The organism is Microbispora sp. NPDC046933 (genome assembly GCF_040644635.1).
Classification (GTDB): Bacteria; Actinomycetota; Actinomycetes; order Streptosporangiales; family Streptosporangiaceae; genus Microbispora.
Map to the genome: position 1 here is coordinate 56,817 of NZ_JBEYWW010000031.1, position 55,786 is coordinate 112,602.

At 70.0% G+C, this 55,786-nt stretch carries 56 protein-coding genes and 1 tRNA gene (2 of these 57 only partly in view); 39 read left to right on the forward strand and 18 right to left on the reverse strand.

Features of this window, described 5'->3' with window-relative positions:
* The 3 genes in view from ABZ857_RS33145 to ABZ857_RS33155 are tightly spaced (at most 13 nt apart) and all read left to right on the forward strand, a layout consistent with a single transcriptional unit that may run on beyond the window.
* Positions 1 to 926, forward strand: the 3' portion of a protein-coding gene (locus tag ABZ857_RS33145; RefSeq protein WP_357051174.1) for an alanine racemase. It extends 271 nt beyond the left edge of the window; the window shows 926 of its 1,197 coding nt (coding positions 272–1,197); its start codon lies beyond the left edge, outside the window; it ends in the stop codon at positions 924 to 926.
* 13 nt (positions 927 to 939) lie between these two features.
* On the forward strand, positions 940 to 1,326 hold the full coding sequence (locus tag ABZ857_RS33150; protein ID WP_079314482.1) for a Rid family detoxifying hydrolase: 387 nt from the start codon (positions 940 to 942) through the stop codon (positions 1,324 to 1,326).
* A gap of 2 nt (positions 1,327 to 1,328) precedes the next feature.
* A complete protein-coding gene (locus ABZ857_RS33155; protein ID WP_357051009.1) occupies positions 1,329 to 2,525 on the forward strand; it encodes a hypothetical protein in 1,197 nt (398 codons plus the stop codon).
* 252 nt (positions 2,526 to 2,777) lie between these two features.
* Here the strand turns inward: ABZ857_RS33155 and ABZ857_RS33160 are convergent, their stop codons facing one another.
* Entirely contained in the window at positions 2,778 to 3,416 is a 639-nt protein-coding gene (locus ABZ857_RS33160) for a helix-turn-helix domain-containing protein (RefSeq protein WP_357051012.1), read from the reverse strand.
* A gap of 36 nt (positions 3,417 to 3,452) precedes the next feature.
* Between ABZ857_RS33160 and ABZ857_RS33165 the strand changes: the two genes are divergently transcribed.
* The gene (locus ABZ857_RS33165; protein ID WP_357051015.1) at positions 3,453 to 3,791 is read left to right on the forward strand and encodes a rhodanese-like domain-containing protein; all 339 of its coding nucleotides are present in this window, start codon (positions 3,453 to 3,455) and stop codon (positions 3,789 to 3,791) included.
* Positions 3,792 to 3,816: 25 nt separating this feature from the next.
* Here ABZ857_RS33165 and ABZ857_RS33170 read toward each other — a convergent pair whose 3' ends face one another.
* The 5 genes from ABZ857_RS33170 to ABZ857_RS33190 form a co-directional block, all read right to left on the reverse strand.
* Positions 3,817 to 4,812 (reverse strand): LacI family DNA-binding transcriptional regulator, encoded by a 996-nt coding sequence (locus ABZ857_RS33170; RefSeq protein WP_357051018.1) that lies wholly within the window; start codon positions 4,810 to 4,812, stop codon positions 3,817 to 3,819.
* Complete coding sequence (locus ABZ857_RS33175; RefSeq protein ID WP_357051021.1) at positions 4,813 to 6,189, reverse strand: GH1 family beta-glucosidase; 1,377 nt, start codon at positions 6,187 to 6,189, stop codon at positions 4,813 to 4,815. It abuts the gene before it with no gap.
* Positions 6,190 to 6,200: 11 nt separating this feature from the next.
* Entirely contained in the window at positions 6,201 to 7,022 is an 822-nt protein-coding gene (locus tag ABZ857_RS33180; RefSeq protein WP_357051022.1) for a carbohydrate ABC transporter permease, read from the reverse strand.
* A complete protein-coding gene (locus tag ABZ857_RS33185) occupies positions 7,015 to 8,037 on the reverse strand; it encodes a sugar ABC transporter permease (protein WP_357051025.1) in 1,023 nt (340 codons plus the stop codon). The genes ABZ857_RS33180 and ABZ857_RS33185 overlap by 8 nt, the downstream gene beginning before the upstream one ends.
* Positions 8,038 to 8,120: 83 nt before the next feature.
* Entirely contained in the window at positions 8,121 to 9,425 is a 1,305-nt protein-coding gene (locus ABZ857_RS33190; protein ID WP_357051028.1) for an extracellular solute-binding protein, read from the reverse strand.
* Between the two features lie 409 nt (positions 9,426 to 9,834).
* On the opposite strand from ABZ857_RS33190, the gene ABZ857_RS33195 reads away from it, so the two are divergent.
* On the forward strand, positions 9,835 to 12,579 hold the full coding sequence (locus ABZ857_RS33195) for a glycosyl hydrolase (RefSeq protein WP_357051031.1): 2,745 nt from the start codon (positions 9,835 to 9,837) through the stop codon (positions 12,577 to 12,579).
* 110 nt (positions 12,580 to 12,689) lie between these two features.
* Here ABZ857_RS33195 and ABZ857_RS33200 read toward each other — a convergent pair whose 3' ends face one another.
* Entirely contained in the window at positions 12,690 to 13,637 is a 948-nt protein-coding gene (locus tag ABZ857_RS33200) for an AraC family transcriptional regulator (protein WP_357051034.1), read from the reverse strand.
* A gap of 82 nt (positions 13,638 to 13,719) precedes the next feature.
* Here ABZ857_RS33200 and ABZ857_RS33205 point away from each other — a divergent pair, with 82 nt between their 5' ends.
* From ABZ857_RS33205 to ABZ857_RS33225, 5 genes are all read left to right on the forward strand, one after another.
* The gene (locus tag ABZ857_RS33205) at positions 13,720 to 13,866 is read left to right on the forward strand and encodes a hypothetical protein (RefSeq protein WP_357051037.1); all 147 of its coding nucleotides are present in this window, start codon (positions 13,720 to 13,722) and stop codon (positions 13,864 to 13,866) included.
* Positions 13,863 to 14,369, forward strand: a complete 507-nt coding sequence (locus ABZ857_RS33210) for an anthrone oxygenase family protein (protein ID WP_357051040.1) — start codon at positions 13,863 to 13,865, stop codon at positions 14,367 to 14,369. Before ABZ857_RS33205 ends, ABZ857_RS33210 begins: the two co-directional genes overlap by 4 nt.
* A gap of 41 nt (positions 14,370 to 14,410) precedes the next feature.
* Entirely contained in the window at positions 14,411 to 14,941 is a 531-nt protein-coding gene (locus ABZ857_RS33215) for a PadR family transcriptional regulator (RefSeq protein WP_357051043.1), read from the forward strand.
* Positions 14,938 to 16,341, forward strand: coding sequence for a DHA2 family efflux MFS transporter permease subunit (locus tag ABZ857_RS33220; RefSeq protein ID WP_357051046.1), 1,404 nt, complete (start codon positions 14,938 to 14,940; stop codon positions 16,339 to 16,341). Before ABZ857_RS33215 ends, ABZ857_RS33220 begins: the two co-directional genes overlap by 4 nt.
* 316 nt (positions 16,342 to 16,657) lie before the next feature.
* Positions 16,658 to 18,046: a glycoside hydrolase family 16 protein gene (locus tag ABZ857_RS33225; RefSeq protein ID WP_357051049.1), complete on the forward strand. Its 1,389-nt coding sequence runs from the start codon at positions 16,658 to 16,660 to the stop codon at positions 18,044 to 18,046.
* Positions 18,047 to 18,101: 55 nt separating this feature from the next.
* On the opposite strand, the gene ABZ857_RS33230 is transcribed toward ABZ857_RS33225, so the two are convergent.
* Positions 18,102 to 18,689, reverse strand: coding sequence for a DUF5666 domain-containing protein (locus tag ABZ857_RS33230; RefSeq protein WP_357051052.1), 588 nt, complete (start codon positions 18,687 to 18,689; stop codon positions 18,102 to 18,104).
* A 272-nt stretch (positions 18,690 to 18,961) separates the two neighbouring features.
* Positions 18,962 to 19,555 (reverse strand): TetR/AcrR family transcriptional regulator, encoded by a 594-nt coding sequence (locus tag ABZ857_RS33235; RefSeq protein WP_357051055.1) that lies wholly within the window; start codon positions 19,553 to 19,555, stop codon positions 18,962 to 18,964.
* Positions 19,556 to 19,636: 81 nt separating this feature from the next.
* Here ABZ857_RS33235 and ABZ857_RS33240 point away from each other — a divergent pair, with 81 nt between their 5' ends.
* Positions 19,637 to 20,344, forward strand: a complete 708-nt coding sequence (locus tag ABZ857_RS33240; protein ID WP_357051058.1) for an alpha/beta hydrolase — start codon at positions 19,637 to 19,639, stop codon at positions 20,342 to 20,344.
* Here the strand turns inward: ABZ857_RS33240 and ABZ857_RS33245 are convergent, their stop codons facing one another.
* Both ABZ857_RS33245 and ABZ857_RS33250 read right to left on the reverse strand, forming a co-directional pair.
* Complete coding sequence (locus ABZ857_RS33245) at positions 20,345 to 20,965, reverse strand: LysE family translocator (protein ID WP_357051061.1); 621 nt, start codon at positions 20,963 to 20,965, stop codon at positions 20,345 to 20,347.
* Positions 20,966 to 21,039: 74 nt separating this feature from the next.
* Complete coding sequence (locus tag ABZ857_RS33250; RefSeq protein WP_357051064.1) at positions 21,040 to 21,429, reverse strand: response regulator; 390 nt, start codon at positions 21,427 to 21,429, stop codon at positions 21,040 to 21,042.
* Between the two features lie 129 nt (positions 21,430 to 21,558).
* Between ABZ857_RS33250 and ABZ857_RS33255 the strand changes: the two genes are divergently transcribed.
* The 24 genes from ABZ857_RS33255 to ABZ857_RS33370 all read left to right on the forward strand — a co-directional run bounded on the left by ABZ857_RS33255 (position 21,559) and on the right by ABZ857_RS33370 (position 45,557).
* Positions 21,559 to 21,633, forward strand: a tRNA-Arg gene (locus ABZ857_RS33255).
* A gap of 989 nt (positions 21,634 to 22,622) precedes the next feature.
* A complete protein-coding gene (locus tag ABZ857_RS33260; protein ID WP_357051067.1) occupies positions 22,623 to 23,534 on the forward strand; it encodes a ribokinase in 912 nt (303 codons plus the stop codon).
* 14 nt (positions 23,535 to 23,548) lie between these two features.
* Positions 23,549 to 24,571: an ABC transporter permease gene (locus ABZ857_RS33265; protein ID WP_357051070.1), complete on the forward strand. Its 1,023-nt coding sequence runs from the start codon at positions 23,549 to 23,551 to the stop codon at positions 24,569 to 24,571.
* 59 nt (positions 24,572 to 24,630) lie between these two features.
* Entirely contained in the window at positions 24,631 to 25,650 is a 1,020-nt protein-coding gene (locus tag ABZ857_RS33270) for a substrate-binding domain-containing protein (RefSeq protein ID WP_357051073.1), read from the forward strand.
* Between the two features lie 4 nt (positions 25,651 to 25,654).
* Positions 25,655 to 27,199 carry a sugar ABC transporter ATP-binding protein gene (locus ABZ857_RS33275; RefSeq protein ID WP_357051076.1) on the forward strand — a complete coding sequence of 515 codons (1,545 nt, stop codon included), beginning with the start codon at positions 25,655 to 25,657 and terminating at the stop codon, positions 27,197 to 27,199.
* Entirely contained in the window at positions 27,196 to 27,651 is a 456-nt protein-coding gene (gene rbsD, locus ABZ857_RS33280; protein WP_357051079.1) for a D-ribose pyranase, read from the forward strand. Before ABZ857_RS33275 ends, rbsD begins: the two co-directional genes overlap by 4 nt.
* Before the next feature lie 42 nt (positions 27,652 to 27,693).
* Positions 27,694 to 28,401: a deoxyribose-phosphate aldolase gene (gene deoC, locus ABZ857_RS33285; RefSeq protein WP_357051082.1), complete on the forward strand. Its 708-nt coding sequence runs from the start codon at positions 27,694 to 27,696 to the stop codon at positions 28,399 to 28,401.
* A 92-nt stretch (positions 28,402 to 28,493) separates the two neighbouring features.
* Entirely contained in the window at positions 28,494 to 29,261 is a 768-nt protein-coding gene (locus tag ABZ857_RS33290) for a GntR family transcriptional regulator (RefSeq protein ID WP_357051085.1), read from the forward strand.
* A gap of 75 nt (positions 29,262 to 29,336) precedes the next feature.
* Positions 29,337 to 30,011: a hypothetical protein gene (locus ABZ857_RS33295; protein ID WP_357051088.1), complete on the forward strand. Its 675-nt coding sequence runs from the start codon at positions 29,337 to 29,339 to the stop codon at positions 30,009 to 30,011.
* Positions 30,012 to 30,140: 129 nt separating this feature from the next.
* Positions 30,141 to 31,058, forward strand: coding sequence for an ISAs1 family transposase (locus tag ABZ857_RS33300; protein WP_357051091.1), 918 nt, complete (start codon positions 30,141 to 30,143; stop codon positions 31,056 to 31,058).
* Positions 31,059 to 31,515: 457 nt separating this feature from the next.
* Positions 31,516 to 31,683, forward strand: a complete 168-nt coding sequence (locus ABZ857_RS33305) for a hypothetical protein (protein ID WP_357051093.1) — start codon at positions 31,516 to 31,518, stop codon at positions 31,681 to 31,683.
* 2 nt (positions 31,684 to 31,685) lie between these two features.
* Positions 31,686 to 32,387: a VOC family protein gene (locus ABZ857_RS33310; protein ID WP_357051096.1), complete on the forward strand. Its 702-nt coding sequence runs from the start codon at positions 31,686 to 31,688 to the stop codon at positions 32,385 to 32,387.
* Positions 32,388 to 32,799: 412 nt separating this feature from the next.
* The gene (locus ABZ857_RS33315; RefSeq protein ID WP_357051099.1) at positions 32,800 to 33,000 is read left to right on the forward strand and encodes a hypothetical protein; all 201 of its coding nucleotides are present in this window, start codon (positions 32,800 to 32,802) and stop codon (positions 32,998 to 33,000) included.
* A 238-nt stretch (positions 33,001 to 33,238) separates the two neighbouring features.
* Complete coding sequence (locus ABZ857_RS33320) at positions 33,239 to 34,321, forward strand: Gfo/Idh/MocA family oxidoreductase (RefSeq protein ID WP_357051102.1); 1,083 nt, start codon at positions 33,239 to 33,241, stop codon at positions 34,319 to 34,321.
* The gene (locus ABZ857_RS33325; RefSeq protein WP_357051104.1) at positions 34,315 to 35,202 is read left to right on the forward strand and encodes a thioredoxin family protein; all 888 of its coding nucleotides are present in this window, start codon (positions 34,315 to 34,317) and stop codon (positions 35,200 to 35,202) included. The genes ABZ857_RS33320 and ABZ857_RS33325 overlap by 7 nt, the downstream gene beginning before the upstream one ends.
* An 82-nt stretch (positions 35,203 to 35,284) precedes the next feature.
* The gene (locus ABZ857_RS33330) at positions 35,285 to 36,868 is read left to right on the forward strand and encodes a GMC oxidoreductase (RefSeq protein WP_357051107.1); all 1,584 of its coding nucleotides are present in this window, start codon (positions 35,285 to 35,287) and stop codon (positions 36,866 to 36,868) included.
* A 146-nt stretch (positions 36,869 to 37,014) separates the two neighbouring features.
* Positions 37,015 to 38,556 (forward strand): MFS transporter, encoded by a 1,542-nt coding sequence (locus ABZ857_RS33335; protein ID WP_357051110.1) that lies wholly within the window; start codon positions 37,015 to 37,017, stop codon positions 38,554 to 38,556.
* Between the two features lie 154 nt (positions 38,557 to 38,710).
* Positions 38,711 to 40,288: a GMC oxidoreductase gene (locus ABZ857_RS33340; protein ID WP_357051113.1), complete on the forward strand. Its 1,578-nt coding sequence runs from the start codon at positions 38,711 to 38,713 to the stop codon at positions 40,286 to 40,288.
* Positions 40,289 to 40,290: 2 nt separating this feature from the next.
* Positions 40,291 to 40,683: a DUF6379 domain-containing protein gene (locus tag ABZ857_RS33345; RefSeq protein ID WP_357051116.1), complete on the forward strand. Its 393-nt coding sequence runs from the start codon at positions 40,291 to 40,293 to the stop codon at positions 40,681 to 40,683.
* Positions 40,680 to 41,570 carry a TIM barrel protein gene (locus tag ABZ857_RS33350; RefSeq protein ID WP_357051119.1) on the forward strand — a complete coding sequence of 297 codons (891 nt, stop codon included), beginning with the start codon at positions 40,680 to 40,682 and terminating at the stop codon, positions 41,568 to 41,570. Before ABZ857_RS33345 ends, ABZ857_RS33350 begins: the two co-directional genes overlap by 4 nt.
* A gap of 97 nt (positions 41,571 to 41,667) precedes the next feature.
* Entirely contained in the window at positions 41,668 to 42,630 is a 963-nt protein-coding gene (locus ABZ857_RS33355; protein ID WP_357051122.1) for a sugar phosphate isomerase/epimerase, read from the forward strand.
* Entirely contained in the window at positions 42,627 to 43,598 is a 972-nt protein-coding gene (locus tag ABZ857_RS33360) for a sugar phosphate isomerase/epimerase (RefSeq protein ID WP_357051125.1), read from the forward strand. Before ABZ857_RS33355 ends, ABZ857_RS33360 begins: the two co-directional genes overlap by 4 nt.
* The gene (locus ABZ857_RS33365) at positions 43,595 to 44,572 is read left to right on the forward strand and encodes a TIM barrel protein (protein WP_357051128.1); all 978 of its coding nucleotides are present in this window, start codon (positions 43,595 to 43,597) and stop codon (positions 44,570 to 44,572) included. Before ABZ857_RS33360 ends, ABZ857_RS33365 begins: the two co-directional genes overlap by 4 nt.
* Positions 44,573 to 44,582: 10 nt before the next feature.
* The gene (locus tag ABZ857_RS33370; protein WP_357051131.1) at positions 44,583 to 45,557 is read left to right on the forward strand and encodes a sugar phosphate isomerase/epimerase; all 975 of its coding nucleotides are present in this window, start codon (positions 44,583 to 44,585) and stop codon (positions 45,555 to 45,557) included.
* Positions 45,558 to 45,628: 71 nt separating this feature from the next.
* Here the strand turns inward: ABZ857_RS33370 and ABZ857_RS33375 are convergent, their stop codons facing one another.
* Positions 45,629 to 46,915 (reverse strand): extracellular solute-binding protein, encoded by a 1,287-nt coding sequence (locus ABZ857_RS33375; protein WP_357051133.1) that lies wholly within the window; start codon positions 46,913 to 46,915, stop codon positions 45,629 to 45,631.
* Between the two features lie 481 nt (positions 46,916 to 47,396).
* Here ABZ857_RS33375 and ABZ857_RS33380 point away from each other — a divergent pair, with 481 nt between their 5' ends.
* The 4 genes from ABZ857_RS33380 (at position 47,397) to ABZ857_RS33395 (ending at position 50,594) form a co-directional block, all read left to right on the forward strand.
* Complete coding sequence (locus ABZ857_RS33380) at positions 47,397 to 48,311, forward strand: ThuA domain-containing protein (RefSeq protein ID WP_357051136.1); 915 nt, start codon at positions 47,397 to 47,399, stop codon at positions 48,309 to 48,311.
* The gene (locus ABZ857_RS33385; RefSeq protein ID WP_357051139.1) at positions 48,308 to 49,075 is read left to right on the forward strand and encodes a nuclear transport factor 2 family protein; all 768 of its coding nucleotides are present in this window, start codon (positions 48,308 to 48,310) and stop codon (positions 49,073 to 49,075) included. The genes ABZ857_RS33380 and ABZ857_RS33385 overlap by 4 nt, the downstream gene beginning before the upstream one ends.
* Before the next feature lie 84 nt (positions 49,076 to 49,159).
* Positions 49,160 to 49,558, forward strand: coding sequence for a DUF6379 domain-containing protein (locus tag ABZ857_RS33390; RefSeq protein ID WP_357051142.1), 399 nt, complete (start codon positions 49,160 to 49,162; stop codon positions 49,556 to 49,558).
* A gap of 13 nt (positions 49,559 to 49,571) precedes the next feature.
* On the forward strand, positions 49,572 to 50,594 hold the full coding sequence (locus tag ABZ857_RS33395; protein ID WP_357051144.1) for a TIM barrel protein: 1,023 nt from the start codon (positions 49,572 to 49,574) through the stop codon (positions 50,592 to 50,594).
* Between the two features lie 99 nt (positions 50,595 to 50,693).
* On the opposite strand, the gene ABZ857_RS33400 is transcribed toward ABZ857_RS33395, so the two are convergent.
* From ABZ857_RS33400 to ABZ857_RS33425, 6 genes are all read right to left on the reverse strand, one after another.
* A complete protein-coding gene (locus ABZ857_RS33400; protein ID WP_357051147.1) occupies positions 50,694 to 51,965 on the reverse strand; it encodes an ROK family protein in 1,272 nt (423 codons plus the stop codon).
* Positions 51,966 to 52,167: 202 nt separating this feature from the next.
* Positions 52,168 to 53,058, reverse strand: coding sequence for a ThuA domain-containing protein (locus ABZ857_RS33405; protein ID WP_357051150.1), 891 nt, complete (start codon positions 53,056 to 53,058; stop codon positions 52,168 to 52,170).
* A gap of 14 nt (positions 53,059 to 53,072) precedes the next feature.
* Positions 53,073 to 53,849: a TIM barrel protein gene (locus ABZ857_RS33410; protein WP_357051153.1), complete on the reverse strand. Its 777-nt coding sequence runs from the start codon at positions 53,847 to 53,849 to the stop codon at positions 53,073 to 53,075.
* A 2-nt stretch (positions 53,850 to 53,851) separates the two neighbouring features.
* Complete coding sequence (locus ABZ857_RS33415; RefSeq protein ID WP_357051156.1) at positions 53,852 to 54,916, reverse strand: TIM barrel protein; 1,065 nt, start codon at positions 54,914 to 54,916, stop codon at positions 53,852 to 53,854.
* An 11-nt stretch (positions 54,917 to 54,927) separates the two neighbouring features.
* Positions 54,928 to 55,326: a DUF6379 domain-containing protein gene (locus tag ABZ857_RS33420; protein WP_357051159.1), complete on the reverse strand. Its 399-nt coding sequence runs from the start codon at positions 55,324 to 55,326 to the stop codon at positions 54,928 to 54,930.
* Positions 55,326 to 55,786, reverse strand: the 3' end of a protein-coding gene (locus ABZ857_RS33425) for a TIM barrel protein (protein WP_357051162.1). Its footprint extends 634 nt past the window's final position; 461 of the gene's 1,095 nt are visible here — the last part of the coding sequence; its start codon lies off the right edge, out of view — the gene reads right to left on this strand; it ends in the stop codon at positions 55,326 to 55,328. The genes ABZ857_RS33420 and ABZ857_RS33425 overlap by 1 nt, the downstream gene beginning before the upstream one ends.

Genomic DNA, 55,786 nt, shown 5'->3' on the forward strand with positions numbered 1-55,786 from the left:
TCACCGCCGCCACGCCGAGCCAGGTGCTCGTCCACCGCTCCTTCGGCGTCCCCCGGGTGCTGCTGGCCAACGAGATCCTCGACCGGGGCGCGCTGCGCTGGCTGGCCGGAGAGATCGGGCGCTTCGACTTCCTCTGCTACGCCGACTCGGTCGAGGGCGTGCGTGTGCTCGACGAGATGGCGGGCGACGTGCCGTTCCGCGTGCTGGTCGAGCTGGGCCACCCGGGCGGCCGGACCGGCTGCCGCGGCCAGGACGAGCTGCTGGCGGTGGCCCGCGCGGCGCGGGACGCCCGGGGGACCGAGCTGGCCGGGGTCGCCGGATACGAGGGCACCCACCACGAGGCCGCGGAGGTGCGCGGGTTCCTGCGCGACCTGGCACGCGCCGCGCGGACGCTCGCGCCGGAGGTGGCCGGTCCCATGGTGGTCTCCGCCGGTGGCAGCTCGTGGTTCGACCTGGTGGCCGAGGAGCTCGCGCCGCTGGCCGGGGAGCTGGGCGCGACCGTGGTGCTGCGCAGCGGCGCCTACGTCGCCCACGACGACGGCTACTACCGGGAGCACACGCCGTACAACCGGCTGGAGGGCGAGCTGCGCCCGGCGCTGGAGGTCTGGGCCCAGGTGCTGTCCGTGCCGGAGCCCGGCCTCGTGCTGGTCGGCATGGGCAAGCGGGACGTTCCGTACGACATCCACCTGCCGTTCCCCAGGGCCGTGCGGCGCGGCGGCGGGGGACCGGCCGAGCCCCTGACCGGGGTGACGGTCGTCAAGGTGCAGGACCAGCACGCCTATCTCGACGGCGATGCCGGGCTGCGCCCGGGAGACCTGGTGTCGTTCGGGCTGTCCCATCCGTGCACGGCCTTCGACAAGTGGCGCGTCATCCCCGTGGTGGACGACGACGACATCGTGATTGATTTGATCAATACGTGTTTCTGATGGAGCGGTGACTATGGCTGGCAAGCAGGAGATCCGTACGACCGCCGGGGCCGCGCCGATCGGCGCGTACTCGCAGGGGCTCGTGGTGGGCGACTTCCTCTACACCTCCGGCATGGGGCCGCTCGACCCCGAGACCGGCGAGGTCGTGGGCGACGACGTGGCCGCCCAGACGCACCGGACCATGCGCAACCTCGGGGCGGTGCTGGAGGCCCACGGCCTGACGTTCGACGACGTGGTGAAGGCGACGGTCCACCTGCAGAACCTGAAGGAGGACTTCGCCGCGTTCAACGAGGTCTACCAGTCCTACTTCACCCGGCCCTATCCGGTGCGCACCACGGTGGGCTCCGATCTCATGGACATCCTCGTCGAGATCGACTTCGTGGCGTACGCGGGCCGCTGACGATGGACAGCGCCCTGTACGTCTTCGTCGAGGACCTGCGCGCCGAGGGCGTGCGGGGGCTGCTCGACCGGGCCTCGGCGTACGGCGTGCGAGGCGTCGCGGTGGCCGCGGCCTACCACCAGGCCAGGGACGTGACCCCGCACGGCGCGTCGCGGCTGACGCTGCGCCGCGACGGCGTGCACTTCCCCCCGCCGGACGACCTGTTCGGCGGGCTTCGGCTCACCCCGCCGGTGCAGCCCGGGGCGGAGGACCGGCCGCTCGACGAGCTCCGCCGGGCCTGCGCGGAACGGGGGATGCGGCTGCATGGCTGGACGGTGTTCCTGCACAACGCGACCCTCGGCCTGGCCTGCCCCGACGTGACGGTGGAGAACTGCTTCGGCGACCACGGCTCCCCGGCCGACCTGTGCCCCGCGCATCCCGACGTGCGCGCGTACGCGGTGGCGCTGGCCCGGGCCGTCGCCCGGCAGGGGGTGGACACGGTCATCGCCGAATCGCTGCACTTCGGGGCCTTCGCGTACGAGCGGTGCCAGGTGGCGCTCGGCCCGATGGACGCGTTCCTGTTCGGCCTGTGCTTCTGCGCCCACTGCATGCGCCGGGCCGCCGACCTCGGGGTGAACGCCGAGGTGGCCAGGCAGGAGTGCGCCAGGATCGTCGGGGGCGTGCTCGACGGTGATCCCCCCGCGGAGGGCGAGGTCACACGGGCGGCGCTGACGGCCTACGCCGGCCCGGAGGCGGTGGCGTACGCGCGGGCCCGCTCCGAGAGCGTCACGTCGCTGGTGGGCGAGGTCGCGGCGGCGGTGACGGCCGAGGGCGCGCGGCTGACGTTCATGGACGCGACGGGCGCGGCCAAGGGCTACGTCCACGGGCTGCCCTCGGCCGGTCTGGCCGCGCACGACTCCTGGCAGCTCGGGATCGACCTGGTGGCGCTCGGCGACCTGGTCCCGTCGTTCGCGGTCCTCGGGTATGCCAGGGACCCCGCCCGGGTGGCCGACGACGTGGCGGCCTACCGGCGCTCGGTGGGCAAGAACCCGGAGCTGAGGGTCGTGCTGCGCCCGGGCGTCCCGGACACCGACTCCGCCGACCGGCTGGCCGCCAAGGTCCGCGCGGCCCGTACGGCGGGGGCCGGGGCCGCCGACTTCCACGCGTACGGCCTGACGCCCTTCGAGGCGCTCGGCCGTATCACCGAGGCGCTCGCCTGATCGCGCTCGCCTGACCGCGGGCGCGCGACCGCGCTCGCCTGGCCGCGCTGGCCTGACTGCGCTCGCCTGGCCGCGGGCGCGCGACCGCGCTGGCCCGACCGCGCTGGCCCGACCGCGCTGGCCTGATCGCGCTGGCCTGGCCGCGCTGGCCTGAGCAGGGGCGCCTGATCACGGGCGCCTGCTTGCGAACCCGACCACGGGCCGCAGTGCCCGTCCCACACCGATGTCCCACACCGCCATCACGGCCTGTGGTCACGGCCGGTCCGCGACCAGGGCGTCCGCGAGGACGGCCAGACCGGCGGCGACCCGGGCGGCGTCGCACTCGCGCAGCACGGCGGTGACGTGCTCGGCGGCCAGCGGGGCGAGCAGCGCGTGGGCGAGATAGCCGGCGTCCGCGCCGGGGCGCGCCTCGGCCAGCAGGATCGCCAGGTGGTGGTGCCAGAAGCGGTAGGCGCCGATCCGGTACCGGGCTCCGGGGCTCGCGGTCTCGGAGACGCGCAGCAGATCGAGGTGTTCGAAGAGGTAGCCGGCGTAGGCCGCGACGAACGCCCGCACCCGATCGCCCGGTGAGGCGCCGGGCCCCAGCGGTGGCGGCCCGGACAGGATCCGCTCCTGCAGTTCCCGTTCCTTGTCGTCGAGCAGGGCCGCCACGAGGCCCGACTTGTCCCCGAACCGGCGGAACAGCGTGCCCTTGCCCACCCCGGCCTCCGCCGCCACCGCGTCCATCGAAACGGCTTCGACGCCGTGCTCCCGGAACAGCTTGGCCGCCGCCTCCAGCACCCGTCGCCGGTTGCGGGCGGCGTCCGCGCGTTCGCGGGGCGGGTCGGCCAGCAGGGAGGTGAGGTCCCTTGACGAATCGGACTGCGGTCCGGTAATTTCCGAGCTGTTCACACAACCGGACTGTAGTCCAGTTAATTGGAGGACGCAATGACCGCTCTCATCAGCAGGGACGAGCTCAAGGCCGCCATCGAGGCCGGTGCCGTCACCGTCGTCGACGCGCTGGGCGGCGACTACTACGCGCAGCAGCACCTTCCGGGAGCGATCCCGCTCACGGAGGCCGAGGTCGCCGAGCGGGCCGCCGAACTGCTGCCGGACAAGAACGCCTCGATCGTCACCTACTGCTCGAATCCCTCGTGCGGCAACAGCCAGGCCGTGGCCAACCGGCTGACCGCGCTCGGATACACCGACGTGCGCAAGTATCGGGAGGGCATCCAGGACTGGGTCGAGGCCGGCCTGCCGGTCGAGTCGCTGACCGCGGCGTCCTGATCGGCGTCCTGACCGTTCCGATCGCTCAGGCGGAGTCGCGGACGACGAGTTCGGTCGGCAGGATCACCGGGTCGGCCGGGCCGCCCTGGAACATGCCCAGCAGCAGCCGGACCATCGCGGCGGCCTGCTCGATGATCGGGTGCCTGATCGTGGTCAGCGGGGGCTCGGTGTAGCGGGCCGCCTCGATGTCGTCGAACCCGACGACCGCCACGTCGTCCGGCACCCGGCGGCCCGCCTGGCGCAGGGTCTGCAGCGCCCCGATGGCCATGAGGTCGTTGGCGACGAAGACGGCGTCCAGGCCCGGGTCGTCCTGCAGCAGGTGGCGCATGGCGACGGCGCCGGACTCCCGGGTGAAGTCCCCGACGGCGACGATCGACCGCCGGTCGGACTCGCGCAGCGCGTCGCGGTAGCCCTTGAGCCGGTCCTGGCCGCCGATCATGTCCTGCGGCCCGGCGATCGTGGCGATGCGCCGCCGCCCGCTGTCCAGCAGGTGGCGCACCGCCTTCTCCGCGCCGCCCACGTTGTCGTTGTCCACGTACGGCAGGGGCACCGGCACGGCCGGCCTGCCGTACGAGACGACGGGGACGCCCATCCGCGCGATGGCGGAGGGCAGAGGGTCGGCGCCGTGCATCGAGATCAGCATGACCCCGTCGACGTGGCCGCTGGCGATGTAGCGCTCGATCCTCGCGTGGCTCTGGGCCGAGCCGCCGAGCATGAGCACGACCTGCTTGTCGGCGGCCTCGAGTTCCAGACTGGCCGAGCGGATGACCGTGGAGAACATCGGGTCCTCAGAGAAGACCCGGGTCGGCGGCTCCGACACGACCAGCGCGATCGAATCGGTCCGCTGGGTGACGAGGCTGCGCGCCGCCGAGTTGGGGACGTAGCCCAGCTCGTCCACGGCGCGCATCACGGCATCCCTGATCTGCGGTGTCACCGTCATCTGCCCGTTGACGACCCGGGAGACGGTGGCGCGGGACACCCCTGCCCGCGCCGCCACCGCCTCCAGAGTGGGTCGTTTCATTCATTCCCCCATGAGAGCGTTGCGTTTGATGACGTCTCGATACCACAGCGCGCTGTCCTTGGGAACGCGTCGCTGGGTCTCGAAGTCGATGTACACGATGCCGAACCTCTTGTGGTAGCCGTAGGCCCACTCGAAATTGTCCAGGAGCGACCATACGAGATAACCCCTCAGGTCCGCTCCCGCGGCGATCGCGGCGTGCGCCGCCCGCAGGTGGCCGTCGAGGTAGGCGATCCGGTCGTCGTCGTGCACCTCGTGATCAACAAGGTGGTCGTCGAAGGCCGCGCCGTTCTCCGTGACGAGCAGCCCGACCTCGGGGTAGTCGCGCGACAGCCGTACGAGCAGGGCCTCCAGGCCGGACGGCTCGATGGGCCAGTCCATCGCGGTCGTCGGGCCGGTCGGCGGCTCGAACCGGATGTCCTGCGTGCCGGGGAAGGCGGGGTTGGCCGGCTCGCCCGGCGCGGCCGACACGAAGGACGGGTTGTAGTAGTTGATGCCGAGCAGGTCGATCGGCTGGTGGATGACGGCCAGGTCGCCGTCCCTGACGTGGTCCAGGCCGCCGTGGCGGGCGGCGATCTCCAGTACGTCCTCCGGGTAGCGCCCCCGCAGCGCCGGGTCGAGGAACTGCCTGTTCATCAGCCCGTCCACGATCCTCGCCTCGCTCGAACCCCCGTCCGTCTGGATCACGGGCGCGAGGTTGAGGGTGAGCGCGACCTCGGCGGCCCCGGCCGCGCGCAGCGCCTGTGCCGCCAGCCCGTGGCCGAGCAGCAGGTGGTGGGCGGCGCGGAACGCGGCGGCAGGGTCGCGCCTGCCCGGGGCGTGGACGCCGGAGCAGTAGCCGAGGAAGGCGGCCACCCACGGCTCGTTCAGCGTCGTCCAGGTGCGGACGCGGTCGCCGAGCCGCTCGTGCACGACGGCGGCGAAGTCGGCGAAGCGCGCGGCGGTGTCCCGTACGGCCCAGCCGCCGGCGTCCTCCAGCGCCTGCGGCAGGTCCCAGTGGTACAGCGTGGGGTAGGGCGTGATGCCGTGGCCGAGCAGCTCGTCCACCAGGCGGTCGTAGAAGCCGAGGCCCGCGGCGTTGACCTGCCCCGACCCGGTGGGCAGGACGCGCGGCCAGGCCACCGAGAACCGGTAGGCCGCCAGGCCCAGGCCGGCCATGAGCCGCACGTCCTCGGCGTAGCGGTGGTAGTGGTCGCAGGCGACGTCGCCGGTGTGGCCGTCGGCCACGTTGCCCGGGATCTTGGAGAAGGTGTCCCAGATCGAGGGGCCCCTGCCGTCCTCGGCGGCGGCGCCCTCGATCTGATAGGCCGCCGTGGCGGCGCCCCAGACGAAGCCGTCAGGGAAGACCGACTTGGACGATCCGGTCCCCCGAGATGCCATGGTCGTCGCCGTCATCCCTTGACCGCCCCCTGCATGATGCCTCCGATGATCTGTTTGCCGAGCAGGACGAAGATGAGCACCAGCGGCAGGGTCGCCACCGCCGTGCCCGTGAGGCCGAGCGTGAAGTCCCGCACGTAGCCGCTGGCGAGCTGCGACAGCGCGACCTGCACAGTGGGATTGTCCGGGGTGAGGACCACCAATGGCCAGAAGTAGTCGTTCCACGCCGTCATGAACGTGAGCATGCCGAGCACCGCCGCCGCGGGCCGGGCGGCCGGGAGCACGACGTGCCAGAACAGCCGGGCCGTGCTGCAGCCGTCGATCCGCCCCGCCTCCAGCAGCTCGGTCGGCAGCGCGCGGCTCAGGTACTGCGTCATGAAGAACACGCCGAACGCGTTGACCAGCGCCGGGACGATCACGGCGTACATCGTGCCGGTCCACTCCAGCTTGATCATCAGCATGTAGAGCGGGATGATGCCGAGCTGCGTGGGGACCATCATCGTCACGACGGTCATCAGCAGGAGCACGTTGCGGCCCCGGAAGCGCAGCTTGGCGAACGCGAAGCCGGCCAGCGTGGAGAAGAACATCACCGACACGGTGATCGTCCCGGCCACGACGAACGAGTTGAGCAGCGCCAGCGCGAACGGTGCGGTGTCGAAGACCCGCTGCACGTTGGCGAAGAAGTTGCCGCCCGGCAGCAGCGGCGGCGGCACCTCGGCCAGCGCCGCGTTGTCGTGCGAGGCGACGATCACACTCCAGTAGACCGGGAACGCCGAGAAGAACGCCACCGCCACGAGGGTGAGATAGGTGAGCGGGTGCTTACGCACTCTAGACATCGAGGCCTCCCCGCATGCGCCGTACGACGAGGTAGTTGAACGCCACGACCACGACCACGAGCAGGAACATCATCCACGCCGCCGCCGAGGCGTAGCCGAACTCGAAGCTGCGGAAGCCCTTCTCGTACAGGTAGAGGGCCAGGGTCTGGAACTGGCGGTCGGTGCCGCCGGTGGCCGCCGCGCCGTTGCTGACCTGCGCGCCGAACAGCAGCGGCTCGGCGATGATCTGCATCGAGCCGATCGTGGTGACGATGACCGTGAAGATGACGGTCGGCCGGATCATCGGGAGCGTGATGCCCCACAGCTGCTGGAGGCTGGACGCGCCGTCGAGGGTCGCCGCCTCGTAGATCTCCTTCGGCACGGCCTGCATGGCGGCGAGGTAGATGAGCGCGTTGTAGCCGGTCCACCGCCACATGATCATCACGGCGATGGCGACGTGCGAGGTGGCCACGCCCGCCTGCCAGTTGATCCGGCCGAACCCGAGCCATTCGAGCACCATGTTGATCAGCCCGAAGTCGCGCCCGAAGAGCTGGCTGAAGATGACCACCACCGCCACGACGCTGGTCACGTTGGGCAGCAGGAGCGTGATGCGGAACAGCGTCTGCGCGCGCAGCGGCCGGTTCAGCAGGTGCGCCAGCACGAGCGCGAGCAGCAGCTGCGGCACCGCCGACAGGACGCCGATCGACAGCGTGTTGAACGCCGCGTTCCAGAAGTAGCCGTCGGCGAACAGCGCCTTGTAGTTGTCCAGGCCGATGAACGGGTTGTCACTGCTCAGCAGGTTCCAGTCGTGCAGCGACACCCACGCCGTGTAGATGAGCGGGAAGACGCCGAAGGCCGCGAAGAGCAGGAAGAACGGCGCGACGTACACGTACGGCGAGGCCTGCCGGTCCAGCCGGTGCAGGCGGGAGCGCCGGCCCGACCCCGCTCGCGCCTGGCCGGGGGGACGCAAGGCGGCCGGAGGGCCGCCGGGGGAGGGCGCCGCGGTCCTGAGGGACCCGCCCGGGGGTGATGCCATGGGAGATCCTCCTCCGGGCAGGGCCCCCGCTACCGGAGCCGTGCGGATCGCACGGATCGCCCGGGGGCCCTGCCTGCGACGGACTACTTGATGCCTTCCACGTCCTTGAGGACCTGGGTCCACGCCTCGTCGGGCGACTGCTTGCCCTGCTCGACCCGGCCGATGCCGTTGCCGATGGCCGTGCGCACGTCGCCCTCGCGCGGGCCGAGGTGCTGCGGCTTGAGGTTCTTCGCGGCGTCGGAGTAGATCTTGCCGACGGGGGCGCCGTTGAAGAAGTCCTTCGTGAAGTTCTGGATGTCGGGCTGGTCGTACAGCGAGGGGATCGACGGGAAGTTGCCGATCGCCTTGAACACCGCGGCCTGGTTCTGCGCCGAGGTCAGGAAGTCGATCAGCTCGGCGGCCTCCTTGGGGTGCTTGCTCTGCTTCGGCACCGTGAGGTGCGAGCCGCCGGAGTTGCCCGCGCCGCCGGGGACGGTGGCGATGTCCCACTTGCCGGCCGAGTTCTTGGCCTGGTCCTGGATGTAGGCGGTCATCCACGCGGGGCAGATCACGGTCGCGAACGAGCCCTTGGCGAAGCCGGTGTTCCATTCCGGCGTGAACGCGCCGATCTTGGCGGACAGGCCGGCGTCGATCATCTGGACCGACAGGTCCCACGCCTTCTTCACGTCGGGGTTGGTGGCGACGACGATGGTGTCCTGCGCGTCGTACACGCCGACCGGGGCCTGGGCGATGATGGCCCGGAAGATCTCGCCGGGGCTGTCGAAGAACTTGGCGTCCTTGGGCGCCTTGGCGGCGAACTTCTTGCCGGTCTCGATGTACTGCTCCCAGGTCGGCCACAGGGCCGACACCTCGTCGCGCTTGCTCGGCAGGCCGGCCTTCTCGAACAGGTCGGTGCGGTAGCACATCGCCAGGCCGCCGACGTCGGTGCCGAGGCCGATGAGCGCGCCGCTGGGCGCGATGCCCTGCTGCCACTTCCAGTCGAGGTAATCGCCCTGGCGCTTGTCGAGGCCGTACTGCTTGAGGTCGTGGAACTTGTCGGGCTGCGAGGTGAACTGGCTGATGTAGCCGACCTCGATCGCCTCGACGTCCGCGGCGCCCGCCCCGGTGGCGAGGTGCGCGGCGAGGTTGGTGTGGTGGTCGGCGAACGCCGCCTGGCGCTCCTCGATCTCGACGTTCGGGTGCGTCTTCTTGAACTCCTCGTAGAGCGGCTTGAAGCCGAAGTCGCCGAAGAGCCCGACGCTGAGCTTGACCTTCTCCGTGGACTGGCCGCCGCCGGTCTTGGCGTCGGATCCACCCCCGCCGCCGCAGGCGGTGAGAGTGAGCAGGCCGGCGGCGAGCATGGGGGCGACGAACCGGACGACCCGGCGGCCCGCGTGGGGAGTGCCCATGAACCCTCCTTGGGTTCCGCATATGAAATCGATCTTGAAGAGAGCGCTCTCGCACAAGAGTGGGAGCCGGGTGTGAGGCCGTCAAGGGGCGGATCAGTAACGATTCCCGTTATCTCAAAGCGCCGAAACCGCTGGTGAGAGCGCTCCCACAGCTATCGGCGCAGCCAGGGAGGGGTGTCCCGCCCGGTGCCGGAGGGCGGGTGAAAGCACGCCGGGGCGCGCCGGTGCCCGCGCATCCGCGCCAGAGAGCGCTCTCGCACACTTGGTGAAACTCGCTCTGCCCGTTGACACGGGGTTGCATCCCGCTTAGCGTCAGCGGCGCTGAGAGCGCTTCCAGCGTTGCTGCCGGATTACGGACCGGCAGGAGTTCCGCCTTCCGCCGTCGTTGACCCCCCAGCGGAGGTCGCACATGCCACTCCGTCCCGCCACGACCCTCGGCCTCGCGGTCCTGACCGCCCTCACCCTGTCCCTGCCCGCCCTGCCCGCCGGCGCCGCCACGGTCCCCGTCGGGGCGGGCGGCTACACCACCGACCTGCCCGCCGGAGCGAGCGGTCCCGCCAACTCCGACGGCACCCCGGTCACGCCCAAGGTCACCTCGAACGTCACCCGCAAGGTGCCCACCAACGACTGGTGGTCGTCGCTCGCCTTCCAGCGGTACGCCGGGAACCCGTACTCCGAGAACATGTACGGCCACCCGCTGGCCTTCCACGCGGTGGCCGGCGGGCTTGAGGTCAGCTATCCCGGCACCCCGCTGATCAGCTCCGACGGCCGGCAGTACGAGTTCCCGCACGCCCGCGACCTCACGCTGGGCGTGACCGGCCTCAACTCGCCGGACACCAAGGTGGACGACTGGTCCGACTGGACCGTCACGCCGTACTGGTCGGACGGCGCGCGCTCGCTGAAGGCCGTCATCGGGCACGGCCTGCCGTACGTCTACGCGACGCCGAGCGGCGGCGACGCCCGGGTCGCGTTCGTGGCCACACCGGCGGTCTGGGCCGACCGGGGCAACGTCCTCGGCGTCACCGTCAACGGCCACCACTACGGGATCTTCGGGCCGTCCGGCACCGACTGGAACCTCAGCGGCACGGTCGCGACCGACGCGCTCGGCGGGAAGAACTACTTCTCGGTCGCCGTGCTCCCCGACGCCTCCGCCTCGACGCTCGACCTGTTCGCCAAGTACGCCTTCAGCTTCGTCACGGGCACGAGGGTGACCTGGTCGTACGACGAGGCGTCGGCGCGGCTCACCACCACCTACACGGCGACCACCACGGCCAAGGAGGGCACGCAGACCGGCACGCTGCTGGCGCTCTACCGCCACCAGTGGCTGGCCACGAGCAGCCCGCTGACGTCGTACACGTACGTCTCGCCGCGCGGCACGATGAAGCTGCGCGAGGGCACGTCGTTCAGCACCGTCCAGACGTTCCACGGCGTGCTGCCGTCGCTGCCCGACCTCGGCGCGTACGACAGGACGAGGCTCGGGAACTACGTCAGGCAGGAGGCGAACGCCGCCGACCCGTGGAAGGGCGCGACCGACACCTACTGGACCGGCAAGGCGCTCGGCCGCCTGGCCCAGCTCGTGCCGATCGCCGACCAGCTCGGCGACACCGCCTCACGCGACAGGCTGCTCGGCCTGCTGAAGGGCGAGCTGGAGAGCTGGTTCACCGCCGGGGGAGCCGAGCAGTTCCGCTACGACTCCACCTGGGGCGTGCTCACCGGCTATCCCGCCTCGTACGGCAGCGACACCGAGGTCAACGACCACCACTTCCACTACGGCTACTACCTGATGGCCGCCGCGACCGTGGCGAGGTACGACTCGGCCTGGGCGGCGAACTGGGCCCCCATGGCCAAGCTCCTGGCCGCCGACGCGAACAACTGGGACAGGTCGGAGACCCGGTTCCCGTTCCTGCGCAACTTCGACCCGTACGCCGGCAACGGCTGGGCCTCGGGGCACCAGGGGTTCGCCGCGGGCAACAACGAGGAGTCGTCGTCCGAGGCGATGAACTTCGCGACCGGGGCGATACTCCTCGGCGCGGCCACGGGCGACACCGCCCTGCGTGACCTCGGGGTCTACCTCTACACGACCCAGTCGTCGGCCATCGCGCAGTACTGGTTCGACAAGGACGACGCGGTCTTCCCGGCCGGATTCGGGCACGACACGGCCGGCATGATCTGGGGTTCCGGCGCGGCGTACTCCACCTGGTGGACCGCCAACCCCGAGGAGATCCACGGGATCAACGTGCTGCCGGTCACCGGCGGGTCGCTCTACCACGGGCTGTACCAGGCCGACGTGAAGCGGAACCTGTCCGAGATGGAGGCGAACAACGGCGGCCCGGCGGTCGAGTGGAAGGACGTGATCTGGGAGTTCCGGGCGCTCGCCGACCCGGCGGCGGCGAAGAGCGCGTGGGACGCCGGATACACGACGCTGGCGCCGGAATCGGGAGAGTCGCTCGCGCACGTCTACCACTGGATCTACAACCTGGCCCGGATGGGCACGGTCGATCCCGGCGTGACGGCCGACAGCCCGACCGCCGCCGTCTTCGTGAACGGCTCCACCCGGACGTACGTCGCGCACAACTTCGGCTCGTCGGCCAGGGTGGTGACGTTCTCGGACGGCAGGACCCTGACCGTGCCGGCCCGGTCCACGGCGACCAGCGCGGGCGCGTCCCCCTCGCCGTCCCCCTCACCCTCCCCGTCCCCCTCACCCTCGCCGTCCCCCTCACCCTCGCCCTCTCCTGGCGGGGTGGACGCGCGTTCGACCATCCAGGCGGAGGCGTACCAGGCGCAGAGCGGCACGCAGGTCGAGACGACCCAGGACACCGGCGGCGGGCAGAACGTCGCCTACATCTCCAACGGCGACTGGCTGCGGTACGACAACGTCGACTTCGGCTCGACGGCCGCGCGGCAGTTCAGGGCCAGGGTCGCCTCCGGCGCGGCGGGCGGGGTGAGCGGCCTCGTGCAGGTGCGGCTCGACAGCCTCACCGCCGCTCCGATCGGCGACTTCGCCGTCGGCAACACGGGCGGCTGGCAGAGCTGGCAGACGATCCCCGCGAACGTCACGGGCGTCACCGGCAGGCACACCGTCTACATCACCTTCAGCAGCGGCCAGCCGGCCGACTTCGTCAACCTCAACTGGTTCACGTTCGCCACGTCCTGACGAACGGCCGCGGTGGGCGGCGCGCCGTCGACGGCGCGCCGCTCTCTCGGGGGACCACGGCGCGGGGTGGGAGACACGCGCCTGTACCTGAACACCCGTCCGGACGGGCTTCAGCCGGCCGGGGTGCTCAGGCCCTCCCGGTAGCGCTGGGGGCTCACGCCGCGTTCCCGTTTGAAGGCCGTGCTCAGCGCGAACGCGGTGCCGTACCCCACCTGCCGGGCGACCGCCTCCAGCGTCGCGTCGGTCTCCCGCAGCAGGTCGGCCGCCTGCGCCAGCCGCAGCCCGGTCAGGTAGGCCATCGGCGGCTCGCCGACCAGTTTCCCGAACCGCTGTGCCAGCGCGGCGCGGGAGACCCCCGCCCGGCACGCCAGCTCGGCGACCGTCCACGGGTGTGCCGGTTCGGCGTGCAGCATCCGCAGCGCCGGCCCCACCACCGGGTCGCCGTGCGCCCGGTACCAGCCCGGGGCCTGCGCGTCGGGGCGGGAGAACCAGGTCCGCAGCACGGCGATCAGCAGCAGGTCCAGCAGGCGGTCGAGCACCACCTCCTGGCCCGGTTCGTCCTTGACGATCTCCCGGCCGAGCAGCGTGACGAGGGAGCCGTCCCAGGAGTCGCCGTGCAGCACCAGCAGCGTGGGCAGCGCCGCCAGCAGCCGCTGGGTGACCGCGCCGCGCATCTGGTAGGTGCCGATGAGCATCACGGCCGAGCCGTCCGGGTCGTTGCCCCAGTTGCGCGTGCCCAGGTCCATCTCCGCAGACAGGGCGCGGCCGTCCGGCGTGGTGCAGACCTGCCCGGGATGGATCACGACCTGCGGCGCGGTCGCCGGGTCGTCGGCGACCGTGTAGTGGCCGGGCCCCCGCACGACCGCCACGTCCCCGGGCCCCACCCGTACGGCCCGGTCCTCGTCCGGGCTGATCCACGCCTGGTCGCGCACCATCGCGACCAGGCACAGCGGCGCCTCGTCCTGGATCCGCACCGACCAGGGCGGGCTGAGCGTCGCCCGCAGCAGGAAGGCCCCCCGCGCCCTGGGCCCGTCGAGGAGGTCGGCCAGCGCGTCCATGCCCCGAATCGTAGACGCCCGGATATGCGGTCGAGCGTCTCGGCGATGTCGCCCGGAGCCGTCCGCCGGTTGACTGATCGCCATGACGACGACAGCGGAAACTCCGGTGACGGGCACGACCGGAAGGCGGGTCGGGCAGCGGCTGCGAGAGGGCCGCCATGCCCTCCCCGCCCGCGGTCCCCGGGCCCGCGCCACCCTCCCCTGCCGGATCGCGGCGGAGGCGTCGTGACGTACCTTCTGGCCGCTGTCGCGGCGGCCCTGTCCATGCTCATGACCGCCGGGATGGCGGGCACCTTCTTCGGGTTCTCGGTCGGGGTCATGCCGGGCCTGAACGCGGCGTCGGCCTCCTCGGCGGTCGACGCGATGAACGCCGTCAACGTCAAGATCCAGAACCCGGTGTTCCTGGCGGCGTTCGTCCTCGCCCCGGTCGCCGCCGCCGGGGCGGGCGCCCTGCTGCTGGCCACCCCTCACTCCGGCGCGGCCTGGCCGTTCTTCGCGGCGGCCGCGGTGTACGCCGTCGGCGTGATCCTGATCACGGCCGCGGTGAACGTGCCGATGAACGACGCCCTGGCCGCCGCGGCGGCCCACGGCGACCTGGCCGAGGCCGCCGCCCGGATCTGGTCGGACTACTCGGCCCGGTGGACCACCTGGAACACCTGGCGGGCCGTGGCAGGGGGAGTGAGCCTGCTGCTGATGGGCTACGGCGTCTACCGCTGGGGCAGGGGCTCCTGACCCCTCTGTACGGTTAACCTAACCTAGGTTAAATTGGACGGATGTACTCCGACATCGTGATCCTCCGAGGGCTGCTCAACACGCCCAAGCACGGCTACGAGATCAAGAAGTACATCGAGCGCGTCACAGGAGGGCTGCTCAACAACAACACGCTCTATCCCGCCCTGCGGCGCTTCGAGCAGCGCGGCGAGATCGAGAAGGTGGCGGAGGAGGCCGCCCCGGGCCGTCCGCCGAGGACCGTCTACCGGATCACCGACAAGGGTCGTGAGCGGCTGCGGGCGCTGCTGCGCACGGTCGATCCGATGCTCCTCATGAAGGACGAGGAGTTCCAGGTCAGGGTGGGTCTGTTCGATCTGCTGCCCGCGCCCGACCGCCGCAGGATCATCGAGGTGCGGCGGGAGTGCGTGGAGCACTCGCTGGCGGCACAGGAGGAGATGGCCGCGGCCGCGGGACACGAGCCGTGGGGCCTGCGCGTCCTCCGATTCAACATCGAGCGCCACCGGCTGGAACTCGCCTGGCTGGACGAACTGGAGGCGGCGCTTCCGGAACCCGCGTCGCGGGAGTCCTTATGACAGGCGCCGAGGCCGGCAGGCCCACCCGTCTCATGTCCCTCGGGCTCGTCGCGGGCCCGATCCTGTCGATGGTCGACTCGTCGGTGGTCAACCTCGCGGTGCCCGACCTCACACGCGAACTCGACCGGCCCCTGGAGGTCGTGCAGTGGGCCGTGAGCGGCTACCTGCTCGCCCTGGCGGTCGGCCTGGCCCTCACGTCCTTCCTGGCCAGGAGATTCGGGCTGGTTCCGACGTACATCGGCAGCCTGGCCCTGTTCACGCTCGCGTCCGCCGCGTGCGCGCTCAGCCCCGACGCCGGCGCGCTGATCTGCGGCAGAGCCCTGCAGGGCCTGGGCGGCGCGCCGCTCGTCCCGCTGGCGATCGGCCTGCTCATCGGGGAGGGCGGAGCCGCGACGGGCTCGGGTCGCAGGGTGCCGCTCGCCGCGGGTCTCGCGTTCTTCGCGGCGCCCGCGCTCGGCGTCTCCCTGGGCGGCCTGCTGATCGGCGCGTACGGCTGGCGCTCGATCTTCCTGATCAACCTGCCGATCGGGCTGCTCGCCCTGCCCGGCGCGTTCGCGGCGTACCGGGCCGGTCTGGGCGTCCGGGGCGACCGCGCCGTACGCCCGGACCTGCCGGGGCTGATCCTGCTGGCGACCGGGCTCGGGCTGGCGACCTACGGAGTCGAACGGGTGGCGGCCCACGGCTGGGCCACCCCGTCGTGGCCCATCGGCCTGGCGCTCCTGGCCGCCTACGTGCGGTGGGCCCGCCGCCGGCCGCAGGCCGCCCTGGCGCTCGACCTGGTGCGGGACCGGGCGCGGGCGACGACCCTCGCGCTGTGCGCGGTGTCGAGCGTCGTGTTGTTCGCCGTGCTGTTCCTGGCGCCGCTCTATCTCCAGACGATCCAGCACCACTCCAGCCTCGTCACCGGGCTCGCGCTCCTGCCGCAGGGCCTGGCCATGGGGCTGTCCGCCCCGCTGGGGGACAGGGTGGCCGAACGCCGGTCGGTGCGGTTCGCGGTGGTGCTCGGGATGGTGCTCCTGACGGTGATGACCGGCCTGATGGCGCTGTTCACGCCGGACACGCCCGTGTGGCTCACCACGCTCGTGCTGTGCGGACGCGGCCTTGCCATCGGGTTCACGAGCCAGCCGCTGGTGGTCTCGCTGCTGGGCGGCCTGGCGCCGGAACGCGTCCCGGACGCCAACACGCTGTTCAGTGTGGCGCAGCGGCTCGCGGGATCGTTCGGGATCGCGCTGCTCGTCACGTTCCTCACCACCCGCGGCGCGGCGACGGGCTCGCTGCTCACCGGCTTCCGCGAGACCGCCCTGGTCCTGGCCGCGACCGCGCTGCTCGGAACGCTGGGCGCGACCATGCTCCGCCTGGCGGGGACGACGGAACGCCGGGCGCGGCCGGACTCCGCCTGACATCGGCGACGGGGCGCCGAGGCCCCGGCCGGGGCTCCCCTCGGGAAGCAAATTGGAGAGCGCTCTCTCATTGCTATTCCTAGCGGGGTTCATTTACTGAGAACGCTCTCTCGGATTTCACAGACCCTCTTGACGTGAGTGAGATCCAGAGGGGACAGTGGCGCTCAAGCGGTCCGCGGTCGCGGTGCGCGGGCCCTCACGACCCTCTCCGGACGCCGCCGTCCGGCCTTCCAGACGTCCACGTCTCCGCTCCGTGAGGCCGTCCGCACCCCCCAATCCCCCCGCCGTGACGACCGGACCGAGGAGAGAGGTACTCATGCGTGTGCTCCACTCCCCATGGCGGCGCTCCGCGCTGGCGCTGCTCGCCGTGGCCGCCGCGGTCATGGCCCTCGTCGTACGGCCGGCGGAGGCGTCGGTGCCCGCGACGCCGTCCGGCTGGTCGCTCGTCTGGTCGGACGACTTCAACGGCACGGCCGGGTCGCTTCCGTCGTCCACCAACTGGATCATCGACACCGGTCACTCCTACCCCGGAGGCCCGGGCAACTGGGGCACCGGTGAGATCCAGAACTACACGTCCAGCACCTCCAACCTGAGCCTGGACGGCAACGGCAACCTGCGCATCACCCCGATCGGCAGCGGCCAGAACTGGACCTCGGCCCGGATCGAGACCCGCCGCGCCGACTTCAAGCCGGCCGACGGCCGGGTCCTGCGCATCGAGGGCCGCATCCAGATGCCGAACGTCACGGGCGACGCCGCCCTCGGCTACTGGCCGGCCTTCTGGGCGCTCGGCGCGCCCTACCGGGGCAACTACCAGAACTGGCCCTCGATCGGCGAGTTCGACTTCATGGAGAACGTGAACGGGCTCAACACGGTCTGGGCCACCCTGCACTGCGGGGTGAACCCCAACGGGCCGTGCAACGAGACCATCGGCCTGGGCAACAGCCGGGCCTGCCCCGGCTCGACCTGTCAGTCGGCCTTCCACACCTACCGGTTCGAGTGGGACCGCAGCGTCAGCCCCAACCAGCTCCGGTGGTACGTGGACGGCCAGCAGTTCCACAGCATCAGCCAGAGCCAGCTCGACGCCACGACGTGGTCGAACATGACCTCCCACGCCGGATACTTCCTCCTGCTCAACGTCGCCATCGGCGGCGGCTTCCCCAACGGTGTGGCCGGGTTCTCCACGCCCACCTCCGCCACCGTGTCCGGACGGCCGATGGTGGTCGACTACGTGGCCGTCTGGCAGAGCGGCGCGACCGGCAGCCCGCCGCCGAGCTCGCCCCCGCCGGGTGGCGTGGACGCCCGCTCCACCATCCAGGCGGAGAGCTACCAGGCGCAGAGCGGCACCCAGCTGGAGACGACCCAGGACACCGGTGGCGGCCAGAACGTCGGCTACATCTCCAACGGCGACTGGCTGCGCTACGACGGCGTCAACTTCGGCTCGACGGCGGCGCGGCAGTTCAAGGCCAGGGTCGCCTCCGGCGCGGCGGCCGGCGTGAGCGGCCTCGTCCAGGTCAGGCTCGACAGCCCGACGGCGACCCCGATCGGCGACTTCGCCGTCGGCAACACCGGTGGCTGGCAGAGCTGGACGACCGTTCCGGCCAACATCGCGCCGACGACCGGCACCCACACCGTCTACATCACCTTCAGCAGTGGCCAGCCGGCCGACTTCGTCAACCTCAACTGGTTCACGTTCGCGACGTCCTGACCGCCGCGCCGTGGGCGGGGGCCGCTCCGGGTCCCCGCCCACTGCCGGACGTACGTCACCCAGTGGGCGAGACGGTCTCCGGCGACGGCGACTCGCTGGGCGTGACGGACGGGCTGGGTGTGGCCGGTGCGGACGGGGTCTGCGGGGTCTGGGCCGGGGGCGCGCCGCCTCCGCCGTGCCCCTGCAGGGCCGGGCGGCTGGCGTCCGCGACGATGATCGCCCTCGGGCTGCCGCCGGTCGTGCCCACGACCCACACCTGGTCGCCCTGCTGGATCCCCTGCAGGCCCTTGTAGTCCGCGACGATCCTGGTCGACGCGTCGACCGTGTAGGTGCGGCCGTCCACCGTCAGGGCGCCGCTCTTCACCGAGTCCACCGAGCCCGTCTGGCTGGTGAAGGTCTGGTAGTCGCGGGACGTGCGGGGCTGCTGAGGCTGTGCGAGCTGGAGCAGGCCGAGCTCGGTCATGCCGAACCGCTCCGGACCGGGCCGGAGCTGTCCCCCCTGGGCGTACTGCGGCTGGTCGTGGCCCGGCGCGCCCGCCGCGGCGAGGCCGGCGCCGGTGGCGAGGGTGAGCGCCGCAGCGATTCCGAGGAGGAGCCGGGGCCGCTTGCCGTGAGGTTTCGGCGGCTTGCTGGAAATGGTCATCGGTGTGCTCCCTCCACTCGGCGCTGGGGCACGACATGACACGCGGCGAGATGACACGGTGCGGCATGACATGGCCGGCGCCGCTGGGATGTGCGCGAACGACGTGAGCGGACGTGACCGTGGCAGGTCATGGAACGTCCGTGGAAAGGACGCGCCGGGCGTACGCGGCCGCGCATGGAGCGCGCGGCGCCCGCGAACCCGTCGCGGAGGGCCCGCCGGCGGCACTCCTGACCGGTGCGCTAACGGCCGGGCCGTCCGATCGATCCGCCTGGTCAGCCGCCGGCCCGTGCCGGTCGGCCCGCCTGCGGATCCCCTGGCCGCCCTACCCCATCGAGTACGGCGTTCACCGCCCGCTCGGTAAAGCCATCGTCCAGAGGCAGTTGCCGGAATACCACCCGCAGCCAGACCGCGCCGGCGAGCAAATCCGTGATCATCATCGGGTCGGCGGAGTCGTCGATCTCGCCGCGCTCCCGGGCTCGTTCGAAGATCGGCCGCTCCCGGGCCAACCGGTCGGCGAAGAAGCCCCTGGCCGCCTCCGCGAGCTCGGGGCTGTTGGCGGCGGCGCCGAGCGCCGCGACGGCGATGTCCGCCGCCGGGGGAGTGGTGAGCAGCCGGGCCAGGCCGTCCAGCAGCGCGTGCAGGTCGCCCCGCAGGCTCCCGGTGTCGGGCACGTCGAAGTCGAGCGCCCGCGCCTCGACCAGCGCCGTGCCGAGCAGCGCGGCCTTCGACGGCCACCACCGGTAGATCGTCGTCTTGTTGACGCCCGACCGTTCGGCCACGCCCTCGATGGTCAGGCCCTCGTACCCCTTCTCCGCCAGCAGGTCCAGCGCGGCGTTCAGGATGTCGTCCTTCTTGCGTGGGGCCATACGGGGAGCCTACTGCAACGCACCGTTGTGTTTTAATGGCGCCAGCAACGCAACGTTGCGTTGTGATTAAGGAGGTGCGTCATGAGCATGCCGGTGGTCTTCGTCCACGGCACCCGGCTGAGCGGCACGATGTGGTCCCCGGTCCGGGCGCTGCTGCGGGCTCCTTCCGCCGCGCCCGACCTGCCCGGCCACGGCCGCCGCCGGGGCCTGCCGTACGACACGGAGGCGGCCTGCGACGTCGTCGCGGAGGCGATCGCGGACCTGGGCGGACGGGCGCTCGTCGTGGGGTTGTCCCTCGGCGGCTACGTGGGCGTCGCCGCCGCCGCGCGGCACCCCGACCTCGTCGCCGGCCTGGTCGCGATGGGCTGCACGGTGCGGCCGGACCGGCCCAGGGCGCACGCCTACCGGCTCGCCGGACGCCTGGCCGCCCGCAACCCCGGGCTGGCCGACCGGGTGAGCCGCTTCGCGCTGCGCCGGATGCTGCCGGGGGCCGCCGGAGAAGCCATGATCGAGGGCGGGTTGAGCAGCGAGATCGTGGCATCCGTCGTCGCGGCGGTCACGGCGGAGGACCCCCTCGCCTCGCTGGCGGCCTACCCCGGGCGGGTCTGGCTGCTGAACGGCACCCGCGATCCCTTCCGGGCCGACGAGCAGGCGTTCCTGCGGGCCTGCGCCCACGGCAGCCTCACGCACGTGCCGGGCCGGGGCCATCTGACCGTGCTCGCCGATCCCGCCTGGCTGGCCCGCTTCGTCGACGAGGCGGCCGAGGACCTGTCCACCCGCCCGGCCTGATCAGCCCCGCGCCGCACGCCCGGCTCCGCCCAGCGCGGCGACGAGGGCGAGCGCCAGGTAGACCACCCCCGAGGCGTACCTGAGCGTGCTCGCGCGCAGGCGGCGGCCGAGCGACCCGGCGGTGAGCGCGTACACGAGGTCCGAGGCCAGCCCGATCACGGCGAGAACCAGCCCGAGCAGGAGGACCTGCCCCGGCACGTCGCCGAAGGGATCCACGAACTGTGGCAGGAACGCCAGGAAGAACAGCACGGTCTTGGGGTTCAGCACGTTGACCACGACGCCTTCCAGGAAGACCCGGCGCAGCGGCTGGGGCCTCGGCTCGTCGCCGGCCGAGCCTCGGCCGGTCAGGGCGCGGACACCGAGATAGGCAAGGTAGGCGACGCCGGCCCACTTCACCGCCGCGAACAGCCCTGCCGACCGTGCGAGCAGATAGGAGAGGCCGGCCGCCGCCGCGGCGATGTGGAGCAGCGTGCCCGTCTCCACACCGAGGGCCGAGGCGACCCCGGCACGGCGGCCCTGGGCCACACCCCGGGCGGCGATGTAGAGATGGTTGGGGCCGGGCACGGCCACCACGGCCGTCGAGGCGGCCGTGTACACCAGGAACGTCGAGGTGTCGATCACACTTGCCGAGGCTAGAAGCGTGGCGGCCCGCACACCCGGGCCAATCGGTGCCCGTGTCCGTGGACCAATGCGGCTCAGAGCGCCCCGGGACCCTTGGCGAGGTCCCGTACGATCTGGATCAGCTCGGCCGGGTCGAACGGCTTGGTGAGATAGGCGTCGACGCCGATGTCGTACCCCCGCCTGCGGTCGTCCTCCTGGGCCCGGGCGGTGATGAGCATGACCTTGATGTGCCGGGTGCTCGGGTCCTCCCGCAGCCGGGTGGCCGTCTCCCAGCCGTCCAGACGCGGCATCATCACGTCGAGCGTGATCACATCGGGATCCACGTCATGGACGCGGTCCAAGCAGTCCTGCCCGTCGTACGCGGTCTCGACCTCGAACCCCTCCAGGGTCAGGTTGACCGCTATGAGCTGCCGGATGACCTCGTCGTCATCCACGACCAGCACGCGTCCCAGAAGCTCGCCCACGGCGGCAAAGCTAGCCAATGAGACGGGGTGAGCGCGCGGTTTTCGCTGATCCACATGCCCCCACCCTCCGGCGGCCCGTAATGATGTCACGAGCGGCCTTCAAGTGCTGGTAGCCTTATCAGCGGTTGAGCCCCCTTAGCTCAGGGGATAGAGCACCGGCCTCCGGAGCCGGGTGCGCAGGTTCGAATCCTGCAGGGGGCACCAAGCAGCTCTGCGCTACGGGCATCCACCCCATCTCGGGGCGAAGGGTGCCCGTTTTTGCGTCCTATGAGATGGTTTGCCGGGCTGCCATCGGAGGTTGAGGCCATAGGCGGGCAGGCATGCTCGCGATCACCCGAGCTGGTGTCGGATTCGATCATGGATGCTTGAGGCCTGCCTGAGGGTGACGGGTTGCTTACTATCCTCTCGCTCAGGCTGACGATGTCACTGATCGTGTCGCCGTCCAGCGTGACCCTGATCAGGGCGGTGTTCGCGCGGGCGTCGTAGCGGACCTCCAGGTGAAAGACCTCGAACAGCTCGCGCTGGAGTTCCTCAGGAGCTTCGGCGAGGTTGGCGGTCAGGAGGGGGAGCCGGTCGAGTAACTCTTCCGCGTGGTCCTGCCGCGATGGTTGCGCCTCCAGGATGAGCTGCGGTTCGAGACGTTCGCGGAACTCTTGAGCGCATTTAGGGGGCCGCTACATAGAACAAGCGCCCAGCCAGATGGCTTGCACATGCGAGCGGACCAACCGCGGCGATCTGCGCAACGAGAAGCACACTGCCCCGTCGACGTTCGCCGGATCCAGCAGTTGGGCGATATCAGGCATTGTCTTCACCTCTCCGCTGCGACTCGGACGGTACGGACTCGTCGCTTCGGGAGGGGGTGGACCACCTCAATCGTGGACGAGTGCGAATTGCCTGGTTAGAAGGGGTGCCTCTTGTTTCCCTTCTGTTGGGACCCTCGCGGGGGGCACCAGACCTTGACCAGCGGATCAAGCCGCTGACCAGCCCAACAGCACAGGAACGGGCGGGCCTCCAGTCTTACGGAGTCCCGCCCGTTCTCATCAGCGCTCGCTGGTCGTGGGCCAAGGATCGGATCGCCTTCCTGGGCAAGGGGATGTGCCAGGGGAACCCTCCTGACTATTGACACCTACGACACGCCGTCGGTAGCGTCACCGCCAAGTTTGTACATGGTTGTCCATGAACAAGAGGCCAGGATGAAGATTGCAGTGGTCGGCAGCTACGGTGCCGGGCTCACCATGCAGGTGCCCCGGATGCCCGTCGCGGGGGAGACCCTCTTGGGCGGCCAGTTCACCTCTGGGCACGGAGGCAAGGGCTCTAACCAGGCAGTGGCCGCGGCCCGCCTCGGTGCGGAGGTCAGCTTCCTGACCGCGGTCGGGCCGGACCAGTTCGGCGCTGCCGCCCGCCGGCTATGGGCCGAGGAAGGGGTCGACGCGAGTCGGGTCCGCACCGCCGGCGCCGCCACCATGGTCGGCATCATCCTCGTCGACGACGAGGGGGAGAACCGGATCGCGATCGCACCCGGAGCACTGGACGAGCTGACTCTGGCAGACGTCGAAGGGTTCGCCGACCGAATCGCTGCGGCAGACCTCGCCATGGTCAGCCTCGAGATTCCCCTGCCGGTCGCGCTCGCGGCCCTGCGGACCGCGCACGAGCACGGGGTCCGCACGCTGCTCAATCCCGCCCCGGCCGTGGCCCTGCCCGACGAGGCGTGGGCGTGGATCGATGTGCTGACCCCCAATGCCAGCGAAGCTCGGGTGCTCACCGGTCGAGACCCGGACAGCACAGCCAGCGGCGATGAGCTCGTCGACCTGCTCCGGACCCGTTACGCCGGAACAGTCGTGCTCACCCTCGGCGCCCAGGGCGCACTGGTGGACTCAGGTGGGCAGCGCACCCGGGTCGCGCCGGTCACCGTGCCCCGCGTGGTCGACACCACCGGTGCAGGCGACGCCTTCACCGGGGCGCTCGCGGTCGCCCTAGTCCGGGGCGACGACCTCACCGAGGCGGTTCGGTTCGCCGCCGCGGCCGGCGCCCACAGCGTCGGCATCGCCGAGGTCATACCCGCCCTGCCCCGCCTGGACGATGTCGCGACCCTGTTGAAGAGATGAGAGAGATGGCCCAGATGACCACTCAGGCGGCGCCTCCGGTGAAGTCCGGGGTCGCGGCCCCCAGCAACCCCTCGCCCCTCCAGCGGTTCCTGCACGCCCGGGAGTCCAGCACCTTCCTCGCCCTGGTCGTGCTCTTCCTGCTGGGCACTCTGCTCGCTCCGGGCTTCGTAGGGACCAGCAACTTCCTCACCGTCGGCCAGCAGATCGCGCAGATCGGCATCATGGCGATCGGCGTCACCTTCGTCATCATCAACGCTGAGATCGATCTGTCCGTCGGCTCCATTTACGGCCTCGGAGCCGTCGTCTGCGGTCTCCTTATGACTTCGGATGTCGCCTGGCCGCTGGCCGCTCTTGCCGGGATCGCCGCCGGAACGGTCGCAGGCCTGATCAATGGCCTGATGACCGTGGGATTCAGAATCCCGTCCTTCATCGTCACTCTCGGCACGCTGAGTGTCTATCGGGGCGTCACGCTGCTGCTCAGCGGCGGGTCGCCGATCTCCCTGTCCGCCAACGACCCTGACATCGCCGAGTTCAACCTGCTCGGTCAGGGCAAGCTCTTCGGCGTCCTGCCGATGCAGCTCGTCATCTTCGCCGTCGTCGCCGTCCTCGGCACGATCGTCCTCTCAAAGTCCCGCTACGGCTTCAACACCTATGCCGTCGGCGGCAGCGCCGAGGCCGCGCGGCTGTGCGGCATCAACACCGGCCGCGTGAAGGTCACCGCTTTCATGCTCTCCGGCACCCTCGCCGGTCTGGCCGGCGTGCTCGGTCTGTCCTTCCTCTCCTACGTGCAGGGGGTCACCGGTTCCGGCATGGAGCTCACCGCGATCTCCGCAGTGATCATCGGCGGCGCGGCCCTGTTCGGCGGCTCCGGCACCATGCTTGGCACCGTCATCGGCGTCGCGTTCATCGGCGTCCTGCAGAACATCCTCAACCTGCGCGGCATCTCCTCCTTCTGGCAGACGGTGGCTACCGGCACTGTGATCATCCTCGCCGTAGCCGCCGACACCTGGCTTCGCAGACGTTCCGGACGTCGGTGACCTTCACCTGCACGCGCCCCGGACTACCCGTCCCCCCACACCGTAAGGAGCCACCCGAAATGAAGTTCTCCCTCGGGCGTCGGGTCGCGGTCGCCGTGACCCTCAGCCTGGCGCTGCTGGCGAACGCCGCCTGCGGCGCGGTCACCCCGGCCAGCACCGCCTCCGCCGAGAACGGCGGCTTCAAGCTCGCCGACTACATCAAGGAAGACGTCAAGCAGGGCAAGCCACTCAAGATCAAGCTGAGCTACCACGACCCATCGCTGGCCTTCGCCGTCCCGATCCGAGAGGGCATGGAGCGTGGCGCCAAGGAGTTCGGCGTCGACGCGCAGATGATCGGGCCGTCCGGCGGCAACCCCGCCGACCAGGTCGCCGAGCTGCAGACTCTGATCAACCAGAAGCAGATCGATGGCCTGGCCGTCTCCTCGGCCAGCAACGACGCCCTCAAGCCCGTCATCGCCCAGGCGTACGACGCCGGCATCCCGATCATCTCGTTCAACACCAACAACCCCGAGTCCAAGCAGATGGGCTTCGTCGGCCAAGACCTCGTGTCCTCCGGCAAGTCCCTCGCGAAGGAGTTGCTCGGCGTGCTCAAGGGTAAGACCGGCAAGGTCGTCGTGGTCTCCGTCGACTCCGGTGCCGGCTGGTCCAACGACCGCTTTTCTGGCTTCCAGGAAGGGCTGAAGGACTCCGGCCTGCAAGTCGTCGGTCCGATCAACACCGGTAACGAGCCCAGCGCGGCCTACAACACCATCGAGTCCACGATGGCGGCACAGAGCGATGCGATCGCGCTCGTCTCCCTCGACTGCTGCAGCTTCACCGCCGGGGCCAAGTGGCTTCAGCAGTCCGGTAAGGCGGGCAAGATTCACGCCGTCGGTTTTGACGTTCAGCCGCAGACGGTGGAGTACCTCAAGAGCGGCGTGGTCGACCTCACCATCAGCCAGGGCCCGGCCGAGCAGGGCTATCAGGCGGTCAAGCTTCTCGCCGACTTCCTCAAGAACGGCACCGAGATCAAGGACGTGGACACGGGCGCACTTGTGGTCACCCCTGACAACGTGGCCTCCGTGCCAGTGGAGGGCTGAGCCGATGACCAGCCCGGCCACGAATGCCGCCTCGACGGCGGCCGCCGTCGAGGTGACAGGTCTGTCGAAGCACTTCGGAGCCGTCCGCGCGCTGCAGGACGTGAACCTGAGCGTCCCTGCGGGCAGCCTCACCGCCGTGATGGGTGAGAACGGCGCCGGCAAGTCGACACTCATGAAGATCCTGGCCGGGCTGGACACCCCCACTTCCGGCACTGTGCGAGTAAACGGTGAGCCGGTCCGCCGGTACGATCCGGCCACCCTGCTCAGTCGGCATCGGGTCGCCTTGGTGCCCCAGGAGCTGGCTCTCGCCCAGGACCGGACCGTCGCCGAAAACATCATGCTCGGCGTCGAACCGGGATCCCGCCCCTTCCCCGACCGCGGTCGGATGAACGAGCGGGCAGCGGAGTTGCTGGACCGGCTCGGTCTGGGGGTCGACCCCCGACGCAGCATCCGCCACCTGGACGCCGCCTCCCAACAGCTAGTGATCATCGCCCGGTCCCTGGCCCGCGAGGCGCGAGTGGTGATCCTCGACGAGCCGACCTCGATCCTTTCCCCATCGGAGTCGGAGCGACTGTTTGAGGTGATTCGGTCGCTGCAGACCGACGGGGTGACCATGCTCTACGTCTCGCATCGGATGCCCGAGGTGTTCGCCCTCTCCCAGCACGTCCATGTCCTGCGCGACGGTCGGCACGTCGGGCACTGGCCCACTGCGGAAGTCACCCCCGACCAGGTCGTCGCCGCGATGGTGGGCCGGGAACTCGCCGCCGACTTCAGCCGGCATGACACCCCCGCACCCGTCGCCACGGCCGCCCCCCGCCTACGAGTCCGGGGCATCTCCGGCACCGGTTTCACAGATGTCGACCTGGAAGTCGCCCCGGGCGAAGTGGTCGGCCTGGCCGGGCTGCCCGACAGCGGCCGGATCGAGCTGTTGCGCGGCATCTTCGGCGCCGATCCGGTGACCGGCGGTGAGCTCTCACTGGACGGGAAGGCGTTCACCGCGAAGTCACCGCGCGACGCCATCGCCGCCCGGGTGGCATACCTGCCGGGTGAGCGCCGGCAGCAGGGGATCCTGCCGACGATGAGCGTCGCCGACAACGTCAACATCCTGGCCCTGAATCGTCGGCAGCGGTTCGGCCTGCTGCAGCGGCGGGCCCTGCGTCGAGACGCGGACGCCCGGGCTCAGGAACTGCGGGTGAAGACCTCGACGACCGCCCAGGGCATCACGCAGCTCTCCGGCGGCAACCAGCAGAAAGCGCTGCTGGCCCGATGGCTGTCCATCGAGCCCCGGCTGATGCTGCTGGACGAGCCCACCCGGGGCGTCGACGTCGGCGCCAAGGCGGAGATCTACCGACTGTTCCGCAATTTGGCCGACAAGGGCGTAGCGCTCGTCGTCTCTTCGTCGGACCTGCCCGAACTGCTGACCGTCAGCGACCGAATTGCCGTCATGGCCGCCGGCGTCCTGGTCGGCGTCATCCCTGCGGCGGAGGCCACCGAGGAGAGGGTGATGGCCCTGGCCACCGGCGCTCACACTATGAAGGAGAAGGCATGAAACGCAGGGGCGTGCTCAACGCCGAATTGTCCGGGGCGCTGGCCACCCTCGGCCACACCGATCTGCTGCTCGTGGTCGACGCAGGCTTCCCCATCCCGCGCACCGCCCACCGCATCGACCTGGCCATCACCGAGGATCTGCCCAGGCTCACCACCGTGCTGGACCTCGTCGCCGACGAGATCATCGTCGAGGGCCTCGTGGTCGCCGAGGACGTCACCACTCACAACAAGCCCCTCGCGGATTGGCTGGGGCAGCGCTTCCCCGGCGTACCGCTGACCACCCGGCAGCACGCCGAGATGCTCGGCGAGCTGGCCCACCAGGCCAAGGTGATCGTGCGAACCGGGGCGTTCAACCCGTGGGGCAACGTGGGGCTGATCTGCGGCGTGGACGTCCCTCGATGGTTCGACGAGCCCGGCGTCATCGTGCCCGACTACTACCAGGACCGGATGTAGCGGCGTCATCGCCCCCACGACGTACCCAATTGGAGATAGAACGTGAGCACTGCCACTCAGACCGACGCCGCGGCCACTCCTGCGGCGCTGGCCCCCTACATCCAACACACCCTGATTGAGACCGGAGTGACCCGGGACCGGATCGTAGCCCACGCCGAGGAAGCCGTCCGATACGGCTTCAACGCCGCGATGGTGCCGGGCTCCTGGGTCCCAGAAGTCGCCGAGGTACTGCGCGGCACCGGCGTCGAGGTCGCCTCCGCGCTGGATTTCCCCACCGTCGGAGTGACCACCAGTGCTGGCAAGGCCGCCGAAGCTGAGAGCCTGGTCCGGGCCGGTGCCACGCAGATCGACATCGGCGTACAGATCGGCTGGCTCAAGAGCGGCCGATACGACGCGTTCCGCGACGACATCGCCGGGGTGGTCCGGGCGTCCGGCGTGCCGATCAAGGTGATGCTCGAGTTGCCGCTGCTCACCCCAGCCGAGCGGGAGACGGCCGTCGAACTGTCGATCGAGGCCGGTGCGGCGATCCTGAAGAACGCCAGCAGCGGTGCAATCGAGGTGGCGAACCCGGAGAGTATCGCTTATCTGGTGGCCCGGGCACCGGAGGGCGTGAAGGTCAAGGCCTCCGGCTCGATCAAGTCCTTCGATCAGGCCGTGTCCCTGCTGCGGGCCGGGGCGGTGCTGCTTGGCACCAGCGCCGGGGTGGCTATTGTCACGGACACGACAGACGGACAGACTACGAGCTATTGATCATCCGTCCGCCCCTCGACCCGAGCGACAGGCAGCGGCTGTGATCGGCAGCCGTGGGTCGAGGGGCGGCGGAGTCCCCCATGGAAGGTGACATGTCCGACCAGTTGGGCCCGTCCGGTGCGTCCGAGCACCTCGACCGTGACGCGCCGATGCCCCTGCACGCGCAGGTGTCGGAGCAGATCCGGGCGCGGATCCTGTCCGCCGAGTGGCCGCCGCACTATCGGCTACGCAGCGAGCCGGAACTGGCGGCCGAGCTTGGCATCTCCCGGGGTACCCTGCGTCGAGCGCTGTCGACCCTGATCCGGGACGGCCTACTGGTGCAGGTCCGGGGGCGTGGCACCTTCGTCACCTCCACCACCATCGAGCCCTCGATCGCGCAGAAGCTGACCACCCTGTCCGAGGACTTCGCCCGGCAGGGGGTCTCCATGACCACCCAGGTGGTCACCCACGAGATCATGGCCGCACCCTCGCCGGTGGCTGCCCTGCTCGACCTGCGTCCCGGCCAGTCAGTGCTCCGCTTGGAGCGGCTCCGCGCCACCTCCTCCGGCCCGGTGGCCTGGCTGGTCAACTACGTACGTATCGATCTGGCTCCCGGCCTGGACCGGGTCGACCTGGCCGACCGTTCCCTGTTCGGCCTGTTAGAGAACGAGTACGGGCTGAAGATCAGTACTGGGCGACGTACCTTCGGCGCGACTGCCGCCGCTGGACGAATCGCGGCGGCGCTCGAGGTGCCGGAGCAATTCCCGCTGCTGTACCTGGAGCAGATCACCTACCTCGACGACGGTCGGCCGATCGAGTACTCCGACGTGTGGATCCATAGCGAACGAATGCGGGTCACCTCGCTGCTCTCCCGTCGCTGACCTACGTACGGGTCCGCCACATGGGACCGCTGCGGCGGCAGACGCGTGCGGCACCCGCCTGGATGGTTTCGGCTGATGCGCACCGGGGTTTTCGCCCTGGTGTGCGTTGGCCTGTCCCAAGCAGGTCATGATCTGATGGCCCCACGGCTGGTGCCGGCATGGTCGGTCGGCATGGCCCTGGGCCTGGTGACGTTGATCGGCTACCGCCTGGCTGGTCGTGAGTGGTCGGCCCGCTGGCTTCTGGCGGCTGTGGAGACGGTCCAGCTCTACCTGCACGTGTGGTTCACCTGGACGACCCCGGCGGACGGAACATCCAGCGTCGGCGCGCACGCCATGATGCCGGGGCACACGGGCCCGATGGCCGTCGCGCACGGCGCGATCCCCGCACACGACGGGATGTCTGTCCTGGCGATGTTCGCCGCGCACGCGGCGGCGGGCGCGTTGGTCGCCTTCTGGCTGTCGGTGGGCGAACGCGCGCTCTGGCGAGCCCTGCGTTCGCTGGCGTTCGCCGTCTCCTCTCACCTCTGTCGCGTTCTCGCGCTCATCGGGCCCGTGGCGATCCCCGTCCGACCGAACGCGGCGCCAGCGTCCCACGACGAAGGCGATCTTTCGGCCACGACCGCGCTCCGGCACACCGTGGGCGCTCATCCTGCGGTGAGGAGATCGTGGACATGGCCGATCTTCGCCAGGTCTGGGCGCAGATCCCCGACTCTCGTGATCGGCGCGGGCGCCGGCATCCCCTGGTGGTGATGCTGGCGCTGGTCCAGGCGGCGATCGTGTCCGGCGCGGTCTCCTACGCGGGCGATCAGGCACTGGATCGCCCGCGCACCCCAGGAGGTCCTGGCCCACCTCGGGGCCCGCCGGGACCGGCGGACCGGGTTGTTCACAGCCCCGCATCCCGACACCGTGTGCCGCACCATCGCGCAGGTCAACGCCGCCGGCGTGGACGCTGCCTACGCCGCGCACCGGGCCGCTCAACTGCGGGAGCTGTACGACGACCCTGATGAGTTGATCCCGATGACCGTCGACGGCAAGACCCAGCGTGGCACCGCCACCGGCGGCAAGCCCGCCCAGCACCGGCTTGGCGCGCACCTGGCCGACGATGCCCTCATTGTCTCCACCCTCGACGTCGGCACCAAGAGCAACGAGATCACCGCCTTCATCCCGCTACTGGACCAGATCGACTGCCTGAACAACGTCGTGATCAGCGCGGACAGGCTGCACACCCAGCGCGAGCACGCCCGCTACCTGCACCGGCGCGAGGCGTTCTACGTCTTTCCCGTCGGCGGCAACCAGCCGGGCCTGTTCGACCAACTCGATGCCCTGGCCTGGAAGAACGTGCCGATCGACTGGGTCACCTACGACCGCGGTTACGGCCGCACCGAGATCCGTACCATCCAGGTCATGCCCGCCCCGGCCGGAACCCGCTTCCCGCACGTCAAGCAGGTCTTCCTGCTCGAACGCCACGTCTACGACCTGGGCTGGAAGCCGCTGTCGGCGGTCGCGGTGCTGGGCGTCACCAACCTGACCGCGGAACTGACCGGCCCACGACGCCTGGCCGAACTGGTCAGAGGCGAATGGTCGATCGAAAACAGAGATCATTACGTCCGGGACGTGACGCTCGGCGAGGACCGCTGCCGTGTCCGCACCGCCTCAGCCCCGTCCATCCTCGCCGTCATGCGCAGCCACGCGATCGGCGCGTTACGCCTGCTCAACCACACCAACATCGCCGAAGGCACCCGCTGGGCCCGCGACGACTTCCGCAACCCGCTCATCGCCCTCGGTCTCACAATGTGAGAACTCCTTCAGCCCTGCTGCGGACCTGGACAAGCTCCTGCCGCCGGGTCTGGCGCGAAGGATGAACGCGGCGATCTTGGCGGCAGACGCCGGCCACACGGCCTATGTGGATGATCCTCCGGCTACAGCCGCCCCGGTCGGTTGTCATTACGACAGAGGCTTTCGTGTCCGGAGAGGTTGGCTGTGGACGAAAGGCCCTGCCGTCCCAGCGGAGTAGGAACGCCTGGGGGTCGCGGTCGTCGCCGTGTCGCGCACTACGGGTGACGGATGCGGTCAGCTGCGCGTGATCATCGAGATGGCCGCCGGAGGTTACGCTTGGCGCTGTGGCGAAGTTGAGTGCGGCGCAGTTGGACGTGCTGGTCGAGCAGGCCACCGCGGACGCCTATGACGGCGACGAGCGGCTCTCCGGATTCCACGTCATGATCGAGGACAATCTGTCCGGACGACCGTCCTGGGTGTGGAAGTCACCGTCGAGAAGGTCGAGTTGCGCGTGGGGAGGGGCCTCGTTGCGATCTGTGTGCGGGGACGGCACCGGCAGGCGATCGGCCTCCTCGATCTTCCGCTGCCGAATCCGCCGCCCGAGGGCTCCGAGTGGATCGAGGCTTACCGGTACGGGTGTCCCTGACGATGAGTGAGTACCAGTACTACGAGTTCGGCCCAGCCGGGCGGATCAAAGGTCGGGATAGCTCGGCGCTCGGCCGGTTCTGGGCGGAGGCGCTTGGTTGGGGTGTTTTCAGCGCCCCCGTCGCCGTCTGCGTCTGTGTGGTCACCGTCCCGGACCCCGGGACGGTGAAGTACCGCGTGCACCTCGATCTCGCCACCACCTCTGCGGCCCATCAGGCGGAACTGGTCGCGCGTCTGAAGGAGCTCGGTGCGACGCCCGCCGATGTGGGCCAGGGCGACGTCCCGTGGACGGTCCTGGCCGACCCGGAGGGCAACGTGTTCTGCGTGCTGGAGCCTCGGGAGATCTACCGGGACACCGGGCCGATCGCCGCGGTGGTGGTCGACTGCGCCGACCCCCGGGCCATGGCCCGGTTCTGGGGCGAGGCGATCGACTGGACCCTGCACGAGGTGACCGACGATCACGCGCGGCTGCGCTCAGCCAAGGGTGTCGGGCCGTATCTCGAGTTCCTCCGCACGCCCGACGTGACCGTGTGGAACCGCGTCCATCTCGACCTGCTGCCGTACCGCGGTGACGATCAAGCGGCGGAGGTGGCCCGGCTGCGGACCCTCGGCGCGACGCTCGCCGACGTCGGGCAGGGCGACGTCCCGTGGATCGTCCTCGCCGACCCGGAGGGCAACGAGTTCTGCGTCCTCGCTCCCGCCTGACGCGGAGTCCAGGGTCGCCTACTTACCGCGCCTTCGCGCTGCGGCACCAGACTGTGGCCGGAGCGGGAACGGCTGGGGGATCACGGTCGTCGCCGCGGTGTCGCACACGGCGGGTGATGGATTGCGATCAGCCACGGAAACTGACGCGGGCTTCGACGCTCAGCCTTCGTCCGGATACAACCGCTGGTGGAGCCGGTGCAGATCTGGTCGGTGCCACGCAGGGGGCACCAAACAGATCTGCGCTACGGGCATCCACCTCATCTCGGGGCGAAGGGTGCCCGTTTTGCGTCCTAGGGGATCGTTTGCCTGGCTGTCATCGGAGGCCGAGGCCATAGGCGGGCCGGTCTGCTCGCGATCAATCCTGAACGGGCTCCTCGAACGCGAGTCTGCCGCAGCTGAGGCCGATGATGCGGTGGCAGGTGGACGACCCAACGCCGACGCGGTCGCGCAGGCCGGGGTCATCGCCAAGATGAAGTCCTCCAGGGCGAAGTCCGCTCGCAGGCCACCCGCCTCCTTCGCATGCCGGATGAGTTGGAGCAGCAGCCGGATCGTACGGTCGCACAAGCTGAGCGAGAGCCGTCAGGCACGCGGGAAGATCGTGCTGGTGACCTGAATCGCGGCAGCCAGACCTCCCATGGCATGCCACCTTGGATGCTCCGGCTGGCGGAGCGTTGATCTGTAGTCCCGCAGATGGCGGGTGGCCCGGACGGCCCATCCCAAGGGAATCAGTCTCGTCTATGTGTGCCATCAGGGATTGATGACCCCCGTATGCGTTGACTTCCGTCGATTTCATTCATAAATATGTGCAGGCAGTCCCGTGGTCGGGGTCACGGGTACCCTCTGGAGGTCTGGTGGTCAATCGCATGCGTGCCGGCATCGTCGGCGTCGGTTTCATGGGAACAGTGCACGCGCGGGCCATCCGGCGCGCGGGCGGTGTGGTGGTCCGGGCCGTCGGCTCGACCCCTGAGTCTTCCCGGAACGCCGCCGAGCACCTCCGTCCGGAAGTCTCCACGGAAACGGTCGAGGAACTGCTGAGTGCCGACGACATCGACGTCGTGCACATCTGCACACCGAACGCGACCCACGCACGGCTGGCGCGGGCGGCCATCGCCGCCGGCAAGCACGTCGTGTGCGAGAAGCCGCTCGCGGTGAACCCGTACGAGGCTGAGGAACTGGTGCGGCTCGCCGTCGATGCCGGCGTCACGGCCACCGTCCCGTTCGTCTACCGCTTCTACCCGACGGTCCGGGAGGCTCGCGCCCGCGTCGCGAACGGCACTACCGGGCCCGTACGCCTGCTGCACGGCTCGTACCTTCAGGACTGGCTCGCCGAGGACAGCGACGACAACTGGCGGGTGGACTCCGCGGCCGGCGGGCCATCCCGAGCCTTCGCCGACATCGGCGTCCACTGGTGCGACCTGGTGGAGTTCGTCAGCGGGCACCGCATCGTGCGCGTGGCGGCCCAGACGATGATCGCGGTGCCTGCCCGCGGCGGGCGGAGGGTGGAGACCGAGGACGCGGCAGTCGTGCTTTTCGAGACCGACGGGGGAGCGGTAGGCAATGTCACCGTCAGCCAGGTCACCCCGGGCAGGAAGAACCGGCTGTGGTTCTCCGTGGACGGTGCGAAGGAGAGCCTGACTATCGACCAGGAGAATCCCGAGACGCTGTGGATCGGCGGCCGTGAGATCAACCGGCAACTGCTGCGCGGCACCAGCGAGTCCCTGGTGGCCGCGCGGTACACCGCCGTACCCGCCGGACATCCGCAGGGCTACCAGGACTGCTTCGACGCCTTCGTCGCGGATGCCTACGCAGCAGTGGACGGTGTCGAGCCGGATGGCCTACCAACCTTCGCCGACGGATTGCGCGCGGCACGGTTGACCGCCGCGGTCCTGGAGGCCGCGCAGAAGCAGACGTGGGTGGAGGTGGCTCCGTGCTGAGTGGACGATTGACGGTCGGTGACCGGGCGCCGCTGTTCGAGCTGCCCGACACCGGGGGAGCACCTGTGCGCCTCAGCCCGGAACGGTCCGTCGCGACCGTCGTTGTTTTCACCGCCAACGGCTGCCCGTTCGCCCGCGCCTGGCACGACCGAATCCAGCAGGTCGCCCGCGACTACGCGAACCGGGACGTCACGGTGCTGCAGGTGGTGAGCAACGACGAGACCGGCCATCCGGAGGACTCGAGCGCGGCCATGCGTGAGAGGGTCGCCGCCGGCGAGCTCGCCGGCTCCTTCCTGCGAGACTCCGACCAGTGGGTAGCCCAGGCGTATGGCGCGACGGCGACCCCCGAGATCTTCGTGATCGACCGTATGGGCCTCGTCCGCTACCACGGCGCACCTGACGGCGACCACGACGACCCGGCTCAGAACGCCGCGTGGCTGCGTGAGGCGCTCGACGACGTCCTGTCCGGCCGCGAGGTGGCCCGGCCGCTGACCTCTCCGGCGGGCTGTTCCATCAAGTGGCGGGTGGAGCTGCTGTGGTGGGACGGCTGCCCGACGCACGAGCGCGCCGCCGAACTGCTCCGGGGGACGCTCCGCGAACTTGGCCGGGGCGACGTGCACGTCGTCGAGCGGCAGGTGACCTCGCGTGAGGAGGCGGAGCGGCTCGGGTTTCCCGGCTCGCCCACCTTCCAGGTGGGGCGGCGTGACCTCTTTCCCAGCGACGCCCCGCCCGCCCTCACCTGTCGCGTCTACGAGCGGACCGACGGGCGTCCCTCGCCGCTGCCGGATCCCGCCGAGCTGGCCGCACGGCTGCGCGGCGTACTGGCCCGTCCGTGGGACCTCCCGGGCTGGGTCGATCCGCGCAAGCCCTCAGATCAGTAGAAGTTGTCATGGCATGCCGCGCATGTACCGGGAGAGCGGCCACCACCTCTGGATTCAGATCGACCGCCGAGGAGGCGTACGTATGAGCGCTCACCCGACCGTTCTGATCGTCGGCAGCGGCCCGACGGGGGCGACCTACGCGCGGGTGCTGCTGGAGCAGGTCCCGTCGGCGACCGTTCTCATGGTCGAGGCCGGTCCGCTGATCACCTCGCCGCCGGGAATGAACGTGAAGAACATCCCCTCCCCCGAGGAGCAGGCGGCCGCGCGGCTGGCTTCGCAGGGGCGGGCCGGCGAGGCGGGCGTGTCGGGTATCCCGGGTGGTGTCGTCGTGGAGGGGACGATCACCGCGCGGCAGGGCACGCACCTCATCGGCCGTGCGGCCGAGGGCTCGCCCGGAATGCCGGCGGCGGCCGTCGCCACCTGTGTGGGAGGCCAGGGGGCGCATTGGACCTGCGCGACGCCCAGGCCCGCGGGAAGTGAGCGAATCACCTTCGTCGATGAGGCCGAGTGGGACGAGCACGTCGCTACCGCGGAGGGGCTGCTGCACGTCGACAAGGCCGCCTTCGGCGACTCGCCTCAGGCCGCGGCGATCCTCGAGCGTGTCCGCGAGGAGTTCGCACCCGATGGGATCGCGGTCCGCCCGCTGCCGGTGGCGGCGGATCCTCGGCCTGACGGAACCCTGCGGTGGAGCGGCACCGACGTCGTCCTCTGCCCCGTCCTCGACGACCCGCGTTTCACGTTGCGGCCGGAAACCCTGTGCGTACGGCTGGTCCGCGATGGCGACCGTGTCGTCGGCGCCGTTCTCCGGGACCTGAGCAGCGGCGTCGAGGAGGAGGTGCGCGCCGACGCCGTCGTGGTGGCGGCCGACGCGATCCGCACCCCCCAGCTGTTGTGGGCGTCGGGCATCCGGCCGGCGGCCCTGGGGCGCTATCTCACCGAGCATCCTTTGGTCTTCGGCGTGGTGGCGGTCCGAGAAGGACTCCTGCCGTCGCAGCAGGGGGTTGCCACACCGGTGGACCCGATCCGCGCCGTCGTCTCCATCGGCTACGACGAGGAACGGCACCCGTACCACGCACAGCTGATGTATTCGCCCGTCTGTCCGATGCCGTTGCCTGAGGACAGCCCGCATCGTGACAACCCCGCGGGCTACGTGGGCATGGGCTGGGGGGTGCGCAAGTGGCCGCGGCCCGAGGACCGGCTCTTCTTCGACGATGAGCAGCCCGACGAGAACGGACTGCCGAGCATCCGCATCGCCTACGAGCTCACCGAGCGCGAGCACGCGGAGCTCGAGCGGGCCCGCGCCCATCAGGCACGCGCCGCGGCGGCTCTGGGCGAGTTCGTGACGGGGACGCCGGTGCTGATGCCCGCCGGCAGCTCCCTTCATTACATGGGCACCGTGCGCATGGGCCCCGCCGACGACGGCACGTGCGTGTGCGACCCCTGGTCGCGGGTGTGGGGCCTGTCCGGGCTGGTGCTGGCGGGCAACGGCCTCATTCCGACAGCGAACTCCTGCAACCCGACGTTGACCAGTGTCGCCCTGGCTGTCCGCGGCGCCCGGGCGCTCGCGGCCGAGCTGCGGGATGCCCGCGCGTCGGGGCGCGGCCGTGAGCACATCGGAGCACTGACAGGTGCCTGCCGGGCCGAGCGTACGGCAGCTGACGGGTGATTGTGCATGTTTCCCGCTAAACTAGAGCGACGGTCGGGGTCGTCTCATTTGAAGAGCGTGCCCGTCGGCTCGGCGCAGCGCCGCTAGCCGCGCACCCTGCCGCCGTCGGTGACCCCTCCCGTGGGTCGAGAAGGTGACTTCTCCCTGTGAATCCTCATCTCGGGGCGGCGAACGGCCGTCCGGCCCGGCTGCGCCTGCTCTTCGTCGCGCAGATCGTCATCACCCTGCTCACAGCGCTCGACCAGACCATCGTCGCGACCGCGTTGCCCACCATCGTCGCCGACCTGGGCGGAGAACGGCAGACGGCATGGGTCTTCACCGGCTACACGCTCGCGATGACCCTGGCGATGCCCGTCTTCGGACGTCTCGGCGACCTCCGCGGCCGCCGAGCGCTCTATCTCGGCTGCGTCGCCGCTTTCGTGCTCGCCTCCGTTCTGTGCGGCTTCGCGGCCGGCTTCTTCTCTCTGATCGCACTGCGGTTCGCCCAAGGGATCGGCGGGGGCGGAATCCTGGTGCTGGGCCAGGCGGTCGTCGCCGACGCCGTCTCCGCCCGGGATCGGGGCCGGTTCCTCGCGCCGATCGGCGCGGTTTTCGCGGTCGCGAGCGTCGTGGCACCGCTGCTCGGCGGGGCGCTGACCGACACGGTGGGCTGGCGCTGGATCTTCTGGGTCAACGCGCCACTGGGCGGGGTCGCTCTCCTCCTGGCCTTCCGGTCCGTCCCCCGGGTCGTTCCAGGGCGAACGGGGGAAACGTTCGACATCGTCGGAGCGGGCCTGCTGGCCGTCTGGGCCACCGGTGTCGTCCTCGTCGCCGCATGGGGCGGATCCGTCTACCCGTGGTCGTCCCCGGTCATCCTGAGTACGGCCGGTCTCGTGCTTGTGGCCTTCGGGTTGTTCGTCCACCGGTGCCGCCGGCATCCGCACCCGATCATCCCGATCTCGATCTTCCGCAACCGGACCGTCGTGATCAGCGGCGTGCTGGCGTTCGTCGTCGGCGCCGGTGTCTTCGGCCTGGTCGGTTACCTGCCCGGCGTGATGCAGGCGGCGTTCGGCCTGTCCGCCACGCCTGCCGGAACGCTGATACTGCCCCTGGTTCTCGGTCTCATGACGACGAGCCTGCTGGCCGGACACCGGATGGCGCGCACCGGTCGCTACCGCGAGTTTCCGCTGCTCGGCTGTACGATCGCCGCCGCCGGCATGCTGGGTCTGGCCGCCGTCCGGACAAGCACCCCTGTTCTCCTCGTCGCGGTCTGGATCGGGGTGGTCGGCCTCGGCGTCGGCTGCTTCATGCAGATCAGTACCGTGGCGGTGCAGGACGCCGTCCCGGATCGGGTCGTCGGCACCGCGACCTCCACCGTCGCCCTCGTCCGGGAGATCGGGGTGTCCATCGGAGCGGCCGCGCTGGGCGGCCTGCTGAGTGCCCGCCTCCTGAGCGGCCTGGGCGATCGGCAATACCTGGCGGGGCTGTCGCCGGTGCAACTGCGGACACTGTCTCCTGCTCTGAGACATGCCTATGCCGAGACCTACCTGGCGGCCCTCACGCCCCTGCTCCTGGGGCTGGTGCTGCTGTTCGTGGTGGCTCTCGCGGTGTCGCTGTTCCTCCCGGACCGCCGGCTGAGCGGTGGCGCTCGTACGACCGGGCAGGGAAAAGCGGTCGGCCACCAGGTCGCGTCGCACGAGGGCGGGTGACAGGGGTGATGCGATTCCCCTGGCATCGGCACGGTTGATACCCGCTATCAGCAGGTACGTGGCCGCACCGCGTTGACCAGTTATGTTGAAAATCGGCAGAATTGCCACATTCGACGGCGTGCGCTGTGATCCCCCTCTTACCGAACGGAGCGGCATGACCAGGTCCTTTCCCAACGCTGTCGACGTGGCGATCGTCGGCAGTGGGCCCACAGGCGCGGCGTACGCCCGGATCCTGAGCGAGCAGGCTCCCCAAGCCGTCGTCGCCGTTTTCGAGTCAGGGCCGGTGCTCACCGACCCGCCCGGCATGCACGTGAAGAACATCGCCGACCCCGTGGCGAGGGTCGCCGCCCAGCGCAGCTCCGAGGGGTTGCGACCGCACACGCAGAGCCCGGAGGGGCACTACCCGGACCCCGCGCGGCGGGTGGTGCGCCCGGGCACGCACCTGCTGCCTGACGGCTACCGGCAGCCGGGTGAGGACGGCCTGCCTGCGCTGGCGATGTCGACCAACGTCGGAGGCATGGGCGCCCACTGGACCGCCGCGTGCCCGCGCCCCGGAGGCGCGGAGCGCATCGCATTCCTACCGGACCTCGACGAGCTGCTCGACGAGGCCGAGCGGCTCCTCGGCGTCGACCGGCACCCGTTCGACGATGCTCCTTACGCCGATGTGGTGCGGGCGCGGCTGGGAACGGAGTTCGACCCCAGCCGGCCCGAAGAACGGCGCGTGCGGCCGATGCCCCTCGCCGTCGGGCGACGGGCGGACGGGGCCCTTGCCTGGAGCGGCTCCGATGTCGTGTTCGGTGACGCGACAAGGAACAACCCGAACTTCCTGCTGTTCGCCGACGCGCAGGTGTGCCGCGTGCTTGTCGAGGACGGCAGGGCCGTCGGAGTGATCGTCCGGGACCGGATCGGTGGCACCGAGCGAGAGGTGCGTGCGCGGTTCGTCGTCGTCGCGGCCGATGCCCTGCGCACCCCGCAGCTGCTGTACGCCTCGGGGGTGCGCCCTCCGGCGCTGGGCCGGTATCTCAACGACCAGCCACAGATGATCTTCGCCGTACGGCTCCGTGACGTCGGGCGTCAGCCGGAGGCAGGGCGCAGCCGGCGGGGGGACACCGCGATCGCCGAGGAGAGCGGCGTCTCCTGGGTCCCCTACATCGACGAAGAGCCCTTCCACGGCCAGGTCATGCAGCTCGACGCGTCCCCGATCCCGCTGCTGGATGAGGACGAGCCCGCTCCGGGCACGATCGTGGGGCTCGGCTGGTTCTGCGGAAAGGACCTGCAGGAGTCCGATCGCATCGAGTTCGACGACTCCGCGACCGACGACTACGGCATGCCGAAGCCACGGATCCACTACACGCTCACTCCGCGCGACCACGAGACTCTGGGGCGGGCCCGGGCGGCCATCCTGCGAGCCGCACGTGTGTTGGGCGACTTCATCGGTGACGAGCCGATGGTCCTGTCGCCCGGGGCGTCGCTGCACTACCAGGGCACGACCCGGATGGGCCAGGTCGACGACGGCACCTCGGTATGTGCGCCGAACAGCGAGGTGTGGGGTGTGTCCGGCCTCTACGTGGCCGGCAACAACGTCATCCCGACCCCGATCGCCTGCAACCCGACTCTCACATCGGTGGCCCTGGCGGTCGGCGGAGCCCGGGACATCGCGGCACGGCTTGCCGTCGAGACCAAGGACACGAAGGACACGGCCGCGTCGACGGCCACGATCGGAGGGTGGTGACCGTGCTGGAGGTTCCCATGATCCAGACCCGGGGGTTCCGCAACCGGGCGGCCGGAGACGGCTTCGAGGTGCGGCTGCGGCTGCCGTACTACCGGGGCCTGTGGACCAACCTGATAGAGGGCGCGACGATCACCGTTGACGGTGAGCGCTTCGCTCCCGGCGACATCGGCTGGAGCATCGGGGGTGTGCGGTACTCACCGGCCGAGTTGCGCGCCTCCAAGACCGCCCGCTGGCCCGTCGACGTTCCCGCGCTCCTCTCGGTCCCGCGCCCACAGCCGCTGTCGATCGGCTTCCACACCGTGGCCGCTGAACTGCGGCTGCGGATGTCGTACATCCCGGAGGAGCTCCAGCCGACGGTCTGGAGCGAGGAACGCAGGTTGGTGATCACGCGATGACGGAGCCCCGCTTCGAGTACGGCGTCTCGCTCTACAGCTACACGGGCGAGTACGGCGTGACGATGACGCTGGACGACTGTGTCGAGGATGTGGCCGACCTCGGCGCGACCGGTTTGGAGATCCTCGGCGAGGCCCACGTTCAGGACTACCCGAACCCGCCCGCGGCCTGGATCGACGCGTGGTTCGCCCGGCTCGAGCGGTACGGCCTCACGCCGACGTGCTACGGCTCCTGGGTGGACACCCGCCGGTTCGGGGGCCGTCCCATGACCGTGGACGAGGCCGTCTGGCAATTGGAGACCGACATCCGGCTGGCCGCGACGCTCGGCTTCCGCTTCGTACGCCCCAAGCTCGGGGTCGTCACCTCGGACCTGGAACCCGATCCGGTCTGGGAGCCCGCCACCGAGCGGGTGCTCGACCTCGCGGCGGAGAAGGGGATCGTCATCTGCCCGGAAATCCACTGGCCGTCCGTCATCAGGTCGAAGGTGGTCGACGACTACCTCGCCTTCATCGAGCGCACCGGCACCGAGCACTTCGGGCTGCTGATGGACACCGGTGTCTTCCAGACCCGGATGCACCACCGCCGCGGAGGCGTCGCGAGCCGGCTCGGCGAAGGATCGGCGCGGCCGCCGGAGGTGCCGGTCGTTCCCGTGTCCGACCTCGAGGACGTGCTCGACCACGTCGTCCACGTGCAGGCGAAGTTCTACGAGATCGACGACGACCTGCGGGACCACTACATCCCATGGGCGGAATTCCTGGAGATCATCGTGCGCCGCGGCTGGTCGGGCTACCTCTCCAGCGAGTACGAGGGCGACTACGGCGTCGGCCGCGCGGCCGATCAGCTCCGGCGCCAGCACGCCCTCATCCGGCGTCTGGTCACCTCGGCCTGACCGGCCGCATCGCGACACGCTGGACCCCGCTCACCTGAGCGGACCCGCCAACAGCCCGACCGCGCCGTGTGACGACGACAGAGAAAGAGCAACCATCATGGCCTGGACGAAGTGGTCCTACATGGATCACTGGGTGACGGAGACGCCGCAGGGGCCGCAGCCCCCGTCGTTCAACCGCGCCTACATGGACCGCTACATCAAGCAACTGTCGGCCCTCGGCTTCAAGGGCTTCGACACCTTCTTCTTCTACCTGCCCATGCTCGAGGGCATGTACGGCTCGGTGAAGGCCTTCGAGCACTTCCTGCAGGACAACGGCTTCGAGAAGATCACCGGGATCTTCTCCGCCTATCCGTACGCGACGAAGTACACCGCGCCGCACGTCCCGGAGACCCACGACCGGATCGTCGCCGACTGCATGGCGACGGTGCGGGCCGTCGAAGGGTTGTCGGTCGAGAACTTCATCGTGATGCCATCCACCACCTACTTCCAGGTGGAGCCGGTGACGGACGAGAAGATCAAGATCATGGCCGACCTCTGGAACCGGGTCGGGCAGATGACGCTCGAACACGGCATGCGGACGACATGCCACTTCGAGTTCTGGGGTGCGATCCGCACGAGGGAACAGCTCGACCTCTTCTTCCGGTACACCGATCCCCGGTACGTCTACTTCTTCTGCGACACGGCGCAGCACACGATCGCCGGCGTGGACCCGTTGCAGATGTTCCGCGACTACCGCGACCGGTGCACCGGCTTCCACTTCAAGGACACCCACACCGTCGACGAGCACGAGGCGTACCGTACGCCTCCGGACCCGGAGCTGATGGCGCCGAACGTCACCCGCTGGTTCTACGAGATGGGCACAGAGGGCGGCCTGGTCGACTTCCCCGCGCTCATGCGTGAGATCGTGGCCTCCGGCTACGACGGCTGGCTGACGGTCGAGCACGACAAGGCCGAGCTGGGCGGGGGCAGCTACGCCGAGGCCACGTGCGTGGCCAAGTGGTACATCGACAACGTCCTCGCGGAGGCGCAGGCCGAGGCGCAGCTGGAGGCCGGGCGATGAGGGACACGCTGCGGTGGGCCTACGCCCTCAACCAGTGGAACATCCGCATGGACGTCTTCGTCCGGCACGAGGACCAGCGCCGGGCGCTCAAGACGCTGTCCGCGCTCGGGTTCGACCACATCGAGCTGGCCGCGGGCACGGGCAGGTGGGACAACCTCGGCCGTCCCGAGGTCATCGAGATCAACCACGGGAGCCCAGACGGCTTCCTGGCGTTTCTCCGTTCCTGCTCCGTGAACGGCGTTTCCAGCATGTTCTGGGACCCGGGCCAGCCGGTCGAGGAGGAGGGCTGGGCGTTCCGCTCGACCCGCAACCGCGCCGATCACGCGGCGATCGTCGAGTCCGCGAAGCCGTTCGTCGACTTCCTCGCCGCGATCGGCGCCGAGCAGCTCGTCGCCCGTCCCGCCGGGTCGGCGTGGATGCAGCCTCCGCTCGGCCGCGATGACATCGCGGCCATCGGGGACGTGTGGAACAGCGTGGGGAAGGTCGCCGCGGCCGCCGGCGTAGGGCTGGCCCTGCACTACGACTGCCTGAGCGCCGTGCACACCGCTGACGAGCTACGCAGGCTGCTCGACACGACCGATCCGGAGCTCGTCGGGCTCGCGCTCGACACCGCGGAGCTGACGATCGGCGGCATCGATCCGGTGGCCTTCTACGAGGAGCGGCACGGGAGGGTCACCCACGTCCACCTCAAGGACACTCGCTACGCCGACACCGGCGAGGAGTACCGCATGCCCGGCGCCGAGACCACGATGCTGCGCGGCGGAGCCGGCCGCCGCATCGAGCGCTGGTTCTTCGAGCTCGGCACCGAAGGCGGCCTCGTCGACGTCAAGGCGTTCGTCGGCGCTCTACGGCGGCACGGCTACCCGGGATGGGTGGTCGTCGAGAGCGACCACGGCGGCAATCCCGCCGAGCTGGCCATGCTCAACAGCTGGTATCTGCAGCACGAGTTGTCGGTGGCACGCCCATGACCGCCGACCGGCTCGCTCAGCGCAGCGAAACGCCGCAGCGGCGCATCAAGTGGAGCTACATGGACCACTGGCGTTCCAACGGCCCGGCCGGGCCTGTCGACCAGTGGCATTCCCACCGCACGATGTCGTCCTTTCTGAAGCAGATCAAGGCGGTCGGCTTCGACGCCATCGACACCTTCGACTTCCGTCTGTGGCAGATGTACGGCGACTACGGCGGCCCCGCCAAATACCAGGAAATGGTTCAGGACCACGGCCTGGAGCGGATCGTCAACATCTTCCACGCCGCCGACTACGACCTGCGCGACTACGCGCCCCACGTGCCGGAAACGCACGAGAACATACTCGAGGACTTCCGCGTGACCATGGGGCACTGGTCGAGTATCGAGCTGGACAACATCATCGTGATGCCGGCGACGCTCTACTACGACATGGAGCCCGTCACCGAGGACAAGCTCAAGATCAGCGCTGAGCTGTGGAACAGGGTCGGCGAGATCACCGCCGGCCACGGCGTGAAGCTGACCTGCCATCACGAGTTCTTCTGCGGCATCCAGAGCGAGCCGGACATCGAAGTGTTCTACTCCTACACCGACCCCAGGTACGTCTCCCTCTTCGTCGACACCGCGCAGCACTGCATCGCCTCGGTCGATCCCGTGGCCCTGTATCGGCGGCACGCGCACCGGGTGAGCGGCTTCCACTTCAAGGACACCCGCAACGTCGCGACCGGTGACGATCACCGTCATCGCCCGGACTCGGAAATCATGGCGCCGACGACGGGCAAGTGGTTCTACGAGATGGGCACTCCGCACGGCCTGGTCGACTTCGAGGCGATGATGACTGCTGTCCGGGACAACGACTACCGGGGCTGGATCAGCGTGGAGCACGACAAGGCGAACAAGGACGGCGGCGACTACTCCGAGAGCACGGCGGTCGCGCGCTGGTACGCGGTGAACGTCCTCGAGAAGATCTACCGGTAGGGGGCCGACGGTGACCGACATCAGGTGGGGTTACGCCCTGAACCAGTGGAAGCCGCAGTTCGACGACTTCGTCCGCCGGGAGGACCACGAGCGGGCGCTGAAGACACTGTCGATCGCCGGGTTCGAGGGCGTCGAGCTGACGGCCGGCACCGGGCGGTGGGAGCCGCTGGGCAACCCGCGGCAGCTGGTGGCGAACTTCGGCTCGCTCGCCGGTTTCCGTGAGTTCCTCTCGGGCTGCGGCATCGCGGCGGTGCCCAGCTGGTTCTACGATCCGCAGCAGCGGTCGATGGAGCACCTGACGCCTCCGTACTCGCCACTGGTCGCCGCGGACGTCGCCGGCAACGTGACGCGGGCCGAGTGGTTCGCCGGGGCTCTCGCGCAGCTCGGCGGATCCGTCCTCGTCGTCCGCGCCGCCCCCTCCGCCGGTGACGCAGGCCCGCTCGACGACGCGGCGCTGCGGCGGCTGGCAGACTGCTGGACGGCGGTCGGCCGGGCGACACTCGCGCACGGCGTCCGTACGGCGCTGCACGTCGACTTCCTGTCCTCGCTTCGCCGGCCGGGAGCACTCGACCGGCTCCTCGGCCTCGCGGATCCGGCCGCCGTCGGCCTGGCCGTCGACACCGGCGAGCTGACCGTCGCGGGCCTCGACCCGGCCGAGGTCATCCGCCGCCACCCCGACCGCGTCTGGCACGTCCAGTACAAGGACGCGCTCGCCATCGACACGGACGAGGAGTACCTCCAGCCGCACGCCGAGTGGTCCGTGCGGCAGCGAGGCGGTTCCCGGGAGATCCCGCGGTGGTTCGCCGAGCCCGGGGCCCACGGCGGCCTGGTCGACTTCGCCGCGGTCACGCGTGCACTGCTCGACATCCGCTACGCCGGATGGGTGGTGTTCGAGAGCGACCAGAGCCCGCATCCCGCCACGAGCGCGCTCCTCGGCGGCTACCTGCTGCAGCGCGAACTGCGCCCGATGGTGACCGCGGCGTAGCGCTGACCGGGGACGGATAAGGGGCGGGAGGGGCTTGTCCCCGCCCGCCCCTTATCCGTCCTTTCAGCTCGTCACCCCCAGACCCCGTCCATGTCTCGCAGCACCTGGTCCACGGTCTTCTGCCCGGTCAGCAGGCCCGTGATCCCGCTGCCCAGGGCGTCGTAGACCTGGCCGTTCGACCAGCCGAGATAGCCCATTTGCGCGTACTGCTTGTGCACGATGGCGTCGGAGATTCCGCTGTACTGCGGCAGCAGGTCGGCCGCCTTGACATCGCCGATCGGCAGGTCGCCCTTTTCGTTGGCGAAGGTGGTCGCCTGCGGCTGCTGAACGAACCAGCGGATGAAGTCGGCGGCGAGTTTCGGGCTCTTGGTCTTCGCGTTGGCGGCGATGCCGTCAGAGGTGGCCGCGGTGAGGTAGGTCTTCCCCGACGGCGACGGGAAGGGGATCACCAACAGTTTCACGGCGCCGTGGGCCGCCTTCATGATGTCGGAGGCGCCGCCTCCGGGAGCGAAGAACCCGAAGATGTCGCCCCGCGTCATCCCTTGCGTCAGGGCCTCATAGCCGGCTCCGGCCGCCCCGGGCTGGAAGCATCCGGCCTCGTTCAGCTTGACGACCGCGTCGAGGGCGGCGTGCCAGCCGGGGGTCTTCTCTAATGTGGTCTTTCCGGCCGCACGCTGCGCATTCCAGTCCGGGGTGGGGCCGTAGACCGTTGAGCCGGCGAGCTCCATGGCGAAGAAGGCCGTGTTGGGCGTCTGCGCGCCGGCCAGGCCGAACAGCGCCTTGCCATAGGACTTCGCCGTCGCGCACTGGGTCAGCACCTCGCTGAACGATGAGGTCGCGTCCAGGTTGACGCCGGCGGCTCGCGCGGCCTGGTCGTTGTAGATGATCCCCGCGGCATTCAGGTCGACGGGGACGGCGTACGTCTTGCCGCCCACGGTGAACAGGTCCTTGACGTTCTGCGGGATGGCGGCGGTCGTCCCCGGGTCGGTCAGCTCCAGCAGTTGGCCGGCCTTGCCCAGCTGAGCTACCGACGCGGCCTGACCGCTGCCCGAATTGACGTAAAAGACGTCAGGGCCGTTGCCGGCCTGCAGCTGGGTGGTGAGCGTGCTGTTGTAGGACGACAGGTTGATCGGGTTGACCTTGATCGTCACACCCTTGTGGGACCTCATGTACTGCTGAGCCAGGTCCTGGTAGGCGTTCTGGGTGGGGTTGGCCACTTCTATGGAGAAGGTAATCGTCTGCGGTTCGGGGCCGGAGCCGGGTGAGGCGGGGGCGCAGCCGACCAGCGAGGCCGCGGCCAGAAGCGGTGTCGCGAACGTCGGGAGGATGCGGTGGTACCGCCCTGACTGTCGGGGCACGGGTTGACCTTTCACGGACAAATTTAGTTTGGTTCAGACGTAATTTGCTGAGGGGGCCGCGGGTGGCGAGGCGCCGTCGCGGCGGGTATCGAGCGGACGGCGCCGGTCGCCGTTGTGCTCCTCGCCCATCCGCGACATCCCCTGACGTTCGGGCCTGGTGAGATGCGGGTCGGCCGGTGAGTGATGAGCCGCCCGCTGGTGAACGGGCCGCCCGGAGAGGGCAAGCCCACGCGAAGGGATTGACTTATGTGGTTTTCATGCAGAATCCTACATCTGGCGGCGTATTAACGCATCGGCTTTGCCGGGGACGTCCGCCTCGAGAACGCGCGACACCTCGCGTGCAGATGGCGGCACCCGTCTCAACCCCACTGAGAGGAACGGCGGATGAGTCTGACGATGGAAGTTCTGTACCTGGATGACACCGGGCGGAACCGGTCGCGTACGTCTTCGGCCCAGCCGAGGCGGGCGGCGGTGACGCCGCGTGCCTGACATCGGCCTGCGCCGGCTCGGCGGTGAGGACAAGCTCCGGGCGCTGATCGTCACCGGACATACCGATATCCACCACGACTGGCGGACGGTCTCGCCGATGCTCGCCGAGCTGCTGCGGGAGACCGGGCTGTTCGACGTCCGCATCACCGAGGAGTTCCGGGGGGCCGGGCCGGAGACGCTCGAGCCGTACGACCTCGTCGTCCTCAACTACTTCGGCCGCTTCGAGCCCTGGGGTCACGCACCTGAGCAGCGGTGGGGCACCCGCGCCGAGCAGGCGCTGTACGACCACGTCGCCTCCGGAAAGGGAGTCGTCGTCTACCACGCGTCCCTGCAGATGGGGGCCGGGTGGGAGGACGACTTCGAGCGGATGGCCGGCGGCGTCATGCGTGAGCACTGCAGCCGCCGCGCTCCGATACCCGACTTCCGGCTGCGTGTGGTCGCTCCGGACCACCCCGTCACGGCGGGCATGCCGGAGTTCATGCCCCACTATGACGACGACCTCTACGTCAACCTGCAGTGGGCGCCGGGTGCGGAGGTCGAGGTGCTCGTGACGGGCTGGGACAACCCGTTGCGCTACACGCAGGTGCCGGCGGAGTGGGACGCCCTGCCGGGGATGGGGCAGGAGCATGCCCTGGTGTGGACGAATCGCTACGGTCAGGGCCGGGTGTTCGCCACGGGGCTCGGTCACGGGCCGGAGGCGATCTCCCACCCGTCGTTCCGGGGGCTGTTCGCCCGGGGCGCCGAATGGGCGGCCACCGGCAAGGTGACTCTTGGCCTGCCCGCCGGTTTCGGTGAGCCGGTTCCCGGGGGCGACTGGTGGCCCACCACCCTGGAGCCGATGGTCCGCGAGATGTTCGAGCAGCGCAGGCAGGCCGCTGCCGGGACGCGTGAAGGGACGGAGCAGTGACGGCCGAGGGGCTTGAGGAGCGGCTGGCCGTCCTGGAGGCACGTCTCACGGCCGCCGAGCGGGCCGCGATCCGGGCGCAGGACCGGGGAGACGTGGAGAACGTCTTCTCGCGGTACATGCACTACCACAACGCGTTCGAGGACGAGCGGATCGTCGACGAGCTGTGGGTGCGCCGTGGCACCGAGGGAGTCCGTTCCCAGTACAACGACGACGGCGTCTACACGGACTGGGACACGATCATGGCCTACCACAAGGGCCGGCCGCACCCGGTCGGGAAGCTGATCCTGCACTACACCACGACACCGGTCATCGAGGTCGCCGCCGACGGCACGACCGCCAAGGGACTGTGGGTCATGATGGGGCTGGAATCGGGCTTGACCGAGCCGGCGGAGGCGGAGCATATCCCGCCGTTCTTCTTCGCGAAGGAAGACGTCGACGGGCGCAAGGTCTGGGCGCACTGGGTCTGGTGCAAATACGGCGTCGACTTCCTCAAACAGGACGGCCAGTGGCGCATCTGGAAGTTCCGCTGCTTCGAGGTCGCCCGCGCGCCCTATGACGAGAACTGGATCTCCTTCGCCGCCCACGAGCGCGCCGATTACGAGGCGAAGCTCGCGTACTTCGGTGAGGACGGCAAGCCGGTGTTCCTGCCGCCCGTGGACGGGCCCACCGTCACGCCTTCGCAGCCCTACCGCATCGACACAGCTCAGCACCTGTTGCCCGAGCCCCCGCAGCCCTACGCCGAATTCGAGGACACCTTCCGCTGACGGCACTGCGGTCCGCCCGGCGCCTGCTGCTGGAAATCGGTCTGGTCAGCGGCAGGCGCCGGAACTTCTGAGAGGAACCGATCGATGGGTCCGCTGGACGACCAGGTGGTGCGCGAAGACTCGCTCACCGCCACCGCTGACGGCCTGGACATAGCCGTCTACTCCCACTGGTACCGGGCGTTGCCCCTGACCTCACTCGCCCGCGTCGACCTGACCGTCGACGGCCGGCGGATCGACCCGGACACGCTGTCGGTGACCGCCAACGGGCGCCGCTACGAGTTCGGCGAGCTGGCGGACAGGACCGATGACTTCTGGTTCACGACCGACCCGGTGGTGCTCCACGTGCCGGTATCCACGGCGTCCGGCCGGCGGCACCGGGTGCAGCTGCTGCTCGGGTTGTCGATCCCGTACATCCTCACCGGCCCAGACCGGGTGCCGCTTCTCGCGCCCAGCTCGACCGACAAGACGCTGACGGCTGCCTGACAGGAGCAAGCTCATGACCGACACCGCCCCCGGCCTGCCCCGCCTCGGCATCACCCTGTTCAGCCTCACTCTCGAGCAGCGCGCGCCCGGAAACGATCTCGCCGCTCTCATCCGCGAGGTCGCCGCCCGCGACCTGGGCCCGGGCGTCGAAATGGTGGCCTTCCAGAGCCTGCGTGGCTGGCCACGACTGGACGACAAGGCCGTCCGTGAAGTCCGCGGCCTGATCGCAGACTCCGGCCTGACGCCGGCCTGCCTGGCCGTCAACCTCGACCTCGCCCTCCATCCGGGACGGTTGCTCACCGACGACGAGGCGTACGACTACGTCGCCGTCCAAATGCGCCGCGCCGCCGCGCTCGGCTTCCCGGCCGTGCGAGTCGGCGCGGAGTGCGGACCAGCGATCATGACCCGGCTGCTGCCGCTCGCCGAGGAGCTCGGCGTCAAGATCGGCGTGGAGATTCACGCCCCGCTGACCATCGACGCACCGCCGGTCGCCGAGCTCAAGGAGCTGTTCACCCGGCTCGACACCGACTGGCTCGGCTTCATCCCCGACTTCTCCGCCAGCATGCGCGCCGTGCCGGCCGCCGTCGACGACGCGCACCGGAAGGCGGGCATCCCGCCCGAGCTGACGGCACTGACCCGGCGGCTCTGGGCCGAGCCCGGTCCCACGATGGCCAAGTTCCCTGAGCTCGAACGGCGGGCCACCGAACTCGGCGCCAGCCCCGCGGAGATCGGCAATCTCAAGATGCTCTTCACGATGCACGGGCGGATGGATCCCGAGCGGTGGGCCGACTTCTTCCCGCACGTCATCCACGTGCATGGCAAGTTCTACGGGGTGTCGGACGGGGAGGACCCGTCCATCGACTTCCCGGCGATCGCCCGGGTGCTGCGTGAGCAGGGTTACACCGGCTTCATCTCCAGTGAGTACGAGGCACACGCCTACACCGACAGGTACAGTGCCTTCGACCAGGTCAGGGCCCAGCACGACATGCTCAAGCGGCTGCTCGAGGACCAGCCGGCGACGGTGGTCTCCCCATGACCACAACAGCCCGGGTCGGCCGGCGGTTGCGCGCCGGCCGACCCGGGCTGCCAGTCCTCCGGTAGGTCGCAGGGCTTCTCGGCTGCCGAGTCGGCAGTCTCAGGCGGCGGTCTGCAGGCACAGCGCCGAACCGACCGGTGTGCCCGCACCCAGCCAGATCTGCAGTGCCGAGGGCCGGAAGAGGTTGTGCGCGGCAAGTAGCGCGCCGCCGATCGTCCCCTCGGCGAAGTTCAGCGACGCCGTGCGGATGGTCAGGTTCCGCGCGGCGAGTTCGATCGTGCCCTCCAGGACGGCGCTGCGGAACTCTTCGAAGAAGAGAGAGCTGTAGCGGATCACCCCGCCACCCAGGACGAGCGTTCCCGGGTTGGCGAAGTTCACCACGCCGGCGATCGTCCTGCCGGTGATCCGAGCCGATGAGGCGACCGCGGACCGCGCGACTTCGTCGCCGGCGGCGGTGGCCTGGCCGATGTCCTCGGCCGTGATGCGGCCCCGACGGGCAAGCCGCTCGGCGAGCAGCGGGCTCTCTCCTGACTTGGCATGCTTGGAGAGGGTCCGCATCAGGGACCATCCGCTCGCGACGGCCTCGAGGCAGCCGATCTTGCCGCATCGGCAGCGCGCCGACCGGTCGTCGGTGACCCGCACATGTCCGATGTCGCCGGCGGCTCCGCTGTCGCCGCGATGGAGGCGGCCGTTGGTGACCAGGCCGCTGCCGATCCCGGTCGCGACCTTGACGTACAGAAGGTCGCGCCGTTCCCGCGGCACGCCGCGTTCCCACTCGCCGAGTGCCATCAGGTTGACCTCGTTGTCGACCCACACCGGTGCCTCCCAGCGGCACTGGAACCAGGAGCGTACGTCGTAGTCGTCCCAGCCCGGCATGCTGGGCGGAGCGACGGTGCGGCCGGAAGCGACATCGACCGGGCCTGGGACGCCTACGGCGATGCCCCAGACCGGCACTGTTCGGCCCGCCCGCCTGACGAGTTCCCCGAACACTTCATGGACCGTGCCGAGCACGGCCTCGGGACCGTCCTGCACGTTGATGTCGCGGAAGTCCCGAGCGAGTTCGTTGCCGGCCAGGTCGGTCACGGCGGCGTGGAGTGAGACGGTGCCCAGGGCTGCGGACAGCAGCAGCCCCGCCTCGGTGCGGAACCGGACCGAGCGGGACGGCCGGCCACGACGGTGGCCCGACGGCACCGCGTCGACCTCGGCAAGCACGCCGAGCTCGACCCCCTCGCGGAGCCGCTCGTTCACCACGGTGCGGCCCAGGCCGGTCGCCGCCTCCAGCTCCGGACGGGTCATGGCGACCCCGGCCCGGACCAGATCGACGATCTGGGCCAGGACCAGGATGTCCCGAGCGGACGGCGGTGGCTGCACGTCTGTCTCCTCCCTGCGCGGGCCCGGCTGGGGCCATGCTGATCAGCCCACGCTCTCCGCGAATCTCGCGGACTCCGACTTCCGTTGTATTCGTACATAATTATTCCACAGCGGGCGGATCTGCGTGTCACGGTGTCGGGACATGGGCGCAGAATTGGGCCCCCGTCATCGCAATGACGCGGACGGGGGCCCGGTGTGGACGTCACGACCCTGAACGGTCCCAGCGGGAGGTGTCACCCGCGTAGTAGGGCCACACGCGCCACCGGTTTTCGCCGTCGCGGTCAGGGGGATCGAGGGTCACCTCTCCGGAGGCGGCCCACTCCACGCCACGGCAGAGCAGCGTCATGAAGTTGACCCGGCGGAAGGTGTCCCAGTCGTGGCCGAGGGTGATGGTGAAGCACCGGCCGGCGCCCCACTCGTTGATCCAGGCGAGCGGCTGGTCCTGATTCATCCCGTGCAGATCCTCCAGCCCGCCGGGTGGGATCTCGACCGGGGTGTGCGGCCGGGGCCATCCGGCCCGGCGGTACGTCTCGACGTCGTCGAAGACGGTCAGCAGGACCCGCGCGCCCGGGTGCGTCGCGACCCCGGTCAGGATGTCGTCGTTCGAGATTCCCCACTCGGGATCCAGACCGGCGGTGATCGCGTGGCGGGGTTCCGCCGTCCGGACCACGACTTCGCCCACGGGGCGGGGGCGCAGCCCGAGATCGCGGCTCATCGTGGCGCCGCGCATCGCGTTGAACTCCTCGGGGTAACCCCAGTCGCTCTCCTGGACGGCCGACCCGTGGAACCACACCATTCCACGGCCCTTGTCGCGGACGAAACGCAGCAGCGCGTCGTTCGTCGTCGCGCCGAAACCCTCGGCCTTCTGCCGGTAGTTGTCCCGGCCCTCGTACATGACGAGCACGACGTCGAAGCGGTCGAGAAGCTCCTCGCCGACCCCGCGGAACTCCTCGAGCACCCGCACGCGGAAGCGGCCGGTCGACTCGAGCAGGGTGGTCAGCATCCCGGTGTGATGCCGGAAGCTGCGGTGCTCGTTGTCGTGTTCCTCGGTGACCCGGCCGGTCGCGATCATGACATCGAGCTTGTCCGGCACGGCCTGCCCTTCCCTCATGCGCCGGCGGCCGCGGACCTGATGTACGTGAGGGACTCCGCGGACGGGACCGTCGGGAAGTATTCGAGCCCGATCGGGCCGTCGTAGCCCGCGGCCCGCAGGACCGACAGGTGCCGCGTCCAGTCGATCGCGCCGCTGCCCGGCTCGCCGCGGCCGGGGGCGTCGGCGATCTGCACGTAGTCGACCAGCCCTGCGGCGTTCGCCAGCTCCTTCGCGGGATCCTCGCCCTCGGTGACGGAGTGGTACAGGTCGTAGAGGATCCCGAAGGAGCCGGAGTTCACGCCCCGCGCGACCAGGACGGCGTCGGCGGTGCGGTCGAGCAGGGCGCCGGGATGGTCGACCCGGGTGTTGACCGGTTCGAGCACGAGCTTCACGCCGGAGCCGCGGGTCCGGTCGACGGCCTGGGAGAAGACCTCGACGAGCTTCTGGAGGTTCTGGGCGCGCTTGGCGCCGGGGAAGCCGATGCCCGAGCCGAGGACGACACGCGGGCACCCCAGCAGGCGGGCGTTCTCGACGGCCCGGTCGAGGCCCTCGAAGAAGGGGCCGAGATCGGTCCCCGGCAGCGTGAAGTTGGTCCGCGGTTCGGCGAGGAGCGAGGTCAGGGCGACCCCGGTCTCGGTGAGGGCGCCGGCGAGCGACTTGACGTCCTTGTCGGAGGTGCCCCACATCTCGACGGCGTCGAAGCCGGCGGCGGACGCCGCGCGCACCCGGTCGGCGGCGTCCGGCCCGGCCTCGGTGAAGAGCAGTTCGATGTTGGGGGACAGCTGGTACACGGTCAGGCCTGCTTTCGTTCGTTGTTCAGGGTGTTCGAGATGGCGCGACGGATGAGGTCGTGCTGCCTGCGTACGAGATCGACGGGGTCGGCCTCGTCCAGGTCGGCGAAGGCGTGGCCCTCCCACTCGCTGGAGAAGAAGCCCGAGTAGCCGCCGGTCACGAATTCCCTGACGATGGCCGGGTAGTCGATGGCCGGCTCGTCGCCGTTCTCGTCGATGTCGTAGAACTTGGCGTGCACGTGCACGATCTGCGGCATGATGTCGGCCCACTCGCGGGGGTCGACATGCCCGTGCATGTTGAAGGCGAGCCGCGCGAACGAGCCGAGGCTCTCCGGCGCGATGCCGCGTGAGCGCAGATAGTCGACGAACTCGGCGTGCCGCTCGTTGATGCCGGAGTCCTTCGCCCAGATCTCCTGCAGCCGCGCGAGGTCCTCCGGCGCGAGCCCTTTCTTCGTGAGCCCGCGCAGCAGGGTGGGGGACATGCTGTGCATCGTCGAACTGAAGTCGGCGACGAAGCCCAGCCGCGGCGAGGCGATCTCGTCGTAGAGCTCACGGATCCGCACGACCTGCGGAGAGTTCGGGCCGAGGGGGGCGTGGATCTCCCAGCCGAGTGTGAGGTCGAGCTCCTCGGCCAGCGGCATCAGCCGGCGGATGAGCTCCGGTTTGGCGCTCTGGATGCGTACCAGCGGGAAGCCCAGCGCTCGCGCGCTGCGGAACTGGGCGGCGGTGAACTCGAACTCCTCGTCCAGGGTCATGTCCCTGTCGCGGCGGCGGCCCATGTCGAGGTTCGCGCCGAACGAGCTCGGGGCGAACCCATGCCGGTCGAACGCCTCGTGCCACTCACGGACGAACTCGTCGGTGACCACGGGGTAGGTCCGGATCGTCTGAGAGGCGACGATCTCGATGCCGGGTCCGATTCCGGCCGCGGCGACCACGTCGAGCAGTCCGTGCAGGTCGTAGCGGCCGGCGGCCCACTCGCTGGTCAGCGAGTAGAGCGTGAGACCGAGCTTGATGTCGCTGCCCGGTACGGCGGGCGCGGCCACGGGGGAGGGGACAGTCGTCGTCATCAGGGGCCCTCTCAACGCGCAGTCAGCGTGCGGCGGTTGGTCGCGTGGTTGGTCACGTACGTCATGGGGGCGATCTGCATGTACGGGAGCCGCAGTTCGACGGCCACCTCGACATCGACCTCCTGGCCCTCCGCCGGCGGCCTCTCGCGTGGCACCACGACCTGGAGGCGGTCCTGGATGAACCAGAGCGTGTCCCACTGGTCCTTCAGCTCGCCGACGTGGTAGGTGCGGTCGCCCAGCTCGACCCGAAGCTCGTCGCGGGGGACGCGCTCTCCGTCCACTGTCACGGCGATGTCGCTGACACTCGACAGCCAGAGGCTGCGGTACCACGGCACCTTGAGGGCGACCGCCAGACCGCCGGGACGCAGGGTCAGGCTGTCCTCGGTCAGGACCGTGTCATCGGTGGCCATCAGATGTTCCTTCCTCCCGGCAGACCCACCAGGCGGCGGGCCTCAGCCGGATCGACGATCACGCGCGAGCCGCTCGCGGCGGCGCTCGCGCGGATGAGGGCCTGCTCACCGGCGACGACCTCGAAGGGGTCGTCCCAGTCGTTCCAGTGGAAGCCCTCCCACTCGCTGGAGATCGCCCCCGAGTAGCCGCTCCCGACCCACAGGCCGATCAGCTCGCGCACCGGCACCGACGGCTCGTCGCCGTCGGCGTCGATCTCGTAGAACTTCCCGTGGGTGTGCACGGCCCAGGGGAGGACGTCGGCCCAGTCGGACGCCGGCGCGTGGCCGAACAGGCCGGTGATGTTGACCGCCATCTCGATCGCCCGGTCACCGGCGCCATGGCGGTGGGCCAGCTCCACGACCTGCCCGAACCACCGTCCGTGCTGCGGCTCGGTCATCGGGGGCCCCTCGGCGTGGTGCT

What these genes read in the sequence shown, in the direction of transcription:
- ABZ857_RS33230 (WP_357051052.1), bottom strand. Translation starts at nt 18,689, where the DNA reads ATGACCATTTCCAGCAAGCCGCCGAAACCTCACGGCAAGCGGCCCCGG.
- ABZ857_RS33195 (WP_357051031.1), top strand. Translation starts at nt 9,835, where the DNA reads ATGCCACTCCGTCCCGCCACGACCCTCGGCCTCGCGGTCCTGACCGCC.
- ABZ857_RS33295 (WP_357051088.1), top strand. Translation starts at nt 29,337, where the DNA reads ATGCGCACCGGGGTTTTCGCCCTGGTGTGCGTTGGCCTGTCCCAAGCA.
- ABZ857_RS33220 (WP_357051046.1), top strand. Translation starts at nt 14,938, where the DNA reads ATGACAGGCGCCGAGGCCGGCAGGCCCACCCGTCTCATGTCCCTCGGG.
- ABZ857_RS33350 (WP_357051119.1), top strand. Translation starts at nt 40,680, where the DNA reads ATGACGGAGCCCCGCTTCGAGTACGGCGTCTCGCTCTACAGCTACACG.
- ABZ857_RS33355 (WP_357051122.1), top strand. Translation starts at nt 41,668, where the DNA reads ATGGCCTGGACGAAGTGGTCCTACATGGATCACTGGGTGACGGAGACG.
- ABZ857_RS33240 (WP_357051058.1), top strand. Translation starts at nt 19,637, where the DNA reads ATGAGCATGCCGGTGGTCTTCGTCCACGGCACCCGGCTGAGCGGCACG.
- ABZ857_RS33165 (WP_357051015.1), top strand. Translation starts at nt 3,453, where the DNA reads ATGACCGCTCTCATCAGCAGGGACGAGCTCAAGGCCGCCATCGAGGCC.
- ABZ857_RS33360 (WP_357051125.1), top strand. Translation starts at nt 42,627, where the DNA reads ATGAGGGACACGCTGCGGTGGGCCTACGCCCTCAACCAGTGGAACATC.
- ABZ857_RS33330 (WP_357051107.1), top strand. Translation starts at nt 35,285, where the DNA reads ATGAGCGCTCACCCGACCGTTCTGATCGTCGGCAGCGGCCCGACGGGG.
- ABZ857_RS33390 (WP_357051142.1), top strand. Translation starts at nt 49,160, where the DNA reads ATGGGTCCGCTGGACGACCAGGTGGTGCGCGAAGACTCGCTCACCGCC.
- ABZ857_RS33185 (WP_357051025.1), bottom strand. Translation starts at nt 8,037, where the DNA reads ATGGCATCACCCCCGGGCGGGTCCCTCAGGACCGCGGCGCCCTCCCCC.
- ABZ857_RS33215 (WP_357051043.1), top strand. Translation starts at nt 14,411, where the DNA reads ATGTACTCCGACATCGTGATCCTCCGAGGGCTGCTCAACACGCCCAAG.
- ABZ857_RS33150 (WP_079314482.1), top strand. Translation starts at nt 940, where the DNA reads ATGGCTGGCAAGCAGGAGATCCGTACGACCGCCGGGGCCGCGCCGATC.
- ABZ857_RS33395 (WP_357051144.1), top strand. Translation starts at nt 49,572, where the DNA reads ATGACCGACACCGCCCCCGGCCTGCCCCGCCTCGGCATCACCCTGTTC.
- ABZ857_RS33260 (WP_357051067.1), top strand. Translation starts at nt 22,623, where the DNA reads ATGAAGATTGCAGTGGTCGGCAGCTACGGTGCCGGGCTCACCATGCAG.
- ABZ857_RS33225 (WP_357051049.1), top strand. Translation starts at nt 16,658, where the DNA reads ATGCGTGTGCTCCACTCCCCATGGCGGCGCTCCGCGCTGGCGCTGCTC.
- ABZ857_RS33270 (WP_357051073.1), top strand. Translation starts at nt 24,631, where the DNA reads ATGAAGTTCTCCCTCGGGCGTCGGGTCGCGGTCGCCGTGACCCTCAGC.
- ABZ857_RS33340 (WP_357051113.1), top strand. Translation starts at nt 38,711, where the DNA reads ATGACCAGGTCCTTTCCCAACGCTGTCGACGTGGCGATCGTCGGCAGT.
- ABZ857_RS33170 (WP_357051018.1), bottom strand. Translation starts at nt 4,812, where the DNA reads ATGAAACGACCCACTCTGGAGGCGGTGGCGGCGCGGGCAGGGGTGTCC.
- rbsD (WP_357051079.1), top strand. Translation starts at nt 27,196, where the DNA reads ATGAAACGCAGGGGCGTGCTCAACGCCGAATTGTCCGGGGCGCTGGCC.
- ABZ857_RS33205 (WP_357051037.1), top strand. Translation starts at nt 13,720, where the DNA reads ATGACGACGACAGCGGAAACTCCGGTGACGGGCACGACCGGAAGGCGG.
- ABZ857_RS33155 (WP_357051009.1), top strand. Translation starts at nt 1,329, where the DNA reads ATGGACAGCGCCCTGTACGTCTTCGTCGAGGACCTGCGCGCCGAGGGC.
- ABZ857_RS33190 (WP_357051028.1), bottom strand. Translation starts at nt 9,425, where the DNA reads ATGGGCACTCCCCACGCGGGCCGCCGGGTCGTCCGGTTCGTCGCCCCC.
- ABZ857_RS33175 (WP_357051021.1), bottom strand. Translation starts at nt 6,189, where the DNA reads ATGGCATCTCGGGGGACCGGATCGTCCAAGTCGGTCTTCCCTGACGGC.
- ABZ857_RS33275 (WP_357051076.1), top strand. Translation starts at nt 25,655, where the DNA reads ATGACCAGCCCGGCCACGAATGCCGCCTCGACGGCGGCCGCCGTCGAG.
- ABZ857_RS33420 (WP_357051159.1), bottom strand. Translation starts at nt 55,326, where the DNA reads ATGGCCACCGATGACACGGTCCTGACCGAGGACAGCCTGACCCTGCGT.
- ABZ857_RS33180 (WP_357051022.1), bottom strand. Translation starts at nt 7,022, where the DNA reads ATGTCTAGAGTGCGTAAGCACCCGCTCACCTATCTCACCCTCGTGGCG.
- ABZ857_RS33265 (WP_357051070.1), top strand. Translation starts at nt 23,549, where the DNA reads ATGACCACTCAGGCGGCGCCTCCGGTGAAGTCCGGGGTCGCGGCCCCC.
- ABZ857_RS33235 (WP_357051055.1), bottom strand. Translation starts at nt 19,555, where the DNA reads ATGGCCCCACGCAAGAAGGACGACATCCTGAACGCCGCGCTGGACCTG.
- ABZ857_RS33290 (WP_357051085.1), top strand. Translation starts at nt 28,494, where the DNA reads ATGTCCGACCAGTTGGGCCCGTCCGGTGCGTCCGAGCACCTCGACCGT.
- ABZ857_RS33415 (WP_357051156.1), bottom strand. Translation starts at nt 54,916, where the DNA reads ATGACGACGACTGTCCCCTCCCCCGTGGCCGCGCCCGCCGTACCGGGC.
- ABZ857_RS33200 (WP_357051034.1), bottom strand. Translation starts at nt 13,637, where the DNA reads ATGGACGCGCTGGCCGACCTCCTCGACGGGCCCAGGGCGCGGGGGGCC.
- ABZ857_RS33310 (WP_357051096.1), top strand. Translation starts at nt 31,686, where the DNA reads ATGAGTGAGTACCAGTACTACGAGTTCGGCCCAGCCGGGCGGATCAAA.
- ABZ857_RS33365 (WP_357051128.1), top strand. Translation starts at nt 43,595, where the DNA reads ATGACCGCCGACCGGCTCGCTCAGCGCAGCGAAACGCCGCAGCGGCGC.